50 protein-coding genes are annotated in these 57671 nt (G+C 51.4%); 19 read left to right on the top strand and 31 right to left on the bottom strand.

Annotation, left to right across the window (positions count from 1 at the left end; genetic code table 11):
* Nucleotides 1-344 (top strand): transposase (locus BLQ88_RS02230; RefSeq protein WP_143016784.1); only part of this gene is annotated, 344 nt, incomplete at its 5' end.
* A gap of 70 nt (nucleotides 345-414) precedes the next feature.
* Here BLQ88_RS02230 and BLQ88_RS02235 read toward each other — a convergent pair.
* Nucleotides 415-738 carry a hypothetical protein gene (locus tag BLQ88_RS02235; protein ID WP_229212537.1) on the bottom strand — a complete coding sequence of 108 codons (324 nt, stop codon included), beginning with the start codon at nucleotides 736-738 and terminating at the stop codon, nucleotides 415-417.
* Nucleotides 739-1085: 347 nt separating this feature from the next.
* Between BLQ88_RS02235 and BLQ88_RS02240 the strand changes: the two genes are divergently transcribed.
* The 4 genes from BLQ88_RS02240 (at nucleotide 1086) to BLQ88_RS02255 (ending at nucleotide 2639) form a co-directional block, all read left to right on the top strand.
* Nucleotides 1086-1478: a cupin domain-containing protein gene (locus tag BLQ88_RS02240; RefSeq protein WP_090146336.1), complete on the top strand. Its 393-nt coding sequence runs from the start codon at nucleotides 1086-1088 to the stop codon at nucleotides 1476-1478.
* A gap of 110 nt (nucleotides 1479-1588) precedes the next feature.
* Nucleotides 1589-2083 (top strand): CinA family protein, encoded by a 495-nt coding sequence (locus tag BLQ88_RS02245; protein ID WP_090146337.1) that lies wholly within the window; start codon nucleotides 1589-1591, stop codon nucleotides 2081-2083.
* A complete protein-coding gene (locus tag BLQ88_RS02250) occupies nucleotides 2080-2328 on the top strand; it encodes a hypothetical protein (RefSeq protein WP_090146339.1) in 249 nt (82 codons plus the stop codon). The genes BLQ88_RS02245 and BLQ88_RS02250 overlap by 4 nt, the downstream gene beginning before the upstream one ends.
* 50 nt (nucleotides 2329-2378) lie before the next feature.
* Nucleotides 2379-2639 carry a hypothetical protein gene (locus BLQ88_RS02255; RefSeq protein WP_143016785.1) on the top strand — a complete coding sequence of 87 codons (261 nt, stop codon included), beginning with the start codon at nucleotides 2379-2381 and terminating at the stop codon, nucleotides 2637-2639.
* Between the two features lie 81 nt (nucleotides 2640-2720).
* On the opposite strand, the gene BLQ88_RS02260 is transcribed toward BLQ88_RS02255, so the two are convergent.
* The 7 genes from BLQ88_RS02260 to BLQ88_RS02290 all read right to left on the bottom strand — a co-directional run bounded on the left by BLQ88_RS02260 (nucleotide 2721) and on the right by BLQ88_RS02290 (nucleotide 7238).
* Nucleotides 2721-3185: a PA2169 family four-helix-bundle protein gene (locus BLQ88_RS02260; RefSeq protein ID WP_090146342.1), complete on the bottom strand. Its 465-nt coding sequence runs from the start codon at nucleotides 3183-3185 to the stop codon at nucleotides 2721-2723.
* Nucleotides 3186-3332: 147 nt separating this feature from the next.
* Entirely contained in the window at nucleotides 3333-3911 is a 579-nt protein-coding gene (locus BLQ88_RS02265) for a Crp/Fnr family transcriptional regulator (protein ID WP_090146344.1), read from the bottom strand.
* 29 nt (nucleotides 3912-3940) lie between these two features.
* Nucleotides 3941-4246: a response regulator gene (locus tag BLQ88_RS02270; RefSeq protein ID WP_090146346.1), complete on the bottom strand. Its 306-nt coding sequence runs from the start codon at nucleotides 4244-4246 to the stop codon at nucleotides 3941-3943.
* Nucleotides 4247-4289: 43 nt separating this feature from the next.
* Entirely contained in the window at nucleotides 4290-5006 is a 717-nt protein-coding gene (locus BLQ88_RS02275; RefSeq protein WP_090146347.1) for a pirin family protein, read from the bottom strand.
* A gap of 2 nt (nucleotides 5007-5008) precedes the next feature.
* Nucleotides 5009-5632, bottom strand: coding sequence for an alpha/beta hydrolase (locus BLQ88_RS02280; protein ID WP_090146349.1), 624 nt, complete (start codon nucleotides 5630-5632; stop codon nucleotides 5009-5011).
* Nucleotides 5633-5807: 175 nt separating this feature from the next.
* Nucleotides 5808-6746, bottom strand: a complete 939-nt coding sequence (locus BLQ88_RS02285) for a ring-cleaving dioxygenase (RefSeq protein WP_090146351.1) — start codon at nucleotides 6744-6746, stop codon at nucleotides 5808-5810.
* A 105-nt stretch (nucleotides 6747-6851) separates the two neighbouring features.
* Nucleotides 6852-7238: a DUF2958 domain-containing protein gene (locus BLQ88_RS02290; protein ID WP_090146353.1), complete on the bottom strand. Its 387-nt coding sequence runs from the start codon at nucleotides 7236-7238 to the stop codon at nucleotides 6852-6854.
* Between the two features lie 224 nt (nucleotides 7239-7462).
* On the opposite strand from BLQ88_RS02290, the gene BLQ88_RS02295 reads away from it, so the two are divergent.
* From BLQ88_RS02295 to BLQ88_RS02305, 3 genes are all read left to right on the top strand, one after another.
* Entirely contained in the window at nucleotides 7463-9463 is a 2001-nt protein-coding gene (locus BLQ88_RS02295; protein ID WP_090146354.1) for a T9SS type A sorting domain-containing protein, read from the top strand.
* Between the two features lie 50 nt (nucleotides 9464-9513).
* A complete protein-coding gene (locus BLQ88_RS02300) occupies nucleotides 9514-10146 on the top strand; it encodes an SMI1/KNR4 family protein (protein ID WP_090146356.1) in 633 nt (210 codons plus the stop codon).
* Nucleotides 10147-10293: 147 nt separating this feature from the next.
* A complete protein-coding gene (locus BLQ88_RS02305) occupies nucleotides 10294-11220 on the top strand; it encodes a S1C family serine protease (RefSeq protein WP_090146357.1) in 927 nt (308 codons plus the stop codon).
* Here the strand turns inward: BLQ88_RS02305 and BLQ88_RS02310 are convergent.
* Complete coding sequence (locus tag BLQ88_RS02310; RefSeq protein ID WP_090146359.1) at nucleotides 11192-11539, bottom strand: helix-turn-helix domain-containing protein; 348 nt, start codon at nucleotides 11537-11539, stop codon at nucleotides 11192-11194. The two genes, BLQ88_RS02305 and BLQ88_RS02310, sit on opposite strands and share 29 nt — an antisense overlap.
* A gap of 7 nt (nucleotides 11540-11546) precedes the next feature.
* Nucleotides 11547-11990 (bottom strand): hypothetical protein, encoded by a 444-nt coding sequence (locus BLQ88_RS02315; protein WP_143016786.1) that lies wholly within the window; start codon nucleotides 11988-11990, stop codon nucleotides 11547-11549.
* Nucleotides 11991-12356: 366 nt separating this feature from the next.
* Here BLQ88_RS02315 and ytxJ point away from each other — a divergent pair, with 366 nt between their 5' ends.
* From ytxJ to BLQ88_RS02335, 3 genes are all read left to right on the top strand, one after another.
* On the top strand, nucleotides 12357-12689 hold the full coding sequence (gene ytxJ / locus BLQ88_RS02320; RefSeq protein WP_090146362.1) for a bacillithiol system redox-active protein YtxJ: 333 nt from the start codon (nucleotides 12357-12359) through the stop codon (nucleotides 12687-12689).
* A 531-nt stretch (nucleotides 12690-13220) separates the two neighbouring features.
* Nucleotides 13221-15638 (top strand): TonB-dependent receptor, encoded by a 2418-nt coding sequence (locus tag BLQ88_RS02330; protein ID WP_090146364.1) that lies wholly within the window; start codon nucleotides 13221-13223, stop codon nucleotides 15636-15638.
* Between the two features lie 90 nt (nucleotides 15639-15728).
* On the top strand, nucleotides 15729-17093 hold the full coding sequence (locus tag BLQ88_RS02335) for a sensor histidine kinase (RefSeq protein ID WP_090146366.1): 1365 nt from the start codon (nucleotides 15729-15731) through the stop codon (nucleotides 17091-17093).
* Here the strand turns inward: BLQ88_RS02335 and BLQ88_RS02340 are convergent, their stop codons facing one another.
* The gene (locus tag BLQ88_RS02340) at nucleotides 17094-17459 is read right to left on the bottom strand and encodes a DUF4406 domain-containing protein (RefSeq protein ID WP_090146367.1); all 366 of its coding nucleotides are present in this window, start codon (nucleotides 17457-17459) and stop codon (nucleotides 17094-17096) included.
* A 144-nt stretch (nucleotides 17460-17603) separates the two neighbouring features.
* Here BLQ88_RS02340 and BLQ88_RS02345 point away from each other — a divergent pair, with 144 nt between their 5' ends.
* Nucleotides 17604-18356, top strand: coding sequence for a DeoR/GlpR family DNA-binding transcription regulator (locus BLQ88_RS02345; RefSeq protein ID WP_090146369.1), 753 nt, complete (start codon nucleotides 17604-17606; stop codon nucleotides 18354-18356).
* A 37-nt stretch (nucleotides 18357-18393) separates the two neighbouring features.
* On the opposite strand, the gene BLQ88_RS02350 is transcribed toward BLQ88_RS02345, so the two are convergent.
* The 7 genes from BLQ88_RS02350 to BLQ88_RS02380 form a co-directional block, all read right to left on the bottom strand.
* The gene (locus BLQ88_RS02350) at nucleotides 18394-19134 is read right to left on the bottom strand and encodes an SDR family oxidoreductase (RefSeq protein ID WP_090146371.1); all 741 of its coding nucleotides are present in this window, start codon (nucleotides 19132-19134) and stop codon (nucleotides 18394-18396) included.
* Nucleotides 19135-19209: 75 nt separating this feature from the next.
* Complete coding sequence (locus BLQ88_RS02355; protein WP_090146373.1) at nucleotides 19210-19782, bottom strand: Crp/Fnr family transcriptional regulator; 573 nt, start codon at nucleotides 19780-19782, stop codon at nucleotides 19210-19212.
* Nucleotides 19783-19880: 98 nt separating this feature from the next.
* Entirely contained in the window at nucleotides 19881-21422 is a 1542-nt protein-coding gene (locus BLQ88_RS02360; protein WP_090146375.1) for a RagB/SusD family nutrient uptake outer membrane protein, read from the bottom strand.
* A 12-nt stretch (nucleotides 21423-21434) separates the two neighbouring features.
* Nucleotides 21435-24767 (bottom strand): SusC/RagA family TonB-linked outer membrane protein, encoded by a 3333-nt coding sequence (locus BLQ88_RS02365; protein WP_090146377.1) that lies wholly within the window; start codon nucleotides 24765-24767, stop codon nucleotides 21435-21437.
* 167 nt (nucleotides 24768-24934) lie between these two features.
* Nucleotides 24935-25813 carry a hypothetical protein gene (locus BLQ88_RS02370; protein ID WP_090146379.1) on the bottom strand — a complete coding sequence of 293 codons (879 nt, stop codon included), beginning with the start codon at nucleotides 25811-25813 and terminating at the stop codon, nucleotides 24935-24937.
* A gap of 70 nt (nucleotides 25814-25883) precedes the next feature.
* The gene (locus tag BLQ88_RS02375; protein ID WP_090146381.1) at nucleotides 25884-27179 is read right to left on the bottom strand and encodes an esterase-like activity of phytase family protein; all 1296 of its coding nucleotides are present in this window, start codon (nucleotides 27177-27179) and stop codon (nucleotides 25884-25886) included.
* Nucleotides 27180-27269: 90 nt separating this feature from the next.
* On the bottom strand, nucleotides 27270-28106 hold the full coding sequence (locus BLQ88_RS02380) for a DUF6268 family outer membrane beta-barrel protein (protein ID WP_229212538.1): 837 nt from the start codon (nucleotides 28104-28106) through the stop codon (nucleotides 27270-27272).
* A gap of 447 nt (nucleotides 28107-28553) precedes the next feature.
* On the opposite strand from BLQ88_RS02380, the gene BLQ88_RS02385 reads away from it, so the two are divergent.
* Complete coding sequence (locus tag BLQ88_RS02385) at nucleotides 28554-29594, top strand: NAD(P)-dependent alcohol dehydrogenase (protein ID WP_090146383.1); 1041 nt, start codon at nucleotides 28554-28556, stop codon at nucleotides 29592-29594.
* Between the two features lie 38 nt (nucleotides 29595-29632).
* Here the strand turns inward: BLQ88_RS02385 and BLQ88_RS02390 are convergent, their stop codons facing one another.
* The 10 genes from BLQ88_RS02390 to ypfJ form a co-directional block, all read right to left on the bottom strand.
* A complete protein-coding gene (locus BLQ88_RS02390) occupies nucleotides 29633-29995 on the bottom strand; it encodes a hypothetical protein (RefSeq protein WP_090146385.1) in 363 nt (120 codons plus the stop codon).
* Nucleotides 29996-30211 (bottom strand): hypothetical protein, encoded by a 216-nt coding sequence (locus BLQ88_RS36345; RefSeq protein WP_090379225.1) that lies wholly within the window; start codon nucleotides 30209-30211, stop codon nucleotides 29996-29998.
* Nucleotides 30212-30389: 178 nt separating this feature from the next.
* Entirely contained in the window at nucleotides 30390-31343 is a 954-nt protein-coding gene (locus BLQ88_RS02400) for an alpha/beta fold hydrolase (RefSeq protein WP_229212539.1), read from the bottom strand.
* A 303-nt stretch (nucleotides 31344-31646) separates the two neighbouring features.
* On the bottom strand, nucleotides 31647-32906 hold the full coding sequence (locus BLQ88_RS02405; RefSeq protein ID WP_090146389.1) for a ComEC/Rec2 family competence protein: 1260 nt from the start codon (nucleotides 32904-32906) through the stop codon (nucleotides 31647-31649).
* A gap of 19 nt (nucleotides 32907-32925) precedes the next feature.
* Entirely contained in the window at nucleotides 32926-33186 is a 261-nt protein-coding gene (locus tag BLQ88_RS02410) for a hypothetical protein (RefSeq protein WP_229212540.1), read from the bottom strand.
* 120 nt (nucleotides 33187-33306) lie between these two features.
* Nucleotides 33307-34749 (bottom strand): SusD/RagB family nutrient-binding outer membrane lipoprotein, encoded by a 1443-nt coding sequence (locus tag BLQ88_RS02415; protein ID WP_090146393.1) that lies wholly within the window; start codon nucleotides 34747-34749, stop codon nucleotides 33307-33309.
* 21 nt (nucleotides 34750-34770) lie between these two features.
* Nucleotides 34771-38034, bottom strand: a complete 3264-nt coding sequence (locus BLQ88_RS02420; RefSeq protein WP_090146395.1) for a SusC/RagA family TonB-linked outer membrane protein — start codon at nucleotides 38032-38034, stop codon at nucleotides 34771-34773.
* Nucleotides 38035-38132: 98 nt separating this feature from the next.
* Entirely contained in the window at nucleotides 38133-39839 is a 1707-nt protein-coding gene (locus BLQ88_RS02425) for a PAS domain-containing sensor histidine kinase (protein ID WP_090146396.1), read from the bottom strand.
* A gap of 55 nt (nucleotides 39840-39894) precedes the next feature.
* Nucleotides 39895-40275 (bottom strand): response regulator, encoded by a 381-nt coding sequence (locus BLQ88_RS02430; RefSeq protein ID WP_090146398.1) that lies wholly within the window; start codon nucleotides 40273-40275, stop codon nucleotides 39895-39897.
* A gap of 71 nt (nucleotides 40276-40346) precedes the next feature.
* Entirely contained in the window at nucleotides 40347-41192 is an 846-nt protein-coding gene (gene ypfJ, locus BLQ88_RS02435; RefSeq protein WP_090146400.1) for a KPN_02809 family neutral zinc metallopeptidase, read from the bottom strand.
* Nucleotides 41193-41495: 303 nt separating this feature from the next.
* Here ypfJ and BLQ88_RS02440 point away from each other — a divergent pair, with 303 nt between their 5' ends.
* The 3 genes from BLQ88_RS02440 (at nucleotide 41496) to BLQ88_RS02450 (ending at nucleotide 46657) form a co-directional block, all read left to right on the top strand.
* A complete protein-coding gene (locus BLQ88_RS02440; protein ID WP_090146402.1) occupies nucleotides 41496-41717 on the top strand; it encodes a hypothetical protein in 222 nt (73 codons plus the stop codon).
* Between the two features lie 168 nt (nucleotides 41718-41885).
* Entirely contained in the window at nucleotides 41886-45110 is a 3225-nt protein-coding gene (locus BLQ88_RS02445) for a DUF1553 domain-containing protein (protein WP_090146403.1), read from the top strand.
* 2 nt (nucleotides 45111-45112) lie between these two features.
* Nucleotides 45113-46657, top strand: a complete 1545-nt coding sequence (locus tag BLQ88_RS02450) for a DUF1501 domain-containing protein (protein WP_090146405.1) — start codon at nucleotides 45113-45115, stop codon at nucleotides 46655-46657.
* Here BLQ88_RS02450 and BLQ88_RS02455 read toward each other — a convergent pair whose 3' ends face one another.
* A complete protein-coding gene (locus BLQ88_RS02455; protein WP_090146407.1) occupies nucleotides 46658-48544 on the bottom strand; it encodes an alpha/beta hydrolase in 1887 nt (628 codons plus the stop codon).
* Entirely contained in the window at nucleotides 48544-50763 is a 2220-nt protein-coding gene (locus tag BLQ88_RS02460; protein WP_090146408.1) for an alpha-amylase family protein, read from the bottom strand. Before BLQ88_RS02460 ends, BLQ88_RS02455 begins: the two co-directional genes overlap by 1 nt.
* Before the next feature lie 137 nt (nucleotides 50764-50900).
* Between BLQ88_RS02460 and BLQ88_RS02465 the strand changes: the two genes are divergently transcribed.
* The 3 genes from BLQ88_RS02465 to BLQ88_RS02475 are packed head-to-tail and all read left to right on the top strand — an operon-like array spanning nucleotide 50901 to nucleotide 54909.
* Nucleotides 50901-51905, top strand: a complete 1005-nt coding sequence (locus tag BLQ88_RS02465; RefSeq protein ID WP_090146410.1) for a LacI family DNA-binding transcriptional regulator — start codon at nucleotides 50901-50903, stop codon at nucleotides 51903-51905.
* Between the two features lie 47 nt (nucleotides 51906-51952).
* Nucleotides 51953-53137 carry an esterase gene (locus BLQ88_RS02470; protein ID WP_229212541.1) on the top strand — a complete coding sequence of 395 codons (1185 nt, stop codon included), beginning with the start codon at nucleotides 51953-51955 and terminating at the stop codon, nucleotides 53135-53137.
* Between the two features lie 59 nt (nucleotides 53138-53196).
* The gene (locus BLQ88_RS02475) at nucleotides 53197-54909 is read left to right on the top strand and encodes a GMC oxidoreductase (protein WP_090146413.1); all 1713 of its coding nucleotides are present in this window, start codon (nucleotides 53197-53199) and stop codon (nucleotides 54907-54909) included.
* 108 nt (nucleotides 54910-55017) lie between these two features.
* Here BLQ88_RS02475 and BLQ88_RS02480 read toward each other — a convergent pair whose 3' ends face one another.
* A complete protein-coding gene (locus BLQ88_RS02480; protein WP_090146414.1) occupies nucleotides 55018-57564 on the bottom strand; it encodes a TonB-dependent receptor in 2547 nt (848 codons plus the stop codon).
* Nucleotides 57565-57671 lie beyond the last annotated feature (107 nt).

Raw genomic sequence — 57671 nt, forward strand, 5'->3', positions numbered from 1 at the left:
AAGAACAGGCGGGCAAGACATTTTGGTTTTTGACCAATGATTTTGAAAGCCCCGCAAAAGCAATCGCCCAGGCATACAGACGGCGCTGGGATATAGAAATCTTCTTTCGTTTCCTCAAACAGGAATTGAATGTCAGTCATCTGGTCTCTTTAAACAAAAACGGCATACAGGTCATGCTATATATGACCCTGATTACCGCCATGATGGTGTTGATCTATAAAAAAGCCAACAACATTGGATACAAAACCGCCAAAAGAAGGTTTTCGATGGAGGTCCGGGACTTAGCCATTGCCCTGATCGTCGTCCACTGCGGAGGAAATCCTGATCTGTTTTTCAAAACATAAAAAATGGCCGGAATTCCTTCCGACCATGACTGCCGAAAGGCCCTTTATCATGAATCGGTAAGATCAAAAATTAAATCAGAGTCTCTGCCATTTGCAGGAAAATCGCTCTTTTGTAGTATTCAGGGTCATATTTTACAAGTACCTGTGTGCCTGTGCGGAGGGAGTCGTATTTGGCAAAAGGAAGTACCTCCCGCATCTCCGTTACAAAATCATTACCAGCTTTTGGTTTTACCTGCACCTGCACCTGAAACTCAGGCAGGTTGTTGAGGTACTCGCCCGTCGGCCGAATGGCCAGAACAGTAGCGTTCGCCTGAACGCCTTCTTTGAGAATCTTCTTCTTTCTCTCTTCCGAGATCCGCCTGCGAATAGACGATAAAGTCCAAAAAGCTACCATGCAGACCAGAATAAATGTAGCGCCAATTTCCCTGTTATTAAATTCCACAGCTAAATTTTAGTTAAGAGTGTGATGCCCAAAAATAATGGAATAACTCTAAAAAAAGTACTATTTCATTTATTCAACGGTCGATTCTGTGATCAAAAGGTGAAAGTCATTCGATAGAGTCAAGTATTTCCCGTTAAAAAGCAATTAAAATGTAGGAATTTTATTTCAAATCCTCCTAGTGCGGAGGTTGTTTTAACAGGATTTTTTTATAAAATTTATTAAAATAATTATTGAATTCACAATGGCATGATTTTCCTGCGTTCCGAAATGTATTGATAAACACCTTATTCACCTTGTCAATGGAAATCAAATCCAACCACTCGACCGAAAATCGACCCGAGGGAGACCGCATTCTCGATGCGCCTTATGTCTTCACCGACATTCCCATGTACCTTGAACAATTGAGAAGTGAAAAATCATGGGCAAAAAACGACCGGAATGCGATTACCGTCTACAAATCGGACAAAATCACGATCGTGATCGCAATTCTGAAATCGGGCGCGATGGTGAACGATCATTCCATCGATGAATGCCTCACATTCCAGGTATTGGCGGGCGAACTGAAAGTGGAAACGGAAGGCCGTGTATTTTATACCACAAGCGGACAAATGATGTCCTTTCACTCCCATGTGGCCCATTCCATCACCGCCCTGGCCGATTCGGAAATCCTTATTACCACCTACAAATCCTGATCGGATACAACCTGACCGGGGAATCCTGCCTGGGGCATCCCGCCCCGGGCATCCTGCCGGGGGCATCTGGCAGAGTTTTTGATCATTTCGGCCAAAAACATGAGCCAACTATGCCATCAACGATTGTATTGCAATGCAGCAAGGCACTTGCCGGGCGCGAACTGACGGTTGCGTTTGTAGAAAGCGCCACCGCCGGCCGACTTGCAGCCGAGTTTTCAATGTGCCCCGAATCCGGAAGTGTGTTAAAAGGCGGCCTGGTTTGCTACGACGCCTCATTAAAAGAGAGCATTCTGCATGTGCCGAAGGACATGCTACGCCATTTCACGCCCGAGAGCGCGGAAGTCACGCGCGAGCTCGCCGAGCGGCTTCAAAACTTCATTCCGGCCGACATTCACGTCGCGGTTACCGGCCTCACCTGCCCCGGCGGCAGCGAAACACCCGAAAAGCCCGTCGGGACGATGTTCGTACACCTGTGTACGCGCGGAAAATCAGTGGCCATCCGTGAGGTGTTCTCCGGCAAACCGGAGGACATCGTGCTTCAATGCATCGACAGGATCGCTGAACTGGTCTTTTCGGAAATACCCGTAGCCAGCGAGCAGCCATGAAAATCGGCGACAAACTTTTGAAAGAGCTTTCCAAACGTTACGAGCCCGAGCGTACCATCGATAAAAAGTTCGGCAGGTACGACCTCACTTTCCGAACGGACAGCGACGGTAATCCGGTGACGCTTTTCATCGGCAACCGCGGTGCGAATGGCCGCATTACCGGAGGCCGGTTCACTAGGGTGATCGTGCGGGATCCCAGTGGCAAAGTGCTTAAAGACCATTGGGATGCAAAGGGCCGGGCGTGACGGGTATCATTTTTGTGAATAGCAGCACCGATCAACAAACAGACATTATTATGAATCGATTAAAAGTCCAATTTCTAATGCTAAGCTTTGGTACCGCTCTGCTTTTGGCATCCTGCGATACCACGAACAATCGAGAAGAAACCATCGAAGGTTCGGGAAGCCAGTCGGAAACTACGCCCAACGACAGCAGCGGCTCCGAGAGCCGGAAGGACATTGGCGTGGCCTCGGATAATCAGAAGGATTCGCTCGGGTACCCCAGCAATCAATCTAATTTGAATGCAGACTCCACGCGGAGGAAGCATGATAACTAGCATTCGCAGCGGATCACAAAAAGAGGCCGGTAAGTTGCCGGCCTCTAATGTTTGCTGATGAATTGCAATTTGTCAGTACGTTTAATGGTATGCTTTTTCAGCATCACGGAGTCGTTTGATAGTGTCGTGTCCGCTTTTCAATGTTGCCTTTTGCCTTACCACCAATGCCCGCAGTTCTGGCGTCAGATCGTTCGACTCCAAGGCGGTATCGTAGGCTTTTTGGGCGGCATCTTCTCCAAATTCTGAATTATCCAGGGAAGTTTTGCGGCCATCGCTGCTGAATGCGGCACGGACGTCCATCCAAACCCTGTACAACTTACCCGAGGCCATAGTGCCTGTTGCAGGCTCGCCGCCCAACGAGGTCACTTCGCCGTTCAGTTCGGTCACATTGTCGCGGCTGTGATTTGCGAGGCTGTTATAAAGCGAGCGGAGGTCGGTGTCAGTGGTGTCCGTTTCATCGTAAGCCTTTTCATAACCGACGATGCGGTCGTTATTGATCAGGATCAGGTCATTCAGAGTTTCTATGATTGCTGCATTTTGTGACATGACTATTCATGATTGGTTATGCCGGCATTTATAAAAACTATTGTTCCATACCGCTTATCGGCAGCTAGCCAGCATTGCGCCCTATGATTTGTGGAGGTTTTTGCGCCGTATATGCAGGTAATCAGCCGCTTAATAGCTCATTCAGCACTATTGCTCACTCAGCTTGCGCCTTACTTTACTCAGAAATTCGGGAGAAAAACCGAGGTAAGAAGCAATATAATGCTGTGCAACGCGCTGAGGAATAGCGGGGTACCTGTTCAAAAAATCAAGATACTTTTCTACGGCGCTGGTAGAAATTGTCCGGAAGAGCCGCTCCTGCGTCTGTGCGAGGTTGCGCTGCACCATCAGCCGGAACATCCGTTCGAAGCCTGGGACGGTTAACAGTAACTTCTCCTTTGTTTCAGGCGTAAGGATCAGCACTTCGCAGTCTTCGAGCGTTTCAATATAAACTTGGCTGGGCGTCTGGTTGTGAAAGCTGGTAATGTCACTCACCCACCAATCCTCCACCGCGAATTGCAAGGTAACCTCCGTACCGGTGCTATCAATATAATAGGTACGGATGCAACCTTTGAGAATGTAGGCTTCAAACTGACAGATTTCTCCTTCCTGCAACAGGAAGGTCTTTTTGGAATAGGTTTTAAATTGAAGTAACGAATCAAAAAATTCAAGGTCTTGCGCTGTAAATGGCAAGCACCTTAATGCGTAGCTGTTAATCTTTTCAAACATAATATGGTCAATGGGTTAGCCACCCGCGGTTAGCCACCGGATAGCGCGTGCCGGATCTCAGAATAAAGTAGTCCGCTACCGCCTCCGAAGTGGCGCAAACAGACGATCCGCGGATCGATGGAAGTGCACAGCGACGTAATGCGCTCACCTGTTTCCTCATCGATACCGACGCCCAAAAGTACTAAATCGATCGAATTTACACGAAGTACTTCCTCCGCTTCTTCCAAAGAGCCCGCCGGAATCCCATGCCATCGTTCATTCTGGTTGATCAACCGGATAATCGTTTCCAGGATTTCGGGGTGGTTGGCTACGGCCAGAATATTGATTTGTGCCATGTTACGCATTGTTATGCCGGTCAACTGCGACCGGCGGATGACATTACCATTTTTCAGGAACCTCGATCACCAGCAGCGAACTTTTCTCCACCGCTTTCACCGACACCGCCGATTCAGGCCAGAACCCATAGCCGTCACGCGTAGATAGCAACTGACCGTTCACTTCCACATTTCCCTCAATCACAAACACATACATGCCATTTCCTTCCTTTTTCAGTGCATAGTCAGTTTCAAAACCTTTGTCCAGCTCGGCCAGATGGAACCATGCGTCCTGGTTGATCCAGACGCCTTCGTCACTGGGATCGGGGGACAGAATTTGCTGAAACCGGTTATGCCGGTTGCCCGAGGTATATTCCATCTGGTCATAACGGGGCGTCACATTCAGTTTTTTCGGATACAACCATATTTGAAGGAATGTTACCGGCTCGTCCTGATCCTTGTTAAATTCGGTATGGTAAACACCTGTTCCGGCGCTCATCACCTGAATCTCGCCCGGGCGGATCACGGCGACGTTGCCCAAACTATCCTGATGTTCCAGCGTACCTTCCAGCGGGATCGAGATGATCTCCATATTATCGTGCGGGTGCCGTCCGAAACCTTTTCCGCCGTTGACGGTATCGTCGTTCAACACCCTCAACGCACCAAACTGGATGCGTTGAGGGTCGTAATTTCCGTGAAAACTGAAAGTTTGTGCACTTTGGAGCCACCCGTGGTCGGCGTAGAAGCGCGACGCTGCCGGATGCAGTACGGAATTTTTCATGATTATTTCAAAATCGTGTTATTCACCAATTGAATTTCCTCCCCTGAAATCGTGTGCTGCCTGCCCGGATAAATCACCGGATTGACCGTCGCATTCATATCTTCCAGGATCGTCACGCTTTCCTGCACGCGCGACACGGGTACGTGCGGATCAGGATTACCGGTCGAAATGAACACGGGCGTCTGTTTAAAATCGCCGTCGTAATTCCGGATATCGAGTTCCTGACCAACCAAACCACCTGTAAAAGCGATTATTCCACCGTATCTCCGTGCATTACGCGAAGTATATTCGAGTGTAAGACAAGCTCCCTGCGAAAAACCTGCAAAGTAGATCTGATCAGCCGGGATTCCGCCATTTTCTATTTCGGAAACAACATCTCCAACCAGCGCCAGCGCAGAATCGAGGGCGGGCTGGTTTTGCTGAACCGGCGCCATAAAACTATAAGGATACCAGCTGTTATTGGTGGCCTGCGGCGCATAAATCGCAAAATCGTCCAGTTTCAAAACCCTTTGCAGGGAAATAATATCAGCGGCAGTCCCGCCCCGGCCATGCAGCATAACGATCGCCTTTTTAGCCTGCTGAATGGGTAATCCGCTTGTGATGAATTGTTTGCTATGGGTGTACATTTTTAATGAGTGAATTTTGAATGAGTGAATGACCTAATGTGTGAATGAGTCAATGAGTGAATGAGTGAATAACTTTTGAGATATCGACATTAGATTCAAATGATTGTCTGTCACTGTTATTCAATCATTTGGTCATTCAAAAATTGAAATATTCACTCATTCACTCATTCACTCATTAACTAAGTACCGGCAGCACTTTCACAATCTGCTCTCTGCGAGGTTCGTATTGGGCAGGCAGCATTAAGCCTGAGCCCAGTTGTTCAACGGTCTCGTCGGTTGCGAAGCCGGGGTTGTCGCTTGCAATTTCGAATAAAACACCTCCTGGTTCGCGGAAATAAAGCGAATAGAAGTAGTTTCTGTCGATTTTATCAGTGATCTGCAAACCGGCGTCCAGCACTTTTTTACGGAACTCCATTAAAATGTCATCATTCGCCACGCGGAATGCAATGTGGTGAACCGAACCTTTGGCCACATGGCCCGCTCTTTCACCAGGAGCTTCCACCAAGTCAACGATATTCGCATTCTCAACGGCGTCGGTCACAAACCGGAACCGGTTCACATGCTGCTCAGCGAGACGGTAACCGAAGATATCGGTCAATACTTTGGCCGTTTCTTCGATATTGTTCGTCGTGATCGTCACATTATGGAAACCACGGGTCGCATATTCGGCAGCCACTTCCGGAGTAGTCCAGGGAATGCGGTTATCGGAGATTTTAGGGACGGTCAATTCGAATTTCAAACCATCGGGATCCAGGAAAGTAAGGTATTGCTCCCCGAATTTCTCGGCTGGTTTGTTATAGGTGATTTTATTGGCTTCCAATCTTTTCAACCAGAAATCCAGACTTCCCTCTGGTACCGAGTAACCGATTTCGGTTGCCTGGCGGGTTCCGCGGCGACCTGCGGGAATCTGGTTACCCCATGGAAAGAATGTCAGGATCGAGCCGGGCGTACCGTTTTCGTCGCCGTAGTAGAAGTGGTAGGTATTAGGATCGTCGAAATTGACGGTTTTTTTCACCATTCTCAGGCCTAATACCCTTGTATAAAAATCGTAGTTGGTTCTTGCGTCACCAGCGATTGCTGTAATGTGGTGGATGCCGTTGATTGTATTTTCCATTGTCTTGTTCAGTTAAGATGTTTCTTTGTTTTTGATGATACAAAGGTACATCCCCAGGCAGGGGCAGGGCATTGAACTAGGACAAGAAAAACGGAAATTGGAAAATTATTCGAGCGGGCTTATCAGACTCAGCACAGCATCCTCTTCCACTACCCTTCCAGCCGCTTTCGCTGCTTTCAGGTACACGCTCATCGGAAATTTACCATCGAATGCGGCATCGATTTCCACCATCGGTACTTTCAGCCGGGCGTGTTTGAGGCTCGCCAGGTCCGAAAGCGAGACGTAGCTGAGCTCCGGCGTGCCTTGCCCCAGATCGCACAAGCCGAAAGCGATATTATTGACCGGATCGAGTTCGGAGAGCAGCCAAATGGCTTTACCATATTTGGAATGCAACTTCACAACGGGCGCGTGGTCCTTCGCAAGCTGGTTTTGCACCTCCTGCGCATTGTGGACCATTATTTCAATCAGGTTTTGCGGGATCATTTTTGACATGGGGCAAATTTAGACTTTTTGACGGGAGTGCCATAAAATAAATCGAAGTTACACGTAGCACATTTTACAACACTTATTTGCCTACATTAGTGTAAACTATTCATCCTTCCACCAATTATTTAAGAAATGCATATACGCCCCCTACGGAGCGCAATGACTCTTTTTGACCCTCGGAAATCATTTTAGACGAATTAACTCTATCCATTTTCATAAACGCTATCATAATGAAGAGAACTCTACCAATCTGTCTGTTACTACTCCTACTACTATCCGCGCATCGCATTTTTTCACAGGTTGTAGTAACATTTCCAACCGAACGTGCGGTCTTTCAGCGAAACAATGCCAACGAGGCCGACGTATATATAGGAGGGTACATCACGCAGGCGTTCCAGCGGGTGGAAGCGCGCCTCACACCGCGCGTACCGGGCGAAGGCGAGCCGCTTCCGTCGGATGGCAGCTGGCTCACACTCGATAGCCAGCTTTCCGCCGGTCAATTCTTCGGTTCTGTGCATTTGAAAGGCGGCTGGTACCAACTTGAAGTGCGTGGCGTCACATTAGGCGGCAGCATTTCACCGGTAACTACGCTTGCACGCATGGGCGTAGGAGAAGTATTTGTGGTGGCAGGCCAGTCCAATGCGACAGGCGGCGATTCGAACCCCAACGGCCCCGGCGCTGCACACGACCAAGTCAACAGCGTGAACTTCCAGAATTTCGATCCGGGTTCGGCGAGTATTACCCCCTATTCTAATGTTCAACTCCCCTGCCCCGAGTTTGTACACCTCGATGCGAATGTCAAAACAGCGCCTTTTGGTAACTATGCCTGGTGTTGGGGATCTTTTGGGGATAAGATTTATCAAAAATTCCATGTTCCCGTCATGATTTTCAACGGCGGCTGGTCGAGTACCGGCGTAGATAACTGGAAACAAAGCGTCGATCCAAACGGGGTTACCGTCAGCGCATTCGGATACACTTTCCCGGCAGGTCTGCCGTTCGGGCATTTGCGCCTTGCATTGAATAATTATATTGCGCAACTCGGCGTCAGGGCTGTGTTGTGGCATCAGGGCGAGACGGACAACTATATGGAACAGTCCGGCGATAATACCTACAACCGCTATTTGTCGTCGTTGTGGGACGTCATCAATGCCAGCCGGAACCTTACTGGCAAGCCCAACCTGGCCTGGGTGGTAGCCAGGGCTTCACGATTTAATGTCAACGGCGCGACCCGCGTTTCGGCCAATGTGGTGAATGCGCAAAATGAGCTGATCAACAATGACGGTTTGTACTCCAACGTGTTCCAGGGGCCCGAAACCGATCCGTTTTATACCATTGAATACCGTCACGACGAGGTCCATTTCCGGGGAGATGGCGTTACCCCTTCACCCGACGGGCAGATTTATTCCGGGCTGATCCATCTTGCAAACTTCTGGGCTGATAAAATCACGCCCGATTTTTTGAATCAATCCAACCCATATGCAGCCACGTCTCCGCCGGTTGTGGATGCCACCTACGCGTCGGGCGGCTCGCAGACCACATTTACGGGCCCTTCGTTGCCGGGCGACCATCAATACAACTGGCTTATGAGTGATGATTGCAACAACGTGCAAAACACCTCGCAGCAATGGACCGTCGGAGCAGGACTATACAAATTGAAGGTAATCGATCCGAATCGCAACACGGTTTATTCGCCTGCATTGAATGTCACCGGCACCGCGCTGCCCGTCACCTGGCAGTCATTCAACGCGCGCATGGCCGCCAACGGGCGCGTAACACTCGACTGGGCCACCGCTTCCGAAATGAATGCCTCCCATTTCGAAGTGCAGCGGAGTACCGATTCCCGCGCATTTACAACCGTTAGCATTGTGAATGCTGCCGGAAACTCACGGAACACTTCGTCCTATCATTATGAAGAAGAATTTCTTCCCAAAGGAATGTACTACTACCGCTTAAAAGAAGTGGATGCCGACGGCCAGTCCGATATGACCCGCATTGTAAGCGTTCGGGTTGAAGGAAATGAAATGGTACGTGTATTCCCCAACCCCGCAACGGACATGCTCGTCGTTGAATCCGGCAATGCTTTGAACCGTATCGATATTTTTAACAGTGCTGGAAAGCTGGTACAAAGTACTCAAACGGGTGAAAAAGCCATTCGTTTAAACATCGCTAACCTGCCGAAGGGGCTGTATGTGGTGTCGGTTGATGGGCGGGAGCTAAAAATTGTAAAATAGTTGCAACAAGGCACGCGCCTGCCAATACATCCACTTAAATCCAGATAACTATGTTTAATAACATTTTACAAAAGCTAAACGACTACAACACGCTAAGTTTAAACGCCGGAGGACCTCTTGCGCCTCTTTTCACGCTCTCTACGGGCGAAAAGGGTGATCCCGCGCACCTGGCGATACTTGAATCTAAAATCGGTCGGCCATTGCCGCCCGACTTGAAAGAATTTTACAACACTGTCGGCAATATTAAAAGCAACAGTTTGAATGAAAACAACAGCATTGACTTTTTTTCCACCAGCTATCTTGTCGAGAAACTCGATGATTCCGACAAATGGGAAAAAATCGTGAGTCTTGGGCTCCTCGATATGATAAAACACAGCTGGGGTAATGACAGGGAAGAAATTGACGAACTGTCAGCAAATACCAGGGACCAAATCAATAGCCGGTACATTTGCTTCGGCTGGTTCAGAACCGATGACAACCTTGAATCTGCGAATTATCTTTATTTTGACCAGGATGGAAAATTTGGTTCAGTCCCTTACCATCAGGACGACTTTGACGATCTTTTCGTCAACTATATCAAGCCTATGCTTAATACCAGTCCGGCTTCAAAGAGTTTAGAAGATTTGATCGTTGAGTCCATGGAAATAATTATTGACTTGAAAGGTGAAGAATTAGACGGTTAGCCAGGTAAGGCGGTTTTCTACAAGCTCGGTGCCCTGGCCATTACCGCGCCAAAGTGGCGCGTCGCACACCCGCGGCGCGCCACTTTGGCATTTTCAGGCGGCTGGATAACTTTTTGAACAACCATTCTTAAACGATACCCAGCAGCTATGGACACCTTTTCAAGTATGATCATCGGCGCCGTTGATCAGATCAAAAACGCCGTTGTAAAAATCGATATATTCAAAACAATTAATGGAAAAATACGTCCGGCGGGCTCCGGCTCGGGTTTCATATTCTCCTCGGACGGGCTGATCTTCACCAATAGCCATGTAGTCGACGGCGCGGAGAAGATCATGGTAAGCCTGCTGAATGAGAACGAAATAGAAGCAACGCTCGTGGGCAAAGACCCGGATACCGACCTTGCCATTCTCAAAATATACACCCAGGGTTATTCCGTGGCCAGACTCGGCGATTCCGGCGCATTGCAGATCGGACAGTTCGTAATCGCTATCGGGAATCCTTATGGCTACCAGCATACCGTTACGACGGGCGTGGTAAGCGCACTCGGCCGGACGTTACAGACACAATCCGGGCGGTTTGTCGATAATGTGATCCAGTCGGACGCTGCATTGAACCCGGGCAATTCCGGCGGTCCGATGATCAATACCGACGGCGAAGTGATCGGCGTGAACACGGCTGTGATCCAGGGTGCGCAGGGCCTGAGCTTCTCCGTCGACATTAATACCGCGAAAGAAATTGCGCGGCAGCTTATCAGCGACGGCAAGGTTTTCAAGGCGTACCTGGGCCTGCAATTACAGGATGTGCCGCTGAATGAACGGGTACGGCAACATCACAAGCTCCCAGATCATCAGGGAATTTTCATCACGCGCATCGAGCCGGACACCCCGGCATCCCGCTCCCAGCTAATGGAGGGCGACATTATCGTCTCGTTTAACGGTAAGCCGGTGCGAAATTCCAATGATTTGTTCAAAGCATTAACAACCCGGGACATTCTCAGCATTACCGACGTTTCGGTGATCCGTCACACGGAACTTCTCAATTTTATTATTGTGCCTGTTGAGAAGAAGGTTTAGGCTCTTCCCGCAAATGACTGTAAGGTGTTTCAATCAATTTGATTTGAAGCACCTTTTCCATTTTACAGATCGTTTCCAGCGTAAGGTTCTCGGAGCCTTTCAGGATTTTGCTGATGTATTGCGGGGAGCAGCCCATGAGTTCGGCGAACTCGCGTTGCGTCATGCCTTTTGCACGTAAGGTAGACAACACTTCCAGCGCGATATCCGAAGACATGTCGAGCCAATACTCATTTTGTTGCCTCCAAGCCGCCGCCCGCACCCATTCAGTATCCCGAACGACCTTTTCTTTCCATTTCCTTTGTGTTGCTGACGTTTCCATATTTCAGTTATAACAGTTCAAAAAAACCAAATTCATCATCCTGATCTTCACGTATGTGGTTGCATACGCACGCTAACTTTTTAAGTTCTTTCAGGAGATGCGGTCGCTCATTCATTGTTCTTGTTAACTTGATTGAACCTCCGGAAATAACAAATTCGTTCACCTCCAATCTTACTGCATAAATCCTCAGCCAACTTTTAGCGCCAGCCCCTCTTGCCTTGCACTTCTCTAATTCTCCGGGGCGTATGATAATGTTACCCAACGGCTTGAATAACATCGAAAGATTTTCATTACCTCCTTCATTTCCCGTCTCAGCCAATTTGAAAAGCTTCCTTTCCAATCGCTTAGCCTCAATTCTGGTAACTTTTGCGGCTTCCTTCGCTGTCAAATCGCCCCAGAAAAGCTTTAAATCGGTGTGATAACTTTGGAAGAATTCTTCCAGGTATTCCATGTCACCCCATAGTTTAAAAAGCCTTTGCAGTTCGTGACTCGTTTCGTCCTCGAATTTGACAGAATAGAGACTATCCGGCACCACTTCAAATATACGATCTATCCTCATAAAAATAAACTTATAGGTTTACATTCTACCTTTCATTTATTCTTGATACGACAGGCCTTTACTTTGGTAACAGACTTCTACAAGCCAATAATCAAACGGTTTTGGGGCACTTCTTTTTGATCGGAATGAAAAGATCAGGAAGTAGATTTATGCGATTGGGCAGTGTATGGGCACTTTTTGAAAGTGGATGGAATGAAAATCCCTATTTTATTTGTTGCTAACCTGTTGTAATTAGTTTGACGAAATTTTTGACAGGTTATGAATTGGATTACGATTAGCAGTGAACAAGAGGTAGATCATATTTATCAATCGGAGGATTACTCCATTATCTATAAACACAGCCCCCGCTGCGCGACCAGCCTGATGGCCTATCGGCAACTCAAATCCGAAGTGAGTGCCGCTCCCGACGTGCAAATCCCCATTTATATCGTGGACGTGATCCAGAACCGCAGAGAATCGCAGGCAATCGCCAGCAGTTTTGGTGTTGAGCACGAATCTCCACAGATATTGGTCGTCAAGGGCGGGCAGTGCGTTTATGACGCCTCGCACGAAGATGTTTCGCTAAGAAATTCTCTTGCTTCGTTGAACTAGGCTTTTAGACAGCACAGAGAAAGTCATAGCCCCATGTTGTTGCTGTAAATATTTTTCTGGAATATTTCCATTGTATAGGAAATATTCCATTATATTTGTCTCATCAACAAACAGAAACTATGACGGGCTTGCATTATTCGATCGTCTCCGAAAAAATGGTATGGATTTGGTAGTATGATGATCTCGGGGGCAAGCATCTCAAAGAGTTGCTTGCGGATGATGCGGTCGCCTTTGTCAGGAGTGCCGATAATGCGAATGGCTCCAATTCAGCGCCCGTTGGAACAGATTTTTTAAAACATGATAATAGAACAAACTAGACCAAGGCTTATTAACACTTCATCATAAACAGACGCAAAGGAGCAGCCCCAAAGCTGTTCCTTTTGCATTTTATGCAAGCGGTGCAATGGGAACCGATTGCTCAGGGTCAGGTATGCACAGTTTCAATGATTAGTAGTTGAGAGAAATTATGAGTCGCTAATGCAACGTTGAAGGCAATTTCCAATCCTTGCTGCATACGAATATTAGCCATTTATGAAAAAAACACTACTCAGCCTGCTAATTCTTGGACTCTCCTTTGCCGGCTTCGCTCAGACATTCACGGTAAGCGGCAATGTCAAAAATCAACAAAATGAAACAGTTGCATTCGCAGCGGTTTCTGTTAACCATTCCAAAGATTCCACACTGGTGAAAGCCGACGTCGCCGATGATCATGGCGCGTTCAAGATCGGAGGCATTCCCGACGGGAAGTATTTTGTGCGCATTTCGGCGGTTGGTCAGCAAATGTACCATTCGGCCGTGTTCGAGGTGAGTGGGCAGGACGTAACACTGCCCGCAATCGCATTGTCAGCCGAAGCGAAACAGCTGAACGAGGTAAAAGTAACCGGCACCAAACCGCTTATCGAGGTCAAGAACGACCGGATGGTCTTTAACGTGGAAGCGAGCATTAATGCTACCGGTTCCAATGCGCTCGATTTGCTGCAACGCTCCCCCGGCGTGCAGGTGGATCGGGATGAGAATATCCTGGTACGGGGCAAAACCGGCGTCCGCATTTACATCGACGGCCGGCCTTCGCCTCTGGCAGGAAAAGATCTTGCCTCGACATTGAAAAGCATGAATTCGGCCGATATCGAGGCTATCGAGATCATCACCAACCCCTCCGCCAAATTCGACGCCGCGGGCGACCTCGGCATTATCAATATCCGTTTGAAAAAGAATGCCAAGCTGGGCACCAATGGCAACGTGAGCCTCGGCGGCATGTTTGGTATAACGCCCAAATACAATGCGTCGCTGAACCTCAACCACCGCGACAAGAAGCTGAATGTCTTCGGCAACTACGGTTTAAACCAGGGCGCCTGGCACAATACTACCTACGACGACCAGATTCTCAACCGCGTGGCCTACAACAAAGTATGGCATGGCATCTGGCGTGACACCACACACAGTGCCAAAATCGGGGCCGATTATTTTATCAATTCCAAACATACCCTCGGTTTCAGCGCCAACGGCCGCATCAGCAACCACAATGGCGGCGGTGAAAGTGAAACGTTCATCAGCAAACGCAACAACCTCACGGCCGATTCGCTGATCCTGTCGTCGCGGACCTCGAACCCGGAGAAAAACAAGAACCTGAACCTGAATGTAAACTACCGCTACGCCGACACCACCGGCCACGAGCTGAACATCGACGCCGATTACGGCCGGTTTTCATCCCGGGGGATCAGCTACCAGCCCAACAAATACCATTTCCAGACGGGCAGCGGCGAGCCGATCGAGCGGAATTATGTTTCGAAAACGCCGGTGGACATTACTATCAAATCGTTCAAGATCGATTACGAACAGCCATTCCAGAAAGGAAAGCTCGGTTATGGCGTGAAACTTTCAGACGTCAAATCGGATAATACATTCAATTTTTTCAATGTATTACAAAATGTGGAGGTGATCGATACCAACCGCAGCAACCGTTTCAAATACCTTGAACGCGTGTATGCGGCTTATTTGAACTACAATGTTTCGATAGGTAAAAAGTGGGACATTCAGGCCGGGCTTCGCGCCGAACACACCAAATCGCTCGGCGACCTGACGAGCTACAAGCACAACGACCTCGATAAAGTCGATACGACTTACCTGAACTTCTTCCCTAGCGGCGCCATCTCGTTCCGGGCTTCCAAAAACCATACGTGGAACCTCAATTACAGCCGCCGCATCAACCGCCCGAGCTACCAGAACCTCAACCCGTTCGAATACCGCATCGACGAGTTGGTGTATTCCAAAGGCAACCCGTTCCTGAAACCCGAATATGCCAACAGTTTCAAACTCTCGCACGTGTACAAGGGCATCCTCACGACCTCGCTCGGGTACCGGCGCACGAAATTCCCGGTGGTGGGCCTGCGCATTCCGTACGATAGCAGCCGCACGTACTTCATCACCGAAAACCTCGATTACTCGCAGGGTTTCAGCCTCGATGTGAGCCTTACCACGCCGATCACGAAATGGTGGGAACTGAATTTCAACATCAGCGGCTACCATAATCTCTGGAAAGCAGCCCTGGACAACGGTGTGGTCGTCAACAACCGCACGACGGCATTCAACATGAACGGACAGAATACGTTCAAACTGAAAAACAGCTGGACGATCGAGCTGTCGGGCTGGTACAACTCACCCTACCGCCGGATCGACTACAACTGGCAGATGGGTATGGTTGACATCGGCGTTCAGAAGAAGTTCTGGAAGGATAATGCCAGTTTGAAAGCCACATTCAGCGACGTTTTCCATACTGCGCGGGGCGGCTACACCTCTGCTTATGCGGGCATCGAAACGCGTCTGCGATTCCGCTTTGAAGGCCAGATGCTGCGACTCAATTTCAGCTACCGCTTCGGAAGCAAGGAAATCAAGGCGGCAAGGAGCCGGAGATCCGGGTCGGAAGATGAGCTGAACCGTATCAAAGGCTAAATAAATCTCCACAGCGCAATTAATATTAATTCTACTTGCGTTTAATGAAAATGCGTACGTTATATTTGCAGGAACGAAACCCTGCACATCTTGCCCATTAAGGATTCACTCTACCGAACATGGATTAACCTATCCGGTGACCCGTCCGTATTTCCGCTCAATGTACGGATATTCCATTCGGTATGCCTGATATCGACCTTCGCACTGCTTTATAATGTACCGTTCAACTATGCGATAGGACTGCCCAAAATAGCCGTGGCCAGTCTTATCGTGTTGTTGATCACCGTGGCACTCTATTATTTGTCCCGCTTCAAAAACAAGGTCCGTACCAGCACATTACTGGCCAACATTGTGGGACTCACGCTATTTATCGTCAACTACTTCCTGAACTCGGGCATGAGCGGGCCTACCGACCTGTTTTTCCTGCTGTTCCTGCTGCTCAGCATTGCGATCAGCCCGGCGGACCAATATAAGGTGTGGATTCCGATCAATATAGCGATCCTGATCATGCTTAATGTAGCCGAATACTACTACCCTTACCTGGTACCCGACACTTACAGTACACGCTCCAACCGGTTCGTGGACCATATGTCGGCCTACACGGTGGTAGCGGCGATTGCCTATTTCTGCATACACTATATCAGAGGTAGTTATGAAATTGAAAAGGTTTCCGCGCTGGAAAAATCAAAGGCGATCGAGCTGCAAAACTTTCAGATCGTGAAGCAGAATGAGGAACTTGAAAAACTGAATGCGGAGAAAAACAAGTTGATGTCCATCGTCGCGCACGACCTTCGTTCGCCGTTGGCAAGCATTCAAAACTTCCTCGAATTGCTCACACAGCACGAACTCGACGAGGAACAGAAGCTGGACATCGAAAACGATCTCCTCAATTCGACAAAAAATACGATGGCAATGCTCTCGAAGCTGCTCGATTGGTCAAAATCACAGCTGCATGGTGTTTCCGCACATATTGAACACCTCAATGTCCAGGCGCTTTTCGAACCGACCCTGAACCTCGAACGCAACATTGCCGCACGCAAAAACATCAGCCTCGATTACTATTTCGACCCATCCGCCAGCATTTTCGCCGACAGCGACATGATGCAGCTCATTCTACGTAACATCGTCGGCAATGCGATCAAATTCACCGGTATGGGCGGGCGAATCAGCGTGAAAGCCGAAGCGCAGGGCAACAATTGTTTGATTTCTGTGGAGGACGACGGCATCGGGATGTCGTGGGAAAAACAACAGTCGATTTTCTCGCTCAATGTAGAATCCACCTTTGGCACCAACAATGAGAAAGGCGTCGGGCTGGGCCTGATGCTCTGCATGGAGTTCATCAAAGCCCAGCACGGCAAGATCTGGGTCGAAAGCACGCCCGGAGCCGGAACGTGCTTCTACATTTCGGTACCGATGTTCGACAAAAACAAGGTACGGCAGCCTGACCTGCTCTGACTACGCGCAACCGGGCACATCGGCGAGGTTGTAGTAAATCTGCAATCCGCGCTCACGCCCGATCCTGATATCTTCGTCGGCCCCTTTCGATTCGCCTTCCAGCCTGAGAATTGCATCGCATTTCTGCAAAAGACGCCCGGCCACCGGGTACAAAATCTCCTCATAGGGCGCATCGCCCGGTGCTTTGGAACCCGCCAGTTTCAGCAAAGGCAATGCTACCCATTCCCCGATCACCGGCAAATGTCCGGCACGGAAGAGCTGCAACGTCACCGATTCGAGGTAATCGAGGTTTTTGCGCATTAAAACGGGGTCATCATTAGTACCCGACCGGTAAGGCCCGGCGACCAGGATCATTAATCCACTCATGGCTAATTGTGATTTAAATGAAATGATTTTATTAAAAATGATCAGATATGCTACTTTTGGCGAGCATTAACGCCATTCAAGGCTACTAGATTTGATTAAAATTAATCAATTTTGACTATTTTTGATCAAAAGTAAACATTTACTATGAACTTTCAAGAGAGGAAGAAAAAAATTCTCGCAGCCCTCGACGAAGCTGAAAGCCTCAGCGTGTTCGAACTGGCTGAAATACTGGAAGCCTCGCCGGCTACGATCCGCCGCGACCTGGGCGATATCGCCGAAGAAGGCCTGCTCATGCGCACGCATGGAGGCGCCATGAAAATGGAAAACCCGGTACTTACCGGGTTTTCGGAGAAATCGGGCGTCAACAACACCGTGAAAGAGCAGATTGCGGAAAAAGCAGCCTCCTATGTGCAGGATGGCGACATTATCTTCCTCGATTGCGGCAGCACGGTATTCCAAATGTGCCGGTTTTTAAAAAAGAAAAGCATTCGCGTCATTACCAACTCGTTACCTATTCTGGCGGAGCTCATCGACGTTCCTTCCATCCAGATAAACCTCATCGGAGGCGAACTGAACAAGGCGCGGAAAGCAGTGCATGGCGACAAGGCCGTGCAGCATATCAATGGCTACCACGCGCACAAAGCATTCATCGGCGTGGACGGCTTGTCGGCAGAAAACGGCCTTACCGCCCACAGCGAGCACGAATCGAGCATTACGACTGCATTCATACGAAACGCGGGCCAGGTAATGCTGCTATGCGACGCTTCCAAGATCGGCAAGGACAGCTACGTCAAATTCGCCGAGCTATCAGCCATTCACACGCTCATTACCGATGCCGACGCCGCTAAGACCGCCGCATTGCGGCAAGGCGGGCTGAATGTGGAAATTGCGGGATAACGCAGAAATGCACCTGAATGCCAAGGTCACGGACCAACTACACCAGTACCGCGCCGCCGTCGGTAACGAGGATTTGGCCGGTTACGAAGGGCTGCTTCATGAGGTAGAGGTAAGTTTGCGCCACCTGCTCCGCCTCGCCTAAATGACGCACAGGCAGTGCCTCCGCGACCTGATCGTAGAATGCGTCCCGCTCCGTTTCCGCCATCGAAGACCATAAATTTGTGCGGATCACACCCGGCGAAACGAGGTTAACCCGTACCGGCGCTAGTTCCACCGCCATCGCCCGCGTGAAACCGTCCATAGCTGCGCAAATGCTCGCGCCAATGGACCAACCCGCATTCGGGCGTGCGCTCACGATCCCGCCCGTGAGCACGATCGAACCACCTGCATTGATACGCGGTGCCGCGTATTTCACCGCCATGAATGCACCCCAGTAACGCAGGTCAAAAAACGCCCGGGCCATAGCAACTTCCGTATCGGCTATTTTGCTTAACAAAAGGCTTTCGCCTGCTGTAAAAACAAGGTGATCGAGCGTACCTATTTCCTCGAAAAGCCGCTGAATGGACGACTCATCCGACAAATCAGCCTGCATTCCGAAAGCATTACCAGGCAATTGCGCTACCGCATTTTGCACCCGCGCCGCATTGCTGGACACAATGACCACATTCGCGCCTTCCGCCGCTGCCGCCTGGGCCGTAGCCAGCCCGAGCCCGGAGCTCCCGCCCAGGATTACTACTTTTTTACCTTTTAGAGAGAAATCTGAATTTGACGTTTCCATTTGTATTGATTGTTTTTGACAATACAAATCTCCCCTACCGACCCGCCAAAGCGCTTAACAAATGGTAAAAAGCGTTTACCGAAGGTTTTTCCTAATGCGGCTGAGGGATTGCGGCGTAATGCCAAGGTAGGAAGCTACGTCGGACAGCGGTACGCGCGTGGCAATATCCGCCTGCCGCGACAGAAATTGCCGGTATCGCATGGCCGAATCCTGGCCGAGGTAGGCATTGCGGATCTGGATCTTTTCGAGCAACGTCTGGTTGGTAATCGTGTCGATTATCGCTTTCAGGTAGGGAACGCGGGTGTAAAGTGTCCACAAATCGGCTTTGGTGATGCTCAACACCTGCACATTGCAGGCCGCGCAAATGCTCTCGTGCGCCGTCACATGATCGTTAAAGCTGTTCAGGATAGTGCAGAACTGGTTTTCCTTCAAAAAGTAATGCGTCACTTCGTTGCCTTTTTCGTTGGTGACCATAATGCGCAGCACACCATTCAATACAAAAAACATTTCCTGGCAAATCTTGCCGCCTTTGAACAGCACATCGCCCTCCCTGAACTGCCGCATAGTAAATGCATTCAGGATCGTTTCCTGGTCGGCGTGCGGGATGGCGTGGGTAAGTTGAAGGATCGAGATCAGTCTTTGCGGCATGCGGCTCTTTCAGATGGTTATTCAAATATAATATCCTCGGAAACAAAAAAGCCCTGCGCTTGTGCGGCACAGGGCTTGGTAATAGTCCGGTTCAGGTTTTAATACCCTTCGTTCTGGTACATTTTCTCCGGGTTCAGTTTGGTTTCGTCAAACGGAATCGGATAGTAGCGATCTTTTTTACCAAAGTTGCTGAGCTTCGCGATACCGAAATTCTCCTGCTTTTTGCTCTTGAAATAAGCTACGAGTTCGTCGGTCGTGAAGAAACGCAGCAGGTCGAACCAGCGGTGGTTTTCGAATGCAAGCTCCACACGGCGTTCGTGCAGGATGGCGAGTTTCAAGGTCGGATATTTGGCTGCGTAATCCGCATTGGCTTTGGAAACCGCGTATTTCGGCAAGCCGGCGCGCTCACGTACCTGGTCGAGGAATGTAATGGCGGTCGGTTCGTCGCCCAGTTGCATATGCACTTCGGCGAGCATCAGGATTACGTCGGCGTATCGGATCAGTATCCAGTCGTTGCCGCCGTAGCCGTTAGTAGTCGCTGCCGAGCTGGCGTCGCGGTATTTGGTGATGAAATAGTCCTTCACGATCGGATCGTTGGCATATTTGATCGAAAAGTCTTTTCTCGCATCACCCTCTTCATAATCCAGCACAAGATCAGGCGTAACATTACCGCCCGAGCCCGACGATGCGAACAATGAATTGATCGTCTCCCCTTTCGCCTGGTTGTTCCGGGCAATCGAAGATGAGAAGTTGATATCCCCCTGCTTGTTCACCACCTGGAAGATAATCTCCGCATTGGTCGACTTTTTAGCCACATCGAACACATCGGCATAAGGAACTTCCTTCAACTCGCCGAATGAGCGCAGTTCGTACGAAGCCGTGAGGTATTTCTTCGCCTCGTTCAGGTTAGCCGTACGGTTAGCGGCGTCCAATGTGGCCGCCATCGTAAGGTACACCTGGCCGAGCAATGCATTGGCGGCAGCTTTGGTCACCTTGCCTTTTGTATTCGCAGTTTGCTTGTCGGGCAGAGTCGACGCAACCGCGTCTTTCAGATCCTGTGCGATCTGGTTGTACACCACATCCTGCTTCTCGCGGAAGGTCGCGGCTGTTACCTCGTCGGTACTGAGCAATTCTTTGGTTACCAAAGGCACATCTCCCCATTTGCGCACGAGGTGGAAGTAGGTCAAAGCGCGGATGAATTTCGCTTCTCCCTTGTACTGCTCTTTCAGGTTGTTATCCGTGAAAGTTACCCGCTCGATACCCGCCAGCACCTGGTTGCAGCGTGTTACCATCTGGAACAATTGCAGCCAGTGGTTTTTCAGGTTAGTATTGCTGGGTAACAACGAAAAGTCGTTGAACTGGAACGGCTCGCCGGCATTCGACTGATTGTCGTTACGGCCGGTATTATCCGAACGCTCCTCGCTGAACAACCCGCTGTTTTCGCCGATGCCATTACCATCGCGAAGCGAGTTATAGATACCGTTCACGGCCAGTGCCACGTCATCGGGCGTCCGGTAAAAAGTGGGCGCCGACACTGCATTCGGGTTTTCCTGATCGAGGAAATCGTTGGAACAACCCGCGAGGGCCACCAGTCCGAATGCTGAAAACAATGTATTGAAAATGTATTTACGCTTGATCATCTCTTCTGCTGCTTAAAATGTAATACGGGCACCAATGTTGTAGGCACGCACGAGCGGGTATTTCCCGTAATCCACACCCGGTGTCAGGTTAGCCCCGTTGTTGTAATCCACCTCCGGGTTGTAGCCCAGGTACTTGGTCAAAGTGAAAGCATTGTCCACGCCGATGTACACACGCAATGCGCTGATGGCATTGTTGGTCAGGCTGCCGATGCTGTTCATGTTGTAGCCCAATGTGAGGTTGGTACATCTCAGGAACGAGCCGTCCTGCAAATAGAAAGTCGACAAACGCGTACTGTTGCTTTGCGTACCCCCGCGTGAGGCGCGGTACACGTGCCCGTCGCCCGGTTGCGATTCCGAACGGTAGCGGTTGGCCACTTTGGAATACTGGTTACCCGATCCCTCCATGTTGTACAAATAATAATCCTGGCCGTCGAGCACCTTGTTGCCATAGCTACCATTGAACGACGAGCTGAAATCGAAGCTCTTGTAGCTGGCCGTAATCGCGAAGCCGTAAGTGAATTTCGCATGCGGCGAACCGATTACCCGCTTGTCGGCATCATTTACGACGCCATCATTGTTAACATCCTCGAAATACAGGTCACCCGGACGAAGCGGATTGGTAGAAGCCGTCGAACGTGCGGGCCCTTTCAGCTGATAGCCAGTTGGGTAAGATTGCGTCGAGGCATTGTAAACTGCATTGTCAGCCGCGATATTCTCCATATCCTTTTCGCGCACCATACCTTTCACCTTAAAACCATAGAACATCCCGATCGGCTGGCCCTCCTGCGTAATGTGCGTCAGGTACGAGCGCTCGGCACCGGCGGTGATGATCGTACTCGCACCACCCATATCGAGTACCTTGTTGCGGTTCACGGAAATGTTACCGGCCACATTCAGGTCAAAATCTTTGGTAGAAATCACGCGGGCGTCCACTTGAAGGTCGATACCCTTGTTCTGTACTTTCGAATTTCTGAGGTTGGTCAGGATCGTCGAGGCACCGGAAATGGCCGACAGCGGCTGGTTGAACAAGAGGTTGAACGAGCGGCTGATGTAGTAGTTCGCCATGATCGACAAACGGTCATCGAACAGGCCCAGGTCGGCACCGAAGTTGTACTGTGATGTCGACTCCCAGCCCAGGTTCAGGTCTTTGATACCCGTCGCCCACAATGCGGTATTCACAGACCCGTTGCCGTAAACTACCCCGCCCGGAGCAGCCATGGTTTGTAGGAAGTTGTAATTACCGATGTTGTTGTTACCGCTCAACCCCCAGCTTGCACGCAGTTTAAGTGTAGAAGTATTGCCTAACGAATTTTTGTAAAACTCCTCGTTGGAAATGTTCCAGCCTGCCGATACCGACGGGAACTTACCCCAGCGGTTGTTCGGGCCGAAACGCGACGAACCATCCGTACGGAAAGTGGCGGTCAGGTAATACTTGCTATCGTAGTTGTAGGAGGCGCGTGCCAGGTACGAGAGCAATGTCCAGTTCACTTTTCCAGTTTGGTCGGTGCCGGTATTCAATCCAAAGAAAGTAGCATCCGCTCCTTTTCCGGTAATCTCTTCGATACGGTCGTTAGAAAAGCCGCGTGCCGTTACCGAAATAATGTCACGGTTGTTTTCCTGGGTCGTATAACCGATCAGTCCGTCGATACTATGCTTTCCGAGCTGTTTTTTGTAGTTCAATGTAAACTCGGCCAGCTTATCCATTTGCTGCGTCGACTGTGCTACCGCATTCGCGGCGGCGATCGCCTGTGGTGATCCCGGAGGATTGGCACCGCTACTCAGGCTGGTAGGCGCATAAAATTCATATTTCTCCGAATAAGTCTGCAAACCGAGGTTAACCTTGAAATTCAGGTCGGGAATGATCTCGTAAGTCGCAAAACCGCTGAATGTACCACGCTGGCCTTTACGGTTAATATGCGTCTCGGTCGCCAATGCAACCGGGTTTTCGATCGACTGGTAGCCGTAAGCCGAGCTCAATGACGCAGCTTCGTTCTTCGCAAGGCTGCCGTCTTCATTATATGCTTTGAAAATCGGCATGTAAATCAATGCGCCGAGGATCGGGCCTTTGTCGAAACGGCCTTCCTGCACCTCGCGGTTGCTGTTGTAGGTAAACGCGAGGTTCGCACCCACTTTCAGTTTCTTATTGACATCCGCGTCGAGGTTGGCGCGGAAGTTGGTGCGGTGCTGGCCCGTGCTGAGGATAATCCCCTGCTGGTTCAGCTGCCCGCCGCTGATCGCGTACCGCAAGCCGTTCTTCCCACCCGAAAACGAAATGTTATGACGGTGCACCGGCGCATTGCGGTACAGCTCGTCCTGCCAGTCGGTATTGTATTTAGGAGTAATCAGTTTCTGGGTCGCGAAATCGTACAAATCGGTAGGGATACTTACAGAACCCGCATTACCCACGTTTTTGATACGCGTCGCATTGTCGTCGGAATACATGCCGTCGTTCCAGGTCTTTCCCCCGTTCACCATCAGGTCGCGGTAGCTTGCATTCCGGCCGTCTATTACCAGCTGACCGAATTCAGAAGCGTCGAGCAGCTTTACTTTCTTGCTCAGCTGGTTTACACCAAACTGGTATTCGTATTCCAATCGCCCCTTTCCTTCTTTCCCTCTTTTGGTCGTGATCAAAACCACACCACCTGCTGCACGCGAACCGTAAATAGCCGCCGACGCCGCATCTTTGAGGATGTCGATCGATTCGATATCATTAGGGTTGATAAAAACATCATTACCAGCCGGGTAGCCGTCGATCACGTACAACGGGTCCGAGCTTGCATTTACCGAGCCCACACCACGCACGCGGATTTTCGTACCCACGTAAGGCGCGCCGCTCACCTGCGAGATCTGCACACCCGCTACCTTACCCACGAGCGCTTGTCCGACGGTCGGCGTCGACAAATTCAATTCTTTTGCCTTAACACTCGAAATAGCGCCGGTAAGGTCGCTTTTACGCATCATCGAATAACCTACCGCTACAAATTCGTTCAGCATCATGGCATTCTCCTTCAAAGTAACGGCCAGCGGCGCATTACCCGAAACCACCACTTCCTGCGCTATGAAACCTACAAATGAAAATACCAGCGTGGCGCCCTGGCCCGACTCGATCGAGAAGTTACCCGCTGCGTCGGTTACCGCGCCCTTGTTGGTACCTTTCTCCAAAACCGTAACACCCAGCAACGGCTGACCGGTCTCATCCACCACTTTCCCCGTCACGGTTTGCGCGCGGGTCGGCCTTTCCAACATCATCCGGCCTTTACCGGAAGCCACTGCATGCCTGCCCGGACTGAAAACCAGGATACCTGTCATTACCAACGGAACAATTGGCAGTATCAGTTTCTTCATAATAGTTTTAAAAAATTTAACAAAAACAAGAAAACACGTTGCAATTCACTTTAAAATACTTCTGCCTCGTGCTCAAAAATCGAGCGCAAAAGTACCTTTCGACTATTAAGTGAATCGAACGTGGTTATTATGAAAATGTAAAATTTTCAAGAACTGAAAGTAACCGTTTACCAATTAACATGCACCTGGTGCACGTTACTTTTGCGCGAAGAAGTGACCGCAATGCCTTTGGAAGAAGTGCCGGTAAATGTAAATCCTTCGAGCTCGTCGGCCTTGTCGATATCCACGGAGTTCAGCACCACCTGCTCCCCTTTTTCCAGTGATTTTTTAAGATCGACAAATGTGAACCGCCAGCGACGGCCCTCTATTTGATTTTGAATTAATACTAAAACCCCTTTCTCCGGAATCCAATGCAGGTTCTGCACCCACGGCCCGCAGCTAAACTTCTTCACCAGCACACCCGGGGCGCTGGTTTTGTCCGCTTTTTGCAAAACAGAAGGATCATACAGCCGCACCTCGTTCCGCTTGTCGCCGTAGTCGGCCGTCGCCACGAGCCATTTGCCATTGTATTCAACATATTCCGGCCGTGTTCCCTGAATGCAGGCATCATCCTCGATTGTGCTGATGAGGTTACCGTCCAGGCTTCCGGTTTTCAGCATTCCGTTCCAATCGACCTGGTAGATGACCGCACGCCACAAAGTCCCTTCCGCATTCAGCCGGATGCTGTTACCCATGAAAACCGGCAGCTTGCCATGCTTTGCAATGCCCGTCGGGTGGTTGATCACATCTTTACCGTCCACCGTCAGCCGGATTTCCTTTCCAGTATAATGTAAGGAATCGCCCTTCTGGCTGAACTCCCGCACCATCCCCACCTCGCGGTCGCCGTACAAATACACTTTGCCATCTAAAAACGATGCGCCCTGGCAGGCACCCAGCGAATCGATGGTATGGGAAGAAACGAGTGAGATTTCAGGTTTGCCGGGGAGGATGAATGCTGCGGTGGTCGCCGCAACACTGGCTGCTGCCAGGAATTTGAATAGTTTCATTTTGATATGGGGTATTAAAAAAATTGCGGGTGCAAAGCAAAGCCCCGCACCCGCTTGAAAATTCAGATGATTACCAGAGCGGTTGTTTCAATTTCACGAAATAGATGGTGTTGCGGTCCACAGCGCCGGTTGCCGGAAGAAGCTTCTGAGCGTACACGCCGCCCGCGCCCACTACGCCGAAATCATCGTCGTTTGAAATGGCAATCGTAGTGGAATTGATGATGGCGATACCTTCGGCCTTATCGTGCGGGTAGAGCGTCGGGATGTCGGTCATCAGGTCGGCAACGAGCGTTTTGGTTACGGGTTTAATACCGGCAGCAGTCAGGTTTGCCTCGGTTTTCAGCTGCTCTACTGTGAGCCCGCCGTACAGCTTGCCCGTCGCACCATTGGCCGGGTCCGAAATATCGGTCGCGTTGCTGATATCGATTTTATACACCTTTTTGATCACCGTTGCGCGGTTCGCATTGGTCGCATATTCGCCGTCGCGTTCGAGCACGAGGAAAGTGGAATTGTCGATCGCAACGATTTCGCTGTTTGCCTGCAAATTGGCGCGGTCAATGAGATACACATACTCCTTGCTGGCGCCGCTGGCAATGTCGAAACTGAGGATACGCGTCACGAGCGAGCCGGAAACATCGCCTGCCGACGGGTTATAGAGCGGGAATTGCATGATACCGACGAGTGTTTTACCGTCGGGCGTGATGGTTATACCCTCCATTCCGCGATTAGGACGCCTCTTGGCAAAAACCAAGGGAATTTTGCGGCCACCAACGCCATTACCGAATGGGTTAATGCGTTCCAGCGTCTTACCAGTCGCATCGAAATGCACGATATGCGGGCCATACTCGTCGCTCACCCAGAAAGTACCGTCCTTCGCAAGCGCCATCCCTTCGGAATCGAGTCCGTCGACGCTGTTCGCCAACGTTTGGTTGTTCACGTCCAGCGCCAGCTCACCGCTATAACCGAATCCGGGAGGGTTAGGGAGGCCATTCAGCTTCGCGCCATTTTCATTTTTGAGTTCGATGGTCTTTTCCAACACGAGTTGATCGCCGATCAGTCTGAACTTGCCGATTTGCGGGGCAAAGCTGGGGTCCGCGAATACTTTGGAGTCGGTAACCGTGCCGTCGATGTTCGAACCGCGGTCGGTAAGAAGGTAAAAGGCCATCGGGTCGTTCGGGTCCTGCGCCAAGGCAGATCCGAAACCGCCATTGTAGACTTTAACGCTACCCACCGTTGTGATGATGGTCGGGTTTTGCGCTTCGGCCCTGTCGGGATAATTGTCGGTAGGAAAACCGTGGTCCGTGCAGCTATTCAATATGGCCACGGCAGCAGCCGTAGAAATGAGCGAGAGTAAAAAGGGTTTCATCTGTGTCCAGGTTAGTTTGCGTAAAACTACACCGGCCGATTTTACCCGAAGATTAATTCACAATCCGTCAAATCAACATATTGTTAAGCCTCAATGCCGGCCTTTTCCCCTGAAACTGGGCGGCTGAATGTAGAACTCGACGGTCGCCGCGAGCCCGGAAGTACGCACGGGTACCGCATCATGGACCATTTTGTTGGAAAGGTTCTTGCGGTAGCCGCCAAACACCTCTACCCCACCGAATTTCCCGAACCGGCGGTTGTAGGAAATACCCATATCGACATCGATCCGGCGGCACACGTCGGGCGTACCTTCGGCCACACGGTTGAGATAATACGTTCGCGTAACGGCTTCGGCTTTGAAATAAAGCAGATCGTTAGGCGAAAGATTATGCCGCCACGCCATTTTCTTGGGAAGCATGATTTCAATGCCCTCTCTCTCTGACAGGTTATAATTGAAGAGAAACACAGGCAGGAAGGTCATTTTGTAGCTTTTGTTAAAGATGACCCCGGCACCGATTTCTTTATTAGGCGACATTCTTTTCAAATAGGACGCGGAAAACGTGTAATTCAGCGGGATTTCCTTCGCAGAAAGCATTGCAAAATTGCCGGTTTTGTTGATATGGGAGGTCAGAACGAGCCAGGAAGTGCTATCCAGCCGTACAAATGAGTTCAGGTCCAATGCAAAAGTCCGCAAGTTCCAGCCCTCGAATTTCTTGGCAGGATTTTCTCCGCTGCTCTTGAATTCCAGCTGCTCTGCACGGTAATTCGGCCCGAGTACCAATGCAAAATTCTTTTTATGAACAACCGGCAGCCAGGCGCGGACATACATTTCCTCGTTGGTAAACGTCTTGTTCCCGCTGTTGGCAAATCGGTAAACTTTCCCAGGCGCATGCGTGGTTCGAAAAGTGATCCATTTGGACGGAGCCATACCAGGTAAACCGGGCTTTTGGGCACAACAAACCATGCTTATGCCCCATAAGGATAAGAAAAACGCAAATGCCTCCGGCCTCCGAAACTGCATACTTCGCCTGTAAATGGTGGTAATAGTTCTAACCTGCACTAAATTATTCGTTATGAGCCGGTAACGCAATGATATATTCATTAAGTTCCGGAAGTAAAATCCCGCCGGGAACGCATTACTAATATACGTTGCGCCGGCATGAAATAATAAACGAATCAGCGGGCAGTTTCGGATGAGCGAACAGTAATTTTTTATTGGTACAAAATCGCCCCTCCTACTCACGAAAAAGAAAGTCTCTGAAAAACGGGCCACAAACGGCATTGTTTGAAAACTATAAGCAATGATTTGAAAGTATTAATCAGCATAGCAAACAGGTTACTAATTTTGTATTTGAATTAAACCCCTTTTTCTGACATGATTCAAGCAAAAGCATACGCAGCCCAAACTCCTGAAACCGACCTCGCGCCGTGGGAATTTGAAAGAAGGGACGTCGGCCCGCACGATGTTCAGATTGAAATCCACTATTGCGGCGTCTGTCACTCCGATCTGCACCAGATCAAAGATGAATGGTTTCCGGGCGTTTTCCCGATGGTTCCCGGTCATGAAATTGTCGGAAAAGTTACGCAGGTAGGCGCGCACGTGAAGAAATTCAAAGCTGGTGACCTCGCCGGTGTAGGTTGCATGGTCGATTCCTGCCAGGTTTGCGAAAACTGCAAAGACGGCCTGGAACAATACTGCCTCGACGGTAATACCCAAACCTACAACAACCTCGACCGCAGCGGCGTACCGACTTATGGTGGCTACTCCAACACCATTATCGTACGCGAGGAATTCGTCCTTTCGGTTTCCGACAAGCTGTCCCTGGCCGCAACCGCTCCCCTGCTTTGCGCCGGTATCACCACATATTCGCCGCTCCGTCACTGGAAAGTGGGCAAAGGTCATAAACTGGCAGTACTCGGCCTCGGCGGACTGGGCCATATGGGCGTAAAATTCGGTGTTGCATTCGGTGCCGAAGTGACCGTCCTCAGCACGTCTGCTTCGAAAGAGCAAGCGGCGAAGGATCTGGGCGCACACCATTTCGTAGTAACCTCCGATCCTGAACAGGTAAAAGCAGTAAAAGGCAGCTTCGATTTCATCCTCGACACCGTTTCCGCGGTGCACGATATGGATATGTATCTGTCGCTCCTCCGCACGAACGGAACCCTGATCAATGTAGGTGTTCCTACCGAGCCCTATTCCGTTCAGCCATTCTCGCTCCTGACGGGCCGCCGCAGTATGGCAGGCTCCGGTATCGGTGGCATCGCTGAAACGCAGGAAATGCTCGATTTCTGCGCCGAGCATGACATCGTCTCCGACATTGAGCTCATCGATATCAAAGACATTACCGCTTCCTACGAGCGCATGCTGAAAGGCGACGTACGGTACCGGTTTGTGATTGATATGGCAACATTGTAAGTTTCATGCCCCGGTGCCCGCAATGGTGCCGGGGGCATTCACCATATTCCCTCGAAAACATCCATTCTCCGTTCATACATCGCATTCCTCAAAATCTTGATTCTCTTTTCGATTTCCTGTACATCTTCACAACATACTCCCGGCTTAGCTTTTGCAACTTCCAACTCGGCTATGCATTTTTTATTTCCATATGCATAGTAAACCAAACGCAATTGAGCATGCAAAACCTTCCAAACGATAAATGTAATGTAGCCGAAAACAGGGGCACACACCGAAACTATTCCTTTAAATCCCGACTCGGGAAGTTGAAGAAAAAGTGTTGAATAGAATGAGGCAACAGCGGTAACAGTGCTATCAGCCTTGTTAACCGGAATCCTTTTTCTGGTTTTCTGTAAATGCATTTACTTCCAAAAATCTATCAATTCTTTGTCAAAATCTTTCGGTGGATGTTTCCTGAATGTGATCGTCTTACCATTTTCAGGATTGTAGAATGTAACTTCATCCTTGAAGAAAATAGAAAAAGCATCGATAACGGAATATAACCCCCAACTACCCAGGCCGATCAAAACAGCCCAGGAAAAGTAGTTGGTCAATTCTTCATAGTTAATGGGTCCCATATAAACGTGATTTAAGTGATTAACTACCTTTGTTTCAGCCAAATGTATTATCCTCTTTTCGGCTTTCAAAGCAAATAAAATACCGTTTATCCTGCGGGAAGCTAACCACCTCTTTATCAACAAAAGTACCGTCCGGAAATGTCCGAACGGCACAGTACTTGGTAGGCTTGTAGTAGGACTACTCTCCCAGAAAATCGATCGCTTCCTGGACAAACCGGTCGGCGTACTGGCAGAATGCGGCGTGGCCTGCGTCGGGGTACACTACGAGGTTGGCATTAGGGATGCTTTGTGAAGCGTTGATCGCATTCACTACCGGAACAGGAACATCGTTTTTCCCCTGCACGAGCAACACTGGCTGCTGGATCGTCTTCAATTCGGCCAACGCATTCGGATAAGGCTTCGCCCAGGCGAGTACAGCTCCGAGTTGGGCGCCACCGCCTTGCTGGCTCAAAGGCTCGTCACGATCGGTTTTGCGTGCCTGAACACGCGCATAGGAAGCTTTTCCGGCTTTCTGGCTGGCTTCCGATTTGGTAAAACCGAATGTCAGGAAAGTTTCTTCCGGCGTGAGATTCGCAGTCGAAGCGATGATGTTGGGCAAGTTCGAGAGCCCTTCGCTTCCTTTGGGTCCGGTGCCGGTCAGGATGGCTTTGCGAACCAGCGCAGGCTCATCGAGCAGTACTTGTTGCGTAATGAAACCGCCCATTGAAAAACCCATCAGATCCACTTTGGTGAGGCCCATCGCTTTGATGAACGTCACTGCATCCTTAGCCATTTCGCCGATGGTAGCAGGCACTTGGCCGGTAGAACTTCCCACGCCTTTGTTGTCGAACAAAATTACCTTGTGTTTCTGTGCAAGCCCGTTGGTAATGGCCGGGTCCCAGTCGTCCATCGAGCTGCCGAGCGATGCCAGCATGACCAGTGGTACACCCGATTGATCGCCGAGAATGCGGTAGGCATATTTGGTACCGCCGGCTTCGACAAATTGCGTTTTGGCTGTTTGATGGTAATCGATTGCAACCGGCGCTGGCTGGTTGCCGGACGCGTCGTCGTTGTTGCAGGAAACAAGCCCCAATGCCAGGATGGCAGAGAAGAATACAGATTTAAAGGAAACACCCGTGTTGATTTTCATCATTGTAATTGTTTTGGTCTGTGAATGATTGACGGGTCAAAACTAGGTTCACAAACCAGCACGGGAAATCAGGATAATGCCCAAATCGGCCAAACAGGCCCTGAAATGGACAATGCGCCTACTGAGATATACAACGGGTTACTTTTGATCCGTAAAGTAGAATAATATCTATATATTCTCACGAATGCTTTTAAAAGTATTTCGCATTGAAGAACTTTTACTACCTTGCTTTCATAATGGATTTTAGTTCATTATTTATAGAAGGTAATCTATTAAAGCCGGGTGGTTCGCTCCGGCTTTCTTCATTTAACGGGATGTGTAAGGCCCGTGTATCGATTTGATTTTCAGATCCTCATCCCGGTCGTCGAGCACAAAAACCCGGTAACTATCTCCCCCATTCGCGACGCGAACTACCACATGGCCGCTATCACTTTTCAAACGGTTGAGCAGCTCACCGATCACCAGCTTGTTGGCTTCCAGCATATCCGTAGCGAACACATCCCGCTCGCCCTGGTAAATGCGCTGTGAATAAATGCGGTCGAGCACGTCGTGGCCCGGGTGATCCGACGACCATACCGGGATTACCAGCACGCGGGGCCGCAATGCGCCGAGCAGGACATCGTTCTGCGAATCGCGGTTGCCGTGGTGGTCGAGAATGTGGACATCCACAGGGCCTACCACCTTTGCCACGGGCGTTTCCACATCGTGCCAGGCCGGCACACCGGGTTGTAACACTCCGGGCGTATCGCCGCCAGTGAAATAATCGAACTTGCCGTAACTGATCCTCGTGGCAATGCTGCACATATTTTCGCTCGGATACTGCTCCGGTTTCAGGTCTTTCAGCTCCGGGAAATGCTTGCGGGTCACGTTGCCCACGCCCGTCCATATTTCGCCATTCGCTGAAATATTCCGCACCTCGAATGCGCCCTTATATTTCTGCGGATTATGCAGCAGCACGATCTGATCATTACGTCCCGGAACGCTTCCCTCTACACGCAGCCCCTTGTTTTTCACCTGCCAATCGAGGAAAGTGCGGTAATTGCGTACCATCGTGTCCTTGGAAACCCTCGGATAGGCATAATCCGGCCAGCCGCGGTCGATGATCTTTTTCACCGGCACAAACTCCGCCACCTCGGTAATACCCGCCAGCACATATTTACCCTGCTCCGACTTTTTAGAAATGGACGTCGGCGAGCCCATATGGTCGTCGTGGAAATGCGTCATCAGCGCATAGTCCACAACGGGCGTTTTGGAAACCTTGCGGATATACCGGGCGATCCATTCCCCCGGTTGGCGCTCTGCGCTCGGTTTGGCCTTCGTGTTACGTGCGCTTTGCGTACGCGCCTCCGTGGGATCGAGCGCGCCCGCGTCCACGAGCAATGTGGTACCATCCGGCAGGATCATGAACGCCGAATTCCCCATCCCGGTATTGATATGGTGAATGTCGAGTTCTCCCTCCTGCCAGGCCGGCAGCGGTTGGCCGACTGTTTGCGCAAGAACAACAGGCGCAGAAAAGCCCAGCCAAAGCATGGCCAGGCTGGTTTTTACAATAGTGGTGTATTTCATCGGTAACTTTTGAAAAGGATTAGTCTTGTACTTCCAAAGCATGCAATTTATCAAACTCCCGGACAGTTTTCCGGATCTGCTTCCGGTGCACGCCGCTGTACTGGATTTGCAATGCGCTGGCCTTCTCGGGTTCCAGGTTTTTCAATTTCCAATACTTGGGGTGCGTCAGCCCGATGGGCGGCCTGAACGCTTCTTCTTTCGGGTCTCTGATCAAAACGTCGACCTGGATACTTACTTTGGAGAGGTCCTCGGCGAGTACGCCCTCCACTTTTACTTTCACGGCTCTTCCGGTTTCTAAAACAAATATTTTTTCGTGCGTCATCTCACATCCAAACTTAATTCGGCGCCAAAGGTAAGGAGCCGAATCAAGATACAGGATGCTTTAACAAAATCTTAATTTTCATTGGACGTCCCACCAGTTCCTCACTGCCTGAGTATCACCGCCTATCCGCTTGGCGGCGTTTTCGCTGTTTTGTGCATTGCTGGCGCGTGTGTTACTGGGGTATTTCAACCGTTTGGGCACGTCGGTAACATCCGGATCAAGGCTACCCGACGCCGGGGGGATAAACAACACGCTGCCGTCGGGCTTCTTCGGATCGAGGCGCAGGCGTTCCAGCCACGACTGTAATCCCTGCATATACATCGCGATCCATTTCTGCGTACCGATCACGTTTTTCCACGCGCCTGCCTTGTAAGGCACCGCTTTCAAATACGTTTCCACCACCTTCGCGTCGGCAATACCCCATTGCGCCATCGAGGATTTAACAGCTTCGTTATAAAGCACTTCCGGCGTGTCATTACCCACATTCATCCCACGTGCCGCGGCTTCCGCCTTAATGAACGCGATCTCCGCATAGGTGATCACATATCCCTTGGCCGAGCCGCTGTAAGCAATCACGCCCGGCTTCGACAGACCGATCATGGTCGGGGAATTGGCTTCGGTACCATACACCTTCCCGATGTATTTGCCATTGGTTTCGTCCGGGCGCGCAAAAACAGGCAAGCGCGGATCATTGACGGATTGCAGGTATTCGACCAATGTCGAAGTCACGGCAAATTCCACCAGCGGCCGCTCCACATCATTATAAGGAAAGCGGTTGGTAGTGGTAGCGACATTATAAGGAAAATAGACGTCCTGGCCGGTACTACTTAACGTATTTTTAACAGCATCTTCAATCACCGTCTTCGCTTCCGCAGGCGCTGCGTCCACCATACGCATCGCAATTCGCATACGCAATGCATTCGCGAACCTGATCCATTGCTGCACATCGCCTTTGGCCATAATATCCCCGCGGATCACACCGGAAGACGCGCCCGAAAGCACATCGATCTGCGTTTTCAGCGAGTTGAGCAATGCCATATACACATCTTTTCCTTGATCGAACACCGGCTGCGGAATATCCTCGCCCTGCAATGCCTGCGTGTAGGGAATATCGACGTAGACATCGGTGAGTACATGAAAAATCCACGCTTTCAGGATTTCGGCCACGGCCAGGGTATGCGCGCTTTTTTCGGCGGGGTGGCGGTCATAATAGTTGCTGATCTCCTTCAAATCCATCAATGGACCGGCGTAGAGCCCTGCCCAGAGACCGTCGTTGGTAAAGAGGAAGCGCCCGTCGGAAGTTTTGTCGGTACCCATCCAGTATTGCGAAAGTTCCATTCCAATGCGCCCGTTGAAATAGGTATCGTACATCAGGTCGCAGGCCCGCTTTTCGGCATTGGAAAGCAGGAATTCAGGCTGTGTTTCACTCGACCGTGCCGGGTCGGTATTCAGGGATTCGAAGTTGTCGCACCCCGTGAAACCCAGCAGGATGGCGAGCATTATTAATATCTTGTTTTTCATATCAATCGATTTTAAACCGGATCAGAAAGTAACATTCAGGTTCACGCCATAGCTGCGTACGGCCGGCAACGCGCCTCCTTCAAAACCGATCTGGTTGCTGATGGAATTGGTAATGTTGGCCGGATCGACATTCGGCGCATTGCTTTTGATCAACCAAAGGTTCCGGCCGGTAAGTGTCAACCGCAATGCCTGCATCCGGATCTTCTGCGCCCATGCGTCGGGCAAATACCAGCCCAGGCGCACCTCACGCAAGTAAATGAAGCTGCCGTCGTAGAGATTGGCCTTGCTGATGCGGTTACCGCCGTCGGCATTGAAATGCGTCCGCGCAGGCACCACGATGTCGTTCGGCAAGCCATCGGCTTTCACGCCCGGGTTAACCACGCCGTTTTCACGAATGCCATTCTCCGCAGTCTCTTTGAGCATACCCGATTTGTTTCCGTACAAATTGGTATAGGAGAAGAAATCGCCGCCCTTTTGAAAATCCACCAATGCCGAAAGATAGAAATTCTTGTAGCTCAGCATATTATTCAACCCGCCGATAAAGTCCGGATTCGCGTCGCCGATAATGACCGGCGTCGGCGTCACATTGTAGGTTCCGTTATCAGCCACAGTCTTGTTGCCTTTCGAATCATACACATAATCCGTCCCCAGCATTGTCCCGAGCGACATTCCCTTTTGCGCCACCATCGATACTTTGTTCGTGCGGCGCTCAGTACCGATGATAAACCGCTCAATGCCCGCGATATTGTCGCCGGTACTGTTCAGGTCGAGGACAACGTTTTTGTTTTTGGAGAAATTGAGACCAATGCGCCAGCTGAAATTGGTCGTCATCACCGGTGTCGCCGATAAGGTGAGCTCGATACCCTTGTTCTGCACGGTACCGCCATTCACGACTTTGGTCGTAAAGCCGCTTTCGGAAGGAATCTGCACGTTCCAGATCTGGTTTTTGGTCTTGCGGTTATAATAGGTAAAGTTCGCCCCGAACCGGTCGTTGAAGAACTTGAAATCAACACCCGCCTCCGTTTCCGATGACAGTTCCGGTTTCAAACGACTATTGAACAGCTTGTCGGAAGTGCTTTGTAAAGGATAGGTATCAAATGGCGCCACGTAGTCGTAATATCTTGATACAGAATACGGATCGGCATCATTACCCACGCGTGCATACGAGAGGCGCGCCTTCCCGAGCGTGAGCCATTTCGCACCGTCGATCAGATCCGAGAAAATGAACGAACCCGCTACCGAAGGATAGAAATATGAATAGTTGCCGGTCTGTTTCAATGTCGAAGCCCAGTCGTTGCGACCGGTGGCGGTGAGGTAGAGGAATTTGTTATAGCCCAAAGTCACCGAACCGAAAACCGAGTTGATCTGCTTGTTACCATAGGAATTCGATACAGTCGCCGGCGTCACCGAGTTTTGCAGCACATACACCATCGGGTTTTGCAGCCCGCCATTGGTGGTACCGGCATCGATGCTCGACTTGATCCTCAATATATTACCACCCGCCACTGCTTCGATCGACAGCTTGGAATCGCCGAGGTTCTTGTTGACATTCAGCGTTCCCTGGTAGTTGTTCTCATTATTGATCACCGCCCGTTTGGCATAAGAACCTACAAAAAAGCCCTTCGCGCTCCGCACTTCGTCGAGGTGGTTGAGGTAATCGGAGAACACCCGGACGTCGGCGGAGAGCCAGTCGGTAATCTTGTAGGTAAGTCCCGCATTGCCGAAATAACGGTTATTCTGGTCGGTATTGTAGTTTTCGTACTGGTTCCAGTAAGGGTTTTGAGTAAATGCGGGCTTCTGAATATTCCACGCCGTACGGTTCCACGATTGCTCGGTACCGTCGGCATATTTATAGTTGCGCAAATATGCGTCGTCGATCTGCCGCTGCCCGAACATCACATAAAACAGCATCGGGTTATTGCCGAAGAAACCCGTTCCCGGACGACCTTTGGAATGGTCGTTAATGTAATTGATCCCGCCGCTGAACGTGAATTTCTCGGTGAATTTGTAAACCGTATTGAGGCTGATAAAAAAGCGGCTCAGATTACTTCCGGGATAAATGAAGTTCTGTTTGGTCTGCCCGGCGGAAAAGCGGATCGAGCCATTATCGCCGCTGCTGGCCACCGAAAGGTTGTTGGAAAATGTGAAGCCGGTTTTGAAAAAATCCTTCGCATTGTCAGGATGCGGGCTCCACGGGGCGGCTTTACCGAAGTTCGGGTTATTGCGGTCCTGGTCCCACGACCAGTAATGCCGCACAAGCTGCCCCTCCATCTTCGGCCCCCACGATTCGTCGGTACCATAGTCGGGAATGAGGTCGTAACGGCCTTTTCCATCGCCGTCATCGTAAGTGCCGCCGCCCGGCAGGAATCCGGAAGGATTATCATTGACATACAATTTTGTAAACTTATCGCTTCCGCCGCCGCCGTAGAGGTTCTGGAATTTGGGCAACAGCGAAACCTGGTCCGCCTGGATATTCAAGTCGTAATTCAAGGAGAGCTTGCCGGAGCCCTTGCCTGTTTTTGTTGTAATATAAATCACCCCATTCTGCCCGCGGCTGCCGTAAAGCGCCGTGGCCGCAGCGCCTTTCAACACCGAAATATTCTCGACATCATTGGGATTGAGCAGTTGCGCCGGGTTACCATAGTCGTACCCGCCGCCGCCTGTCCCCTGCCCGCCCGTAACGCCGTACGAGTTCAGGTTCATATTGGCCATCGGCACACCGTCGACGATAAACAATGCATTGTTGTTCCCGGAAATGGATTTCAAACCCCGGATCGTCACCCGCGACGAGCCGCCCATGGAGCCGCTGTTGCCGCCGATCTGCACGCCTGCCAGTTTACCCTGCAAAGAATTGATATAATTCACCTCGCGCGCTTCCTGAATGCCCCCGCCGTCGATCTGCTGCACGGCATAGCCTACATTACGCGTGCTGCGCTGCACGCCGAGTGCCGTCACCACCACTTCGCCGAGGCTCTTCACATCGGCTTTCAACCTGACATTCACTTCCGTCGCTCCCGCCGAAACGCTCACGTCCTGCGTCACATGCCCGATGGACGAAACCGTCAACACATGGCCGCCGGGCGGAAGCATAATGCTGAAATTACCCTCCGCGTCGGTATTAGTACCGTTTGCAGTGCCCTTTACGAGCACGCTCACGCCCGGAAGGCCCGCATTGGCATCGTCCGTAACCTTTCCTTTCACACGCCTGTCCTGACCCGCTGCCTCGTATGCACAAAACAGCACGGCTAGTAAGACCGATAAACAACTTCGTATCGATTGCGCCATGTTTGTAAAATTTAAAGATTAAATATTCTTTAAAGGCGAAATCGAAATACGTATACTGACGGGTACTTGATGTAGGCGAAGGAAATCGACGGTTCGGTTCAAAGCGTCGACGAATCGGCGAAACAGGACTGGTTTTCAGGAATTAAAATATGGAAAGTGGCACCCTGGCCATCGCCGGAAGTGGCGAAAATATGCCCGTGGTGGTTTTGAAGAATCTTCTTGCACATTGCCAGGCCGATACCCGTGCCTTCGAACTCCTTTTTGCCGTGGAGGCGCTGAAAAATCTCGAAAATTTTCTCCGCGTAGTGTTCCTCGAAGCCAATGCCATTGTCACTTACTTCCAAATGATGGTATGCACAACGGGTATCGAGCATCGGGTAAGACTTCAATGCGGCCTTGTCGAGTAGCTGCGCCGAAACTGTAATGACGGGGTCCACATCCGCCCGGGTGAATTTCAATGCATTCGAAATGAGATTTCCGAACAGCTGCGCCATTTGCAGCGGCACCGCCTCCACCACCGGGAGGTTACTATAACTGACCTTCGCGTGCTTCTGATCAATCAGCAGTTCGAGATCGTCGACGATATTGTCGAGTACCAGGCTGAGATCGGTATTCCGCACCAGGTCCGAGTCTCTCGACAACTGCGAGAATGTGAGCACGTCACGGATCAGCAGCATCATCCGCGAAGAAGCATTTCTGATTTTATTCAGATAATTACGCTGGCGCTCGGTCGTATCTCCCAGTTCGGCTTCCAGCATCTGCGCGAAAGTGGCCACCTTTCGGATCGGCTCCTGCAAATCGTGGGAAGCAATGTAGGCAAACTGCGCCAGCTCCGCGTTCGAACGTTGTAAATGCCGGTTAGCGGTCGCGAGCTCACGTGTGCGCTCGGCTACGATCTCCTCCATTTTCAGCCTCGCAACCACCAGCTCCGTCACATCCTGGCAAAGGATCATGACCCCGTGCACATGGCCATCGTCGCTGCGATAGGGCTGATACACCAGGTTCAGAAAGCCCTCCTTCTTCCTGCCATCGATATATACAAAATAAGGATGGTCGCTGAGGTAAATCGGTTCGCCGGTCGTCCTGACCGCATCGTGAATGCTTCTGAAATGTGACTCCGTTTCCGGTATAACCGAAAAAAGTGGCTTCCCGAGCAGCTCCTCGCGGGAACGGCCGATGAGCCGGCCGTAAGCGTCGTTGACTATCTCCACGATCATATCCTCGCCGATGAGTACGATTATCCCCACCGTGGCGTCCGTCACCAGGTTCTGAAAACGCCGCTCGGAGTCGTGCAGCTGATTGAATACCATGACCTTTTGGGTGGTCTCGGTGCAAGTCACAAAAACGCCATTGACGTGGCCCCGGTCGTCGTACACAGGGCTGTAACTGAATGTCCAGTAAATATCCTCGATTTGACCATTCCTGAAAAACGGCACGAGCTGGTCCTCAAACCACACCGGCTCCCCGCTATCCATGACCTTTTGAAGCAGCGGGCCGATAAAGTCCCAGATTTCGGGCCAAACCTCCTGCCCTCTCTTGCCTAATGCCGGATGTTTGCCATCCTTGCCGAGGCTCGGGCGGAATGCGTCGTTATAGAAACAGATGAGGTCGTTGTCCCAGAAGAGGAACATGGGAAATGCGGAATGCAGTACAATGCCCAGGGTAGTCCGCAAGCTTTGCTGCCATGATTCCGGCGGGCCTATCGACGTCGCCGTCCAGTCGAACGACCGGGTCAGGGCGCCCATTTCGCCGCCTCCCTGTATAAAATGAAAAACCTGGTCGTTTGTGGGCTTACGTAAATCCATGTCGAAGAATGAATAGACTAAAAGCAACCCTACTATAATCGCGCCAGAACGGATGCTACACCAATACTTTGTCGAGTATCGCCACCAGGTCTTCAAAACGGCCTGGTTTTGTAAAAAAATGGTAGGCGCCCAGCTGTTTCACCTGCGCTACCGTGGCGGCGTTGGAGGAGGTAGAGAGGATTACAACCGGAATTTCGCGGAGTTTTTCATCTTTTTGGATCTCCGCCAGAAACTGCTGCCCGTTCATCAGGGGCATGTTAAGGTCGAGAAAAATGAGGTCGGTTTCGAGTTCTCCTTTTGCGATCTGGCTTAAAGCCTTCCTGGCGCTGTCCAGAACAGTGCAGCGAACAGGTTTTCGGGTACATTCAAGCGCGGTCAGGAAAATCTCCTGATCATCTTCATCATCGTCGATGAGAAGAATGTTCTGATAGAGCATTTACAGGGAGTAAAAAAAATCAATGCAAATTATACTACAATGGAGCTTAAACCAAGTATTCGTTGCCCGATTTATCGAATATCCTGGTAGCGCCCCTGGTTCAGGTCGCCGGTTTCATAACCCTTCTTGAACCAATACATTCTTTGCTCGGAACTTCCATGCGTAAATGCATCGGGTACCACGTACCCCTGCGATTCCTTTTGGAGTTTGTCGTCACCAATGGCATTGGCGGCCGTCAGCGCGGCTTCGAGGTCGCCGGGTTCGAGGATTTTATCGCGCTGGTTGGCGTGGTATGCCCACACGCCCGCGAGGAAGTCGGCCTGCAATTCCAGTTTGACCGAAAGCTTGTTATACTCGGCTTCGCTGAGCTGGCGGCGCTGTTCCTGAACCTGTTGCGAAATACCCATCAGGTTCTGCACATGGTGCCCCACCTCATGCGCCACCACATACGCCACCGCGAACTCGCCCGGCGCATTGAACCGGTCGCGCAGCTCGTCGCAGAATGTCAGATCGATGTAGACTTTATGATCGGCCGGGCAATAGAACGGACCCATTGCCGATGAAGCGCCGCCGCAAGCACTTTGCGTCGCGTTCGAAAACATTTGCAGCACGGGCTTTTCATACTCGGCGTTATTCTGGGCGTAAATTTGCGTCCAGACATCTTCGGTACTACCCAAAACCGCCGAAACGAAATCGGCTGTCTTGTCGTCCGGGCGCGGGCCTGCGGGCCTGGATTCGGCCTGTTCGGTTTGCGTGCCCTGTATATTGGAAAGAATCTCCTGCGGGTCCTGACCGGTCAGCAGCCCGATGGCAACCACGATGATCACCCCGATGCCCCCTAATGCAACCTTCCCCCCGCCCGACATTCCGCGGCGGTCGTCGATGTTGCTGCTTCTGCGTAAATCCTGCCAACGCATGTTGTTGATGTATTTAGGTTAGAAATAGAATCTAATACGGGCCGGATTCCCGAACCCGTCGCATTCAAATATAGAAATAATGCCAGCTATGAAAAGCAGCGTGCCACGATAATTTTACAGCGGGCGCAATGGCGTACAAATATTGTAGTGCAAGTCTACAAATGTAGATTTCGTAAAGTATTTAGTCCATACAATAACTTATAAAGCCGTTAAATAAGTAATTCCGAAACATAGCTCAATAAATTCTTCGACGACGACGCGATGTATTTAAATTTAGGCAACTGAAGTTAATTAAATCAGCCTATGCCGTATACTAAACCCTATTTTGCCGGATTCGCGTATCACTCCACGGAAATCTGCAAATTCTTGCAGGCGTACAGCACGTTCACTCTGATGCTGACCAACGGGGCGATCATCCACTACCAGCCCGAACACGCACTTGATTTTCGGCGCTGGCTCAACCACCACAAGATCGAGGACATTCGCGTGTCCATCCGGAATAGCAATCCGGCGATCCTCGCGTAGCGACTGCCTGTCAGCTGCTGCAACCATTTAACTACTCACGTTCCTTTGTTTCTTTTCCTTCCTGGTTATCAAGCATTAACACACCCTCTGCAGGGCATTCCCGCGGTTTTGTATTATTTTTATTAAATAATAAATTATAATTCCAGCGGGGCAGGCTTTTCGGGTGGTATGAAGCATATTAAAGTTTTCTTTCTGTGGGTGTTGCTGACCGGGCATTTCTACTCCTGTTCTCCCGAACTGCCCGAGGATGTGGAAGTTGCGATGAAGGAACTCCCCGATAAGCTGGATTACAACCAGCACGTAAAACCCGTACTTTCCGACAAATGCTTTGCCTGCCACGGGCCCGATAAAGCCAAACAAAAAGGCGGCCTGCGCCTCGACATGGCCGAATCTGCATTCCATAAAGTGTCCAAAAACTCCGGACTGACCGCCATCGACCCCGGCGACCTGGCCGACAGCGAATTTTTCCACCGCATTATCTCTTCCGATCCGGATTATGTGATGCCTACGCCCGAGTCGCACCTGAGCTTGTCCGCGCGCGAGAAAGCGATACTGATTCGCTGGATTGAAGAAGGTGCCGAGTACAAGCCGCACTGGGCATTTGTAAATCCTGAAAAACCGGAGGTCCCGGGTACGCAGCACGACAACCTGGCTATCAATGCGATAGATCATTTTGTATTTAAAAAACTGGAAGAAGAAAAACTGCAACCTTCGGCGCAGGCTGAAAAGGAAATACTGCTCCGCAGGGTTTCGCTCGACCTTACCGGCCTCCCGCCGACGCTTGCAGAAACGGATGCATTCCTGAAAGATAATTCGGCCAATGCCTATGAAAAACAAGTGGACAGGCTGCTGGCTTCCCCGCATTATGGCGAGAAAATGGCCGTCGATTGGCTCGATCTGGCCCGTTTTGCCGACTCGCATGGCTACACCGTCGACAGGCTGCGGGATATGTCGCCCTACCGCGACTGGGTGATCAATGCATTCAACAAAAACATGCATTACGACCAGTTCGTACACTGGCAGCTCGCCGGCGACCTTATGCCTGGTCCTACGAAGGAAATGCGCATTGCCACGGCATTCAACCGCAACCACCAGCAGAATATGGAGGGTGGTATTATCGAAGAGGAATTTCAAACCGAATACGTCGTCGACCGCACCAACACCTTCGGTGACGCATTCCTGGGACTTTCCGTCGGCTGCGCCAAATGCCACGACCACAAATACGACCCGATTTCGCAAAAGAACTACTACGAACTGTATAGCTTCTTTAATAATGTAAAAGAAGCCGGGCAAATATCCTGGGACGACGCGTTGCCGACGCCAACGATGCTCCTGCCAACCGCCGCGCAAGAGCAAACTTTGCATTTTATTCAAACCAAAATCAAAACCGAAGAACAGCAGCTTGCTACTACGCAGCGCAGTGCGGAGGCCGGTTTCAAACAATGGATCAATGCGGGCGGCTACCGCAACCTGGCCAAAGAGCAACTGCCCAAAGCTGGTTTGCAGGCACATTATACATTTGAAAGCAACTCGCTGCGCAATGCGGTGAACGCCAAAGAAACGGGCGTAATGAAGCGCGAAGCCGGTTCTCCCGGCGGCGATCCGGTATTTGCAGCCAAATCCGACGGCAAGTCGCTCGCACTCGACGGCGACGTTTACCTCGATCTCGGCCAGAACGGTGTGTTCCGCAAGTCGGAGCCATTCAGCGTGGGGATTTGGGTAAATATTCCCAAAGAACTGCACGAAGGGGTAATCCTGCACAAAAGCCAGGCAGAGCGGCTCTACAACTTCCGCGGCTATCATTTGTACCTCAAAAACGACCGCCTCGAACTGAACATGGCGCATACCGCGCCGTCGGACGCATTGACGCGGATCAGCAGGCAGCCGATACCGAAAGACCAATGGGTACAGCTGACGATGACCTACGACGGCTCCTCCAAAGCGGCAGGTTTTAAATTGTATGTCAATGGGCAGGAGGCCGCGATAGAAACGACAATGGATCAGCTTACGAAAGATATTCTCTTCAAATCGTCCGTCCAGCCCGGCTTGCAGATTGGCGCGTGGTGGAGGGGTTTTGGACTAAAAAATGCGCAAGTGGACGACATTACCGTCTACAACCGCGAGCTCACGCCATTTGAAACAGCATTACTTGCCCGCAAATCGTCATGGTCGGCGATAGCGGCAAGGAATGCGACTGAACTGACAGCTACTGAAACCGCCGCATTGAAAAACTACTACATTTCCGCCGTCGATCCGGCTATCGCAAAGGCGCGGCTCGCATTGCGCGACGCCCGCACGGAGCTTTCGGACTCTACCGAGCGTATCAAGGAAATGATGGTGATGCAGGAAATGCCCAAGCCCAGGCAGGCCCACATTCTGCTGCGTGGGAATTATGATGCATTGGGTGAAAAGGTGTTCCCGTCTACGCCCGCATCGATTTTGGCATTCCCTAAAAATTTACCCAAAAACCGCGACGGCCTCGCGCAATGGCTCACGCACGCGGATAACCCGCTCACGGCGCGCGTGGCTGTGAACCGCTACTGGCAGAATTTCTTCGGTACCGGGCTCGTGAAGACCACCGAAGACTTCGGCAACCAGGGCGAGCTGCCTACCCACCCGGAATTGCTCGACTGGCTGGCCGTTACCTTCCGCGAATCGGGTTGGGATATTAAGAAACTGAACAAACTGATCGTGCTATCGGCCACCTACCGCCAGGACTCCCGCACGAGCAGGGATGTACGCGAGCGCGACCCCGACAACCGCCTGTATGCACGCGGGCCTGCGAACCGGATGTCGGCCGAGATGATCCGTGACAATGCATTGATGGCCAGCGGATTGATAAACCCCAAAATCGGCGGTGCGAGTGTAAAACCTTACCAACCAGAAGGGTTATGGTCGATCAACAGCAGCACCTACACACCCGATTCGGGTAATGCCGTGTACCGCCGGAGCTTGTACGTCATCGTAAAACGTTCGGTACCCAACCCTACGCTCGCGACATTCGACGCTACTTCGCGGAGCTTCTGCGTGGTGCGGCGGCAAAAAACGAATACGCCATTGCAAGCCCTCGTTACCCTCAACGACCCCACATTTGTGGAAGCGATGTGCGTGATGGGCGAGCAAATGTGCCGCATTCCCGACGCACGCCAGTCGATTACCACCGCCTACCGCAAGCTCACTGGTCGCAAACCGCCCGGGAGGGAGGTAGACCTGCTGCTTGCATTGCGTAAAGTAGAGGAAGAAAAATTCCGGAAAGACCCGAAAAAGACCGCCGGCTGGCTCCATACCGGCCAGCACGTGGCCGACAAGTCGCTCGACCCCGCATTGCTAGCTGCCAATAGCGTGGTAGCGAGCACCATTCTCAATTCAGACGCCGCCTTAACCAAACGATAACCATGCAGCACCATCACGAAGACGAGTTCCGCATGCATACGCCCGAGTTCAACGAACTGCACCGGAAACTGGACCGCCGCCGTTTCCTCACCCAAACCTCCCTCGGGCTGGGCGCTATGGCCGTTGGCTCACTTTTCGGGCTCGATAAGTTGTATGGATCGGCGTCGAGGCAGGCTGCGGTGTCCACTGCGGCGGCATCCACTGGGGCAGTGTCCACTGGGGACCTCGAATCGGAAATATTGAAAGCGTTACCGCATATCGCCCCGAAAGCCAAACGGGTGGTGTACCTGTTCATGGCGGGCGGGCCGTCGCAGTTCGAAACATTTGATTATAAGCCTAAACTGGTCAAAATGGCCGGCCAGAACCTGCCCGATTCGGTGCGGAAAGGGCAGCGGCTTACGGGTATGAGCGCGAGTCAGAGCGTATTGCCGATGGCACCGTCGATCTACGGGTTCAACCAGCATGGCAAGACCAACACCTGGGTGAGCGAGCTCCTGCCCTACACGGCCAAGGTGGTCGACGACCTTTGCATTGTCAAATCCATTTATTCCGAGGCCATTAACCACGACCCGGCCATTACCTTTTTCCAAACCGGCAATCAGCTGCCGGGCAGGCCGGCCATTGGCTCCTGGGTGAGCTACGGCCTTGGTACCGACAATAATAACCTGCCGACATTCATCGTACTGGTTTCCAAAAATGCCCCGAAAGACCAGCCATTGTACGCCCGACTGTGGGGAAATGGCTTTCTCGAATCGCGGCACCAGGGGGTTCAGTTCCGCTCGGGCAAGGACCCGGTGCTGTTTCTGAACAATCCCGAAGGTTACGACGGCCACGACCGCAAGGAAATGCTCGATTACCTTTCGAAACTGAACCAGCTGCAAAACGACGCGTACGGCGATCCGGAGATCAATAACCGCATTGCGCAATACGAAATGGCGTTCCGGATGCAGACTTCCGTGCCCGATGTGATGGATACCTCCGCCGAGCCGGACGATGTTTTTGAACTCTACGGCCCCGACAGCCGCGACCCGGGCACCTACGCCGCCAACTGCCTGCTAGCCCGCAAGTTGCTGGAAAAAGATGTGAAGTTCGTGCAGCTTTACCACCAGGGCTGGGACCAGCACGGCGGGCTGCCCAAAGCCATCGCCCAGCAATGCAAAGCCACCGACCAGGCTACCGGTGCATTGATCATGGACCTGAAACGCCGCGGCCTGCTCGACGACACGCTCGTGATATGGGGTGGAGAATTTGGCCGGACCGTGTATTCGCAAGGCAAGCTCAGCGCCACCGATTACGGCCGCGACCATCACCCGCGCTGCTTCACCATGTGGATGGCCGGCGCAGGCGTGAAGTCCGGTATCAGCTATGGCGAAACCGACGATTTCAGCTACAACATCATCAAAGACCCGGTGCACGTCCACGATTTCCACGCCACGCTGCTGCATTTGATGGGCGTCGACCACGAGCGGCTTACCTATAAATTCCAGGGCAGGCGCTTCCGGCTCACCGATGTGCATGGGAAACTGGTGAAAGACATTCTGGCGTAGCTATTTCTCAATTTTCAGTTTGACCCGTCCCCAGGTCACTTTGCGCTCGATGGGATTGAATGTCTTCGTTTCGTAACTGCCGAGGCATTCTATTTCCGTTGCGCCCGGTTGAACGTGGATAATGGATTGCTGGGTAAAACCATCGGGCCAGCGGGCGGGGATCATTTCGTCGGTGAATTGCTCGCGGGAAGCGACGATGCCTGCGCTGTTAATATCAATTTTCAATCGCTTATCTCCTTCATACAGAACAATATCCTCGCCCGCATTCGCCTTACCATCCCCATTTCCTTTTCCTAATGCAGCCTGGCGTACCATTTTGCCGTCGTCCACTTTGATATTGGTAAAATAAGGCACATCAAAATCGACCGGAACGTTGATCACCGTGCTATTAACCGTCGCGCCGCCATAAACGGTTATTTTCAGTTTAATATCCGCTGGCTCGGCGTGCAATGGCGGCCTTTTGTTACAGATTATTTCAAAATCAGGCACTTGGAATAACCGCGCATTCGCATTAACCTGTACGGATTTTACCGAATCCTTAATCGAAACATTCTTATCCGGGGAGCTAATGACAACTTTTAGGTTACCTCCACCTTCACTCCCCCGATTTAATAACCTGATTTTTAGTGCATTGCTCCCATTCTTCAACCAGGGATTTTCATTGGCATTCAAATCGAGAAAACCCCAGTTGGCTTTGTCACCTGCTTTGTAAATGCCCGTTTCATTTCCGTGAGCGTCGAAATCAATGCTAATGCTGCCGGCAGCATCGGCTTTCACGTCGGAAACTGCAATTTTACCTGTTTTGAAAGAATAGTTAGCCCGCTTGTAAGCTGCATGCGCAATATAAACCGGCGCCGTTTTAACATTAATATTGCCGATCGGCACAGTCGGCCCGTGCGGCAGCCATTTTTGGGTGTAAACCCCGAAACCCTGTGGCGTAACATCTTTTAAGTAAATGAACCCCGGCGTTTGCTTATCGCTTTTTACCTCATGTCCCCATAGCGCGAAATCTCCGTACAAGTCGTAATGCGACCATTTCTTCGGCTGCGGATGCTTTTTACCGAACTCGCCGGCCACGAATGCCATTGCTTTTTCGAACCGCCAGGTCTCGCCCGGGTCGTCCACCATATGTCCGCCCGAAAACTCTTCCATTTCGATGTTCTTCCCTTCCCAGGCCGCGCCCGCCTTTACCTCCTGATTCAGGAAATACAAAATATCGGTAGGGCTCGTGTGAATGCGCATTTTCACATCCTGCAAATTCCCGAAAGCATAGCGCACCGGGTAAAGCGTGTGGTTACCCGGCGTCCCGACGAAAAATTCCGGGCTACCCATAATGCTCACCCCGGCGCAGACCATATCCGGATACTTGCCCGATAAATACAACGACATAAACCCGCCCATACTGAACCCGACAATGCCCCGATGGTCACGGTCGGTTAGCGTGCGGTAAGTGCGATCGATGTGGGCAATCAGTTCCGGAAAATAGTCCTTCATCTGCACCTGAAACGCTATATCTTCGTGATTACCAACATTATAAGGCCGTGGCTGCTTTTCCTCGATATTGCCGTCCCACATCACCATAATGGCCTGATACTTGTCCACCAGCTTTTGCAGCATCGCATATTCCAGTTTCGCATTGTCATCGCTCGAATGCCGCCCGCCCCAGCCGTGGAAAAAGTAGATGACCGGGTACCGCTTGCCCGATTGCGCATAGCCGGTGGGTAGGTACAGCCGGTAATATTTCGGGTGCCCGAATACCTTGCTTTCGTGCGTCAGGTCCTGATAAGGCACCTGTGCGTACGCGCGCATCATGCTCACGAGGGCGATGAGGGTGAATACTTTAACGAATCGTGTCAGGTTGGGTGCGTTCATGGTGATGGTGTGCATTACGGTTGTGTATGAACCAGGTATCCGGCAGTATTCCTAAATTCCTCTTCGCTGACGGTAATGGTAAGCTTTCCATCGGCCCATGTCCATTGATCTGCGGCAAACTCCCCGTCTATATTGCGGCGGATGATTTTCGTGGGTCTGTTTTGGGTAAAAAAACTAATGTACCCCGGTGCGAACGGTATCACGGCCACTTGACCGGACTTTGCAATGGAAGCATTATCCTGCGAGATCAATGCCCATTTACCCGTCCAGCTGATGTTTTCGACCGAATTTCCGCCTGTTTGCGCTTCGCCTGGTCGTAGTTCCCGAAGTACCAAAGCCGTCAGATTGCCGCCACCTTCCAGCCTCCCCCAGCATTTCAATTCCGGCGGGCCCTGCATATTTCCGGTGTTGCTGTTGTACCAGCGCGGCTCCCATTGGGCGGTACGCCGGTGCCAGAGATTGACAGCCAGCCTGCGATTCATAAACTGCCGGGGTACCGGTGCGTTTTCGGCCATTTCGCTTGGCAAGACTGCTCCGGGAGAGCCCAGAATCACTGAATTGAGCAAAATACCGTCATCCAGCGCCCAGTCGTAGCACGACGAGCCGCTGATCGCTACGCCATACCCGCCCAGCAGCGACGCCCACACACTCCATTCCTGATGCCCCCGGTGCAAATCGAACCATAAATCTCCCTGGTCGTCGAGCGAAACGAGGTCGGTGAGCGGCACCCACAGCGGGCTGATACCGTAGCCCATGATCACCACGCCGGGGTCCACGCTCTTGGCCGCCTTCGCGATCTGCTGCATCAATGCGAATGTATGCCGTTCGCCGCGCAATGCGGGGTCGCGGGGGGCACCCATGTCCGGGCTGGGCAAACCATAGCCAAAATCCAGCTTGATCACGCGTGGCCTGATGTCCTTCATAATACGCACCGTGCGGTCCCAGAGGAATTTTTTCGTCCGCTCCGAACTGAAATCCATGCAGTAGTAGGCGTCGCCCTGCGGATCGAAATTCCAGTTAGCCATGCATGGCTTGCCATTTTTATCCAGTATCAAATCCTTTTTACCCAAACCACATGCTGCGGTGTCCTTGATCCACCCGATCGTTTCCCAAACGCCCACTTCGACGCCTTTTTTGCGGATATAGGCAATGTCTTCGTAGAAATCCGGGAACTTCTTCAAATCCGGCACACCCGAGCCCTGCGACGACTCCCACGGATCGTCGAGCACCATCACCTCGTTGTGCATCTTCTCCATAAAGTCCGCGATCGGGCGGATCGGGTATTTCTTAAACCGCCACATACCCCAGGTGTTCCAGATCGAAGCCGTCTGCTTCCGTAACGATTCTCCGGAATTGGATTTGGCCACTTCCGGGAATGAAGCATAATATCGCCCGAAACTCTCCCGAGCCGTCGTATCGATCGCAATGCGTGCCAGGTCTTTCCAAATGCGTATTTTTCCTTTCGGCGGACCCCAGAGATCTTCACGGTACAAAAACTGCAAGCATCCCCGCGTCGATTGGATTTTCAGCGACATCGCGGCATCCGGCACACTTCCCGCGCCGATGGTAATCCAGCCATCGTCCGACCCCATCCCCGCGAAAAGTACCGGGCGCGGAAACGCGGCACCATACGGCGTGCCCATCGAAGGTCCGAAATTGCCCAATGCAATGGTAGTATGCCCGAAATCCCAGCTCCGGAAGTAGCTCTGCACCGTCCCGGCCTTCGCGCCCGGCACACAGTAGCCGAACGATTGCCAGTCGGGCATGAACGGCCTGTCCCAGGTAGGGTGCACGTTGGCGCCATTCACCATCGACGCTCCGAGGTACATTTCAAGGATTTTGGGGGTAAAAGCCGTCCATTCCGCTGAGAGTTCGGTGAAGCGCCAGCCCGTTTCCCCATTTTCAACCACCAGCCGACCTTTGCCAAGCCCCGGCCATTGCAATGCAACAGTGAGCTTGTCACCTTCTTTTACAGCCGATTGCACGACTGCCTTCGAGTACTTTTTCTCCTTTCTGAGATTTTCATACCAAAATGAAGGCAACAGGCTGCCTTGCCACATTACCGCGCCTTTTTGGGAATGCGCTAATGTGGCCTTGTCTGCCGCGAGGTCCCATTTCAGGATCAGGTTGCGGCGGGTATGTGTCCATTCCGGCAATGCAGGAGCAGCCAGGGCGACATTTGAAATACACAAACTCACTAACAGAAGCTGAAACGTAGCGTAAATGCGGATCATAAAATGGAAAACAGTCCGAGGTTGTGATGGGTTGTGTCAGGAAAACACTATCTTTCAGCAAGGAAGAAATTTATACAAGTGCCTGCAAATAAAATACTTAAATAATTTTCGCAAACCTTTCCGCAAACCTTTGCAGTATGGAGGACATTACACTGAAAACCATCGCCACGAAGCTCGGCATTTCCATATCCACCGTTTCGAGGGCATTGAAAAACCACCCGGACATTAAAGAAACCACCCGCCAGGCCGTATACGAGCTCGCCGAGCAGCTCGATTACGAGCCCAACCAGCTCGCGTTCCAGCTTCTCAACCGCCGCAGCAATACCATTGGTGTGGTGGTTCCGAAAATCAGTTATGCATTATACCTGCAGGCGCTTCCAGGCATGGCCGAAGTGGCCGAAAAGCACGGTTACCAGCTCCTGATCTGCCAGACCGACGACAGTTACGAAAAAGAAGTACGGCAAATTCACAGTTTACTCAGCTCGCGGACCTCGGGGGTGGTACTTTCGATGTCGGCCAATACCACCAACTACGACCATTTACTGAAAATCCAGCGCAAAAACGTGCCGCTGGTACTGTTCAACCGCGATTGTGAAGAAATAACCTGTTCCAAGGTACTGATCGACAACCACCAGGCCGCCTACGAAGCTACATCGCTATTGATTGCCCAAGGCCGGCGCCAGATCGCCTTTTTCCGGGGCCCGGAGCATTTGCAGATCAGCCGGAAACGTTTTGAAGGCTACTCACAGGCATTGTCCGACCACGGCATTCCGCTCGACCCGGACATTGTGCGGCTCGCCGCCGACCAGGAAAAAGAAGCCATGATCGCCGCCATTACCGAACTCTTCGATTCCGGCGCGCAGTACGACGCCATCCTCGCGTACAGCGACCAGATCGCACAATGGGCGCTTGTGCTGGCACGGCAGCGCGGCATCCGCATTCCCGAAGAACTCGCCATCATCGGCTTCTACAACGAGCCTACCAACGAGCTTCTCGACCCGCCCCTCATCTCCGTATCGCAGCCCGCCTACGAAATGGGCGTCAAAGCGATGGAGCTCGTTTTCAAAGAACTGAACAGCACCCGGTTTGCATTTGAGCGGGTGGTGCTCGAAAGTTCGCTGGTTTTGCGAGGGTCGAGTTAGAGTATCCTGCCCATTTCCTCGTCTTTGTTCCTGAAATGCATATCCTGATGAAACCCTTTAAAAAATACCTTTTCATTTCTTCCCTGCTGGCTATTCCGCTGGCGACGACGGCCCAGCAAGCGAACGTCAACCTCGATTGGGCGCCGCAGAAAAACACGGAACAACTGGTACCCTACGGCGGGAATGTGATTTCCCCGGAAGTTAAAGACGACCATACCATTACATTCCGCCTCAAAGCGCCGGACGCGCAGACGGTAGAGCTGACAGGCGGACCGATATTGCTGGCTTTGAAAAACAAGGGCAATATTCCCTTCAAAAAAGACAACGACGGGCTATGGACGCTGACGGTCGGGCCTGTAACACCGAATATTTATGTGTACCGTTTCCTGGTCGACGGCGTAGCCGTGGCCGACCCGAACAATACGCTCACAGGCACTTCGAACCAGCCCGGATACAGCAATCTCGTCGTGCATGGGAGCGGGCCTGCCTACTACGACGCACGCAATGTGCCGCACGGGAGCATTGCGAGGCACATTTACCATTCCGACGTGCTGAATGGCGAGCGGGAAATGTTTGTGTACACGCCGCCGGGTTACGATCCGACGAAAAAGTACCCGGTACTGTACCTGCTGGGCGGCAGCGGCGAGCTCGCTTCGGGCTGGACGCTCGACGGGCGGGCCAATTTCATCGCGGATAACCTGTTGGCCGAGGGCAAAATCATGCCGATGATCATTGCAATGCCTAATAACCAGGTCATCCACCGCAACGATCCGAAGCATTTGGAAAAGACTTACAAGTTGTTTGAAGAAGAACTGCGAAAACAGATCGTTCCGTTTGTCGACAAGCATTATACCACAATCAAGGACCGGAAAGGCCGGGCTATTTCAGGGCTTTCCATGGGCGGCAGGCATACCCAGGCCGTAGGTTTCAATGCGATAGACCTGTTCAGTTCATTCGGCATATTGAGCGCAGGCGACCTGGAACCTGAAAAATTGAACCCGGCATTCTTTAACGACTCAAAAATTAAGAGCAAAGTGGATTACCTGCTCGTAGGCCTCGGCGGCAACGAACAGCAGGAAGCCATCGGTAAAAGGTCTGCCGCTACCCATGCTGCTTTGGAAAAATCAGGCATAAAGCACGACTACTTCATCGGCGGCGAAGGCGCACACGACTGGGGAACGTGGCGGTTGCTGTTGCACGATAAGTTGCTTCCCAATCTATTTAAGAAATGAGTGAATATTTTTAAATCTCATTCACTCATTGACTCATTCATTCATTCAAAATTATCACCGTGAGCTATTTCAACATTGACGCCACCAAGGCACAGACATTCGACGCGATCGTTGTGGGGACGGGGATCAGCGGGGGCTGGGCGGCGAAGGAATTAACCGAAAAAGGATTGAAAACCCTCGTGCTCGAACGCGGGCGCGATGTGAAACATATTGTCGACTACCCCACCACGAACATGATGCCGTGGGAATTCGAGCATCGCGGGTTGCCGCCGCTGGCCGTCCGCGAGGCGAGCCCGATGGCCAGCAAGCATTATATTTTCAGGGAGGATGCCATGCATTTCGTGGTGAAGGATTACGAGCATCCCTATGTGCAGGACCAGCCGTTCAGCTGGATGCGCGGGTACCAGGTAGGCGGCCGCTCGCTGCTGTGGGCGCGGCAAACGCAGCGGTGGTCGGATTACGACTTTGAAGGCCCGGCGCGCGACGGCTTCGCTACCGACTGGCCGATCCGCTACAAGGACATAGCGCCCTGGTACAGCTATGTGGAGAAATTTGCGGGCATTTCCGGCAATAAGGACGGCCTGCCACAGCTTCCCGACGGCGAGTTTTTGCCCCCGCACGAAATGAGCTGCGTGGAAAAGCATTTCAGCGACCAGACGGCCAAAAATTACAAAGGTACGCGCCCGGTCATCATCGGTCGCGCCGCGCACATCACCGATCCGCAGCCGATCCACACCCAGCAGGGCCGCGCCAAATGCCAGCACCGCAATATGTGCCAGCGCGGCTGTCCGTTCGGCGGGTATTTCAGTACCAATGCGGCTACATTGCCATGGGCCGAAAAGACGGGTAATCTCACATTAAGGCCGCATTCGGTGGTGCATTCGGTGATTTATGATGAAAAGAAAAAAAGGGCTACAGGCGTGCGCGTGGTGGATGCGCAGACGAAGCAGATGACCGAGTATTACGCCAAAATCATTTTCATCAATGCATCGGCCATCAATTCCAACCTGATTTTACTCAATTCCAAATCCAGCCGCTTCCCGAATGGGCTCGGTAACGACAGCGGCGTGCTGGGCAAGTTCATCGGCTTTCACAATTACCGCGGCCGCGTACAGGCGGATTTCGACGGCTTCCACGACCGCACCGTCGACGGACGCCGCCCGAATGGCGCCTATATCCCCCGTTTCCGAAATGTGTTCAAGCAGGAAACTGATTTTCTCCGCGGGTATGCCACCTCGTTTTCGGCTTCCAAAGTGGGTAATGCCAACGACGGCCTGGGAGAATCGCTGAAAGCCAGCTTATTTGCACCCGACGAAAGCGGCTGGTCACTCGGCGCGCAGATGATGGGTGAAGTGTTGATGAAGGAAACCAATTTCATCAGGCTGGACGAAAACCTGAAAGACGACTGGGGCATTCCGCAGCTGCGCATGAACGTGTCGTTCGACGATAACGATATGAAAATGGTGAAGGATTTTTATACCGAACTCAGCGAAATGCTCGATAAAGCCGGTTTCAAAAACATCAAAACCTCCGACACCCACCGCAACCCCGGCAGTGAAAACCACGAAATGGGCGGTGCCAGAATGGGAAAAGATGGCAAAACATCGATCCTCAATCAATGGAACCAAATGCACCAGGTCCCGAACGTATTCGTAACCGACGGTGCCTGCATGACGTCAGCCTCCACGCAAAACCCGTCACTGACCTATATGGCACTGACGGCACGGGCGGCAGATTATGCGGTTGGTCAGATGCGGAAGGGGAACATTTGATGAGTTTTAATGAGTGAATGTGCGAATGAGTGAATGAGTGAATAATCGAAAAAACATTCACTCATTCACTCATTCACTCATTCACTCATTGACTCATTCACTCATTAATCATCGCACATTAACCGCCACCGTCACATAATACATCCCCCCAACAGACGGGCCGCCTAGGAAGGAGACATAGTACTTGTTCAGCAGATTGCTTGCACCTACTTTGATCAGGCTTTTCAGCGTGGGTATGCGGTAGGTTACCTGCGCGTCGAGGCTGCTGTATGACGGGACGTTGCCGGTTACGAGGAACGTCTGCGAATAGTATCCCGACTGCCATTTGTAAGAAACCGTGGCGTCGAGGTTTTCGGCGATGTTGGTGCGGGAAACGGAACCGTTCCACATCCATTTGGGTGTGTTGAAGCCGTCTTCGAGGCCGTCCTGGTTTTCTGCGTTTTTTAGTTTCGCGAACGTGGTATTGATGCCGGCTACCCATTTTTTCTCCCATTGATAATTCAAACCGGCGCTGAAACCGTAATTGTTGATCACCGAGCGGGAATTGGTGTACATACGGTATTGCGCCTGGCGGGCCTTGTCGTACAGGTCGTGCGGAATAGTGGCCGGGTCGGTTGACAACGGTACATTCATGTTGGTCTGCGCTATGAAATTGCTGTACCGGTTGAAATACAAATCCGCATTCACAAACAATGCCCTATCGAAGAAAAGGCCTTTGTAGCCCGCTTCCCAGGTTTTGGTGTGCTCGGGTTTCAGGTAGGTGTAGGAGTTCTTTTTAAGTAAACCCTTATTCTTCTCGATCGCGGCATCCTGCGTGAGGCTATTCTGGTTAATATCGTTCAAAACCGCCTGCTGGAAACTGGTAATGGAATTGGCCAGCCAAGCATTCTCGAAAATGCCCTGAGACATCACCGGCAGCCCCCCTACCCGCTTCACGCCGCCGCTGTTAACATTACTGTAAGCCTCGAAAATGCTCGGAAAACGGTAACCGGTTTGAAACGAAACACGTACATTATGGTCGTGCACCGGGCTGTAAACGGCTGATAACCTGGGGTTGAATGTCGTTTTGAAATAGTCGTTCTTGTCTGCACGCAGGATGACACCAAGCCGCAACTTCTTCTGTATCAAATCCTTATTCAACGAAACAAAGCCGCCGGTTTTGCCATAGGTAATGCTATTGCCATCCTTGCCGGGCTCGGGGTTTACGAAATAATTGCCGTCGGGCACGATGATGTAGGTCCGGTGGTCGGCACCGAGGAGAATGTCCAGCCCATATTTGTCCTTCCAGGCTTTGAGGTACTTTTCCGTGAGGCTCACCTGCGCTTCGGCGTGCACGAAATCCGCTTTCACGCGCAATGCAGCGCCAATGTCCCAGTTATTGATGTCTTGCAATTTTTGTAATTGTGCATTGAAACGGTCAGAGCCGGGCAGGTAGCGACCCGCATCGGCTGCTGCGCGGGCCTGCCGCATGGCGTCGGCTACTGTGGCCCCGCCGGTGGTGGCGGTGTTGAAGCCTTTGGTGAAATCGGCGTACCAGTCGGTGTCTGATTTGTAGCTGCGGTCCATATTCTCAGCCATCGAGCGCAGGTTGTAGGACCGGCCGGTATTTTCGGAATTGACATACAATTTCGCCTGCACCGAAGCCGACTGGTACTGAATCCCATGCTGCTGCACGAGGTAGTTTTCGAGGCGGAAACGGTTGGCGCGCTGGTACACATTATCGAGGAGGCCGAAATGATAGGTGTAGGTCAGCATGGCGCCGGGTGCCACTTTGTAATAAATGCCCGCATCGCCTTTGATATTCTGCAAGTTATAATCCACCACCTCAGCTTCCTGGTACCCAGTGCGGCTCACCACGTAGCGCTTCCCGCCAAGCGTCACGGTCTTTCGGTTCGAACTTTCATTGCCATACATATTCACCGGATCACTCGCCGGATTGTCCGCGCCGAAAAGCTGCGTGCTGCTGTTCGCATTGCCATTCAGCTCCGTCTGGTCGGAGGCGATCCAGTCGTAGCCTTTTGTGAATGCGCCATTGACTTTAAATGCCAGTTTCGGGGTAATGATTTTGGCAAAACGAATTGTCGTTTCGGTGAACGGTTTTGCTTTGCTATGGCTGTCGTTCAGGTGGTTAATGGCCGTTTTCTGCTGGATCGACAGGCCTTCGGAATTGAAAGGATTTTTGGTAAAAAAATTCGCGAGGCCATTCACGGTATTCATGCCATACAATGCCGAAGCGGTGCCCGGAAGGATCTCGATGCTCGCGATATCGAGGTCCGTCGGCCCGAGCGAGTTACCGATCGCCCCGCCGATATGCGGCGACTGCACGTCCATCCCGTCGGTAAGCTGCGCGAAGCGCACATTGGTCGTATTCGAAAACCCTCTCGCATTCAACACCTTAAAACCCAGCGAAGGCGTGATCATATGCACGCCCTGCACATTTTCCAATGCATCGAAAAATGACAATGCCGGCGATAATGCGGTTGCTTTTGCACTCACCTTCTGCACGCTCACGGGCGAGACGAGAATGCTTTCCGTAACCCGCGAGGCCGTTACCACCATCTCTTCCAGTGCACGAGCCTTCAAAGTGTCGGTCTGCGTCTGCGCAGTTGCAGTAAATGGAATACAAAAGATGAATGCAGCAAAAAGTTGTTTCATAGGAGCGATGCCAGCGTTATATCCAATCGGAAATATCGCAAAGTAAGAGAAAATCTCCGTTCACCTCAATGAATGCATCCGCTCATTTTTTGTAAAGTATCGAAGAG

It is taken from the genome of Dyadobacter soli (assembly GCF_900101885.1).
GTDB lineage: Bacteria > Bacteroidota > Bacteroidia > Cytophagales > Spirosomataceae > Dyadobacter > Dyadobacter soli.

Bases quoted from the DNA above. Each gene is read 5' to 3' on its own strand.
- BLQ88_RS02365 (WP_090146377.1), bottom strand. From the start codon at position 24,767: ATGAAGAAACTGATACTGCCAATTGTTCCGTTGGTAATGACAGGTATC.
- BLQ88_RS02480 (WP_090146414.1), bottom strand. From the start codon at position 57,564: ATGAAACAACTTTTTGCTGCATTCATCTTTTGTATTCCATTTACTGCA.
- BLQ88_RS02440 (WP_090146402.1), top strand. From the start codon at position 41,496: ATGCCGTATACTAAACCCTATTTTGCCGGATTCGCGTATCACTCCACG.
- BLQ88_RS02260 (WP_090146342.1), bottom strand. From the start codon at position 3,185: ATGTCACAAAATGCAGCAATCATAGAAACTCTGAATGACCTGATCCTG.
- BLQ88_RS02470 (WP_229212541.1), top strand. From the start codon at position 51,953: ATGAAACCCTTTAAAAAATACCTTTTCATTTCTTCCCTGCTGGCTATT.
- BLQ88_RS02390 (WP_090146385.1), bottom strand. From the start codon at position 29,995: ATGCATTTACAGAAAACCAGAAAAAGGATTCCGGTTAACAAGGCTGAT.
- BLQ88_RS02380 (WP_229212538.1), bottom strand. From the start codon at position 28,106: ATGGCTCCGTCCAAATGGATCACTTTTCGAACCACGCATGCGCCTGGG.
- BLQ88_RS02285 (WP_090146351.1), bottom strand. From the start codon at position 6,746: ATGGAAAATACAATCAACGGCATCCACCACATTACAGCAATCGCTGGT.
- BLQ88_RS02330 (WP_090146364.1), top strand. From the start codon at position 13,221: ATGAAAAAAACACTACTCAGCCTGCTAATTCTTGGACTCTCCTTTGCC.
- BLQ88_RS02235 (WP_229212537.1), bottom strand. From the start codon at position 738: ATGGTAGCTTTTTGGACTTTATCGTCTATTCGCAGGCGGATCTCGGAA.
- BLQ88_RS02405 (WP_090146389.1), bottom strand. From the start codon at position 32,906: ATGAAATACACCACTATTGTAAAAACCAGCCTGGCCATGCTTTGGCTG.
- BLQ88_RS36345 (WP_090379225.1), bottom strand. From the start codon at position 30,211: ATGGGACCCATTAACTATGAAGAATTGACCAACTACTTTTCCTGGGCT.
- BLQ88_RS02425 (WP_090146396.1), bottom strand. From the start codon at position 39,839: ATGGATTTACGTAAGCCCACAAACGACCAGGTTTTTCATTTTATACAG.
- BLQ88_RS02245 (WP_090146337.1), top strand. From the start codon at position 1,589: ATGCCATCAACGATTGTATTGCAATGCAGCAAGGCACTTGCCGGGCGC.
- BLQ88_RS02465 (WP_090146410.1), top strand. From the start codon at position 50,901: ATGGAGGACATTACACTGAAAACCATCGCCACGAAGCTCGGCATTTCC.
- BLQ88_RS02375 (WP_090146381.1), bottom strand. From the start codon at position 27,179: ATGAAACCCTTTTTACTCTCGCTCATTTCTACGGCTGCTGCCGTGGCC.
- BLQ88_RS02305 (WP_090146357.1), top strand. From the start codon at position 10,294: ATGGACACCTTTTCAAGTATGATCATCGGCGCCGTTGATCAGATCAAA.
- BLQ88_RS02255 (WP_143016785.1), top strand. From the start codon at position 2,379: ATGAATCGATTAAAAGTCCAATTTCTAATGCTAAGCTTTGGTACCGCT.
- BLQ88_RS02270 (WP_090146346.1), bottom strand. From the start codon at position 4,246: ATGGCACAAATCAATATTCTGGCCGTAGCCAACCACCCCGAAATCCTG.
- BLQ88_RS02370 (WP_090146379.1), bottom strand. From the start codon at position 25,813: ATGAAACTATTCAAATTCCTGGCAGCAGCCAGTGTTGCGGCGACCACC.
- BLQ88_RS02240 (WP_090146336.1), top strand. From the start codon at position 1,086: ATGGAAATCAAATCCAACCACTCGACCGAAAATCGACCCGAGGGAGAC.
- BLQ88_RS02275 (WP_090146347.1), bottom strand. From the start codon at position 5,006: ATGAAAAATTCCGTACTGCATCCGGCAGCGTCGCGCTTCTACGCCGAC.
- BLQ88_RS02350 (WP_090146371.1), bottom strand. From the start codon at position 19,134: ATGGAAACGTCAAATTCAGATTTCTCTCTAAAAGGTAAAAAAGTAGTA.
- BLQ88_RS02250 (WP_090146339.1), top strand. From the start codon at position 2,080: ATGAAAATCGGCGACAAACTTTTGAAAGAGCTTTCCAAACGTTACGAG.
- BLQ88_RS02265 (WP_090146344.1), bottom strand. From the start codon at position 3,911: ATGTTTGAAAAGATTAACAGCTACGCATTAAGGTGCTTGCCATTTACA.
- BLQ88_RS02385 (WP_090146383.1), top strand. From the start codon at position 28,554: ATGATTCAAGCAAAAGCATACGCAGCCCAAACTCCTGAAACCGACCTC.
- BLQ88_RS02455 (WP_090146407.1), bottom strand. From the start codon at position 48,544: ATGCACACCATCACCATGAACGCACCCAACCTGACACGATTCGTTAAA.
- BLQ88_RS02315 (WP_143016786.1), bottom strand. From the start codon at position 11,990: ATGGAATACCTGGAAGAATTCTTCCAAAGTTATCACACCGATTTAAAG.
- BLQ88_RS02430 (WP_090146398.1), bottom strand. From the start codon at position 40,275: ATGCTCTATCAGAACATTCTTCTCATCGACGATGATGAAGATGATCAG.
- BLQ88_RS02355 (WP_090146373.1), bottom strand. From the start codon at position 19,782: ATGCCGCAAAGACTGATCTCGATCCTTCAACTTACCCACGCCATCCCG.
- BLQ88_RS02300 (WP_090146356.1), top strand. From the start codon at position 9,514: ATGTTTAATAACATTTTACAAAAGCTAAACGACTACAACACGCTAAGT.
- BLQ88_RS02310 (WP_090146359.1), bottom strand. From the start codon at position 11,539: ATGGAAACGTCAGCAACACAAAGGAAATGGAAAGAAAAGGTCGTTCGG.
- BLQ88_RS02345 (WP_090146369.1), top strand. From the start codon at position 17,604: ATGAACTTTCAAGAGAGGAAGAAAAAAATTCTCGCAGCCCTCGACGAA.
- BLQ88_RS02290 (WP_090146353.1), bottom strand. From the start codon at position 7,238: ATGTCAAAAATGATCCCGCAAAACCTGATTGAAATAATGGTCCACAAT.
- BLQ88_RS02450 (WP_090146405.1), top strand. From the start codon at position 45,113: ATGCAGCACCATCACGAAGACGAGTTCCGCATGCATACGCCCGAGTTC.
- BLQ88_RS02415 (WP_090146393.1), bottom strand. From the start codon at position 34,749: ATGAAAAACAAGATATTAATAATGCTCGCCATCCTGCTGGGTTTCACG.
- BLQ88_RS02360 (WP_090146375.1), bottom strand. From the start codon at position 21,422: ATGATCAAGCGTAAATACATTTTCAATACATTGTTTTCAGCATTCGGA.
- BLQ88_RS02295 (WP_090146354.1), top strand. From the start codon at position 7,463: ATGAAGAGAACTCTACCAATCTGTCTGTTACTACTCCTACTACTATCC.
- BLQ88_RS02445 (WP_090146403.1), top strand. From the start codon at position 41,886: ATGAAGCATATTAAAGTTTTCTTTCTGTGGGTGTTGCTGACCGGGCAT.
- BLQ88_RS02420 (WP_090146395.1), bottom strand. From the start codon at position 38,034: ATGGCGCAATCGATACGAAGTTGTTTATCGGTCTTACTAGCCGTGCTG.
- BLQ88_RS02460 (WP_090146408.1), bottom strand. From the start codon at position 50,763: ATGATCCGCATTTACGCTACGTTTCAGCTTCTGTTAGTGAGTTTGTGT.
- BLQ88_RS02400 (WP_229212539.1), bottom strand. From the start codon at position 31,343: ATGATGAAAATCAACACGGGTGTTTCCTTTAAATCTGTATTCTTCTCT.
- ytxJ (WP_090146362.1), top strand. From the start codon at position 12,357: ATGAATTGGATTACGATTAGCAGTGAACAAGAGGTAGATCATATTTAT.
- BLQ88_RS02280 (WP_090146349.1), bottom strand. From the start codon at position 5,632: ATGTACACCCATAGCAAACAATTCATCACAAGCGGATTACCCATTCAG.
- ypfJ (WP_090146400.1), bottom strand. From the start codon at position 41,192: ATGCGTTGGCAGGATTTACGCAGAAGCAGCAACATCGACGACCGCCGC.
- BLQ88_RS02340 (WP_090146367.1), bottom strand. From the start codon at position 17,459: ATGAGTGGATTAATGATCCTGGTCGCCGGGCCTTACCGGTCGGGTACT.